This window comes from Pseudomonas sp. TH04 (genome assembly GCF_016651355.1).
In the GTDB taxonomy this organism is placed as follows: Bacteria; Pseudomonadota; Gammaproteobacteria; order Pseudomonadales; family Pseudomonadaceae; genus Aquipseudomonas; species Aquipseudomonas fluorescens.
Map to the genome: position 1 here is coordinate 3,953,925 of NZ_JAEKEA010000001.1, position 54,058 is coordinate 4,007,982.

The 54,058-nt window shown below is 61.6% G+C and carries 61 protein-coding genes (2 of these 61 only partly in view); 35 read left to right on the forward strand and 26 right to left on the reverse strand.

Annotation, left to right across the window (positions count from 1 at the left end):
- Both ftsX and rpoH read left to right on the forward strand, forming a co-directional pair.
- Positions 1-8: the end of a permease-like cell division protein FtsX gene (gene ftsX, locus JFT85_RS17675; RefSeq protein WP_053258489.1), read on the forward strand. The gene continues 1,015 nt to the left of window position 1, outside the view; the window shows 8 of its 1,023 coding nt (coding positions 1,016-1,023); the start codon falls outside the window, past its left edge; its stop codon occupies positions 6-8.
- Between the two features lie 129 nt (positions 9-137).
- On the forward strand, positions 138-992 hold the full coding sequence (gene rpoH / locus JFT85_RS17680; protein WP_003176698.1) for an RNA polymerase sigma factor RpoH: 855 nt from the start codon (positions 138-140) through the stop codon (positions 990-992).
- Between the two features lie 195 nt (positions 993-1,187).
- Here the strand turns inward: rpoH and mtgA are convergent, their stop codons facing one another.
- Positions 1,188-1,910: a monofunctional biosynthetic peptidoglycan transglycosylase gene (gene mtgA / locus JFT85_RS17685; RefSeq protein ID WP_053258488.1), complete on the reverse strand. Its 723-nt coding sequence runs from the start codon at positions 1,908-1,910 to the stop codon at positions 1,188-1,190.
- A 74-nt stretch (positions 1,911-1,984) separates the two neighbouring features.
- On the opposite strand from mtgA, the gene JFT85_RS17690 reads away from it, so the two are divergent.
- The 4 genes from JFT85_RS17690 (at position 1,985) to trmB (ending at position 4,229) form a co-directional block, all read left to right on the forward strand.
- Positions 1,985-2,362, forward strand: coding sequence for a DUF423 domain-containing protein (locus JFT85_RS17690; protein WP_053258487.1), 378 nt, complete (start codon positions 1,985-1,987; stop codon positions 2,360-2,362).
- A gap of 71 nt (positions 2,363-2,433) precedes the next feature.
- A complete protein-coding gene (thiS, locus tag JFT85_RS17695) occupies positions 2,434-2,634 on the forward strand; it encodes a sulfur carrier protein ThiS (RefSeq protein ID WP_053258809.1) in 201 nt (66 codons plus the stop codon).
- Between the two features lie 65 nt (positions 2,635-2,699).
- Positions 2,700-3,494, forward strand: a complete 795-nt coding sequence (locus JFT85_RS17700) for a thiazole synthase (RefSeq protein ID WP_053258486.1) — start codon at positions 2,700-2,702, stop codon at positions 3,492-3,494.
- A gap of 9 nt (positions 3,495-3,503) precedes the next feature.
- Positions 3,504-4,229, forward strand: a complete 726-nt coding sequence (trmB, locus tag JFT85_RS17705; RefSeq protein WP_201230226.1) for a tRNA (guanosine(46)-N7)-methyltransferase TrmB — start codon at positions 3,504-3,506, stop codon at positions 4,227-4,229.
- A gap of 145 nt (positions 4,230-4,374) precedes the next feature.
- Here trmB and JFT85_RS17710 read toward each other — a convergent pair whose 3' ends face one another.
- The 9 genes from JFT85_RS17710 to JFT85_RS17750 form a co-directional block, all read right to left on the reverse strand.
- Positions 4,375-4,698, reverse strand: a complete 324-nt coding sequence (locus JFT85_RS17710; protein WP_017139459.1) for a DUF3392 domain-containing protein — start codon at positions 4,696-4,698, stop codon at positions 4,375-4,377.
- Between the two features lie 17 nt (positions 4,699-4,715).
- Positions 4,716-5,918, reverse strand: coding sequence for a radical SAM family heme chaperone HemW (gene hemW, locus JFT85_RS17715; RefSeq protein WP_242486542.1), 1,203 nt, complete (start codon positions 5,916-5,918; stop codon positions 4,716-4,718).
- Complete coding sequence (gene rdgB, locus JFT85_RS17720; protein ID WP_201230228.1) at positions 5,915-6,511, reverse strand: RdgB/HAM1 family non-canonical purine NTP pyrophosphatase; 597 nt, start codon at positions 6,509-6,511, stop codon at positions 5,915-5,917. The genes hemW and rdgB overlap by 4 nt, the downstream gene beginning before the upstream one ends.
- Positions 6,508-6,942, reverse strand: a complete 435-nt coding sequence (locus tag JFT85_RS17725) for a DUF4426 domain-containing protein (protein ID WP_053258483.1) — start codon at positions 6,940-6,942, stop codon at positions 6,508-6,510. The genes rdgB and JFT85_RS17725 overlap by 4 nt, the downstream gene beginning before the upstream one ends.
- Before the next feature lie 21 nt (positions 6,943-6,963).
- Complete coding sequence (gene metW / locus JFT85_RS17730) at positions 6,964-7,584, reverse strand: methionine biosynthesis protein MetW (protein ID WP_003213768.1); 621 nt, start codon at positions 7,582-7,584, stop codon at positions 6,964-6,966.
- Positions 7,585-7,591: 7 nt separating this feature from the next.
- Entirely contained in the window at positions 7,592-8,731 is a 1,140-nt protein-coding gene (gene metX, locus JFT85_RS17735; RefSeq protein ID WP_078827472.1) for a homoserine O-succinyltransferase MetX, read from the reverse strand.
- Between the two features lie 191 nt (positions 8,732-8,922).
- Entirely contained in the window at positions 8,923-9,510 is a 588-nt protein-coding gene (locus JFT85_RS17740; RefSeq protein ID WP_053258481.1) for a YggT family protein, read from the reverse strand.
- Positions 9,511-9,549: 39 nt separating this feature from the next.
- Positions 9,550-10,368, reverse strand: coding sequence for a pyrroline-5-carboxylate reductase (proC, locus tag JFT85_RS17745; protein ID WP_069552289.1), 819 nt, complete (start codon positions 10,366-10,368; stop codon positions 9,550-9,552).
- A gap of 24 nt (positions 10,369-10,392) precedes the next feature.
- Positions 10,393-11,088: a YggS family pyridoxal phosphate-dependent enzyme gene (locus JFT85_RS17750; RefSeq protein ID WP_201230229.1), complete on the reverse strand. Its 696-nt coding sequence runs from the start codon at positions 11,086-11,088 to the stop codon at positions 10,393-10,395.
- 57 nt (positions 11,089-11,145) lie between these two features.
- Here JFT85_RS17750 and JFT85_RS17755 point away from each other — a divergent pair, with 57 nt between their 5' ends.
- Complete coding sequence (locus JFT85_RS17755; RefSeq protein ID WP_201230230.1) at positions 11,146-12,180, forward strand: type IV pilus twitching motility protein PilT; 1,035 nt, start codon at positions 11,146-11,148, stop codon at positions 12,178-12,180.
- Positions 12,181-12,320: 140 nt separating this feature from the next.
- On the opposite strand, the gene JFT85_RS17760 is transcribed toward JFT85_RS17755, so the two are convergent.
- Positions 12,321-12,956, reverse strand: a complete 636-nt coding sequence (locus JFT85_RS17760; RefSeq protein WP_053258477.1) for a C40 family peptidase — start codon at positions 12,954-12,956, stop codon at positions 12,321-12,323.
- Between the two features lie 249 nt (positions 12,957-13,205).
- On the opposite strand from JFT85_RS17760, the gene JFT85_RS17765 reads away from it, so the two are divergent.
- Positions 13,206-13,634 carry an NINE protein gene (locus tag JFT85_RS17765; protein WP_053258476.1) on the forward strand — a complete coding sequence of 143 codons (429 nt, stop codon included), beginning with the start codon at positions 13,206-13,208 and terminating at the stop codon, positions 13,632-13,634.
- 133 nt (positions 13,635-13,767) lie between these two features.
- On the opposite strand, the gene JFT85_RS17770 is transcribed toward JFT85_RS17765, so the two are convergent.
- From JFT85_RS17770 to gshB, 7 genes are all read right to left on the reverse strand, one after another.
- A complete protein-coding gene (locus tag JFT85_RS17770) occupies positions 13,768-15,039 on the reverse strand; it encodes a dihydroorotase (RefSeq protein WP_069552287.1) in 1,272 nt (423 codons plus the stop codon).
- On the reverse strand, positions 15,036-16,040 hold the full coding sequence (locus JFT85_RS17775) for an aspartate carbamoyltransferase catalytic subunit (RefSeq protein ID WP_053258474.1): 1,005 nt from the start codon (positions 16,038-16,040) through the stop codon (positions 15,036-15,038). The genes JFT85_RS17770 and JFT85_RS17775 overlap by 4 nt, the downstream gene beginning before the upstream one ends.
- Positions 16,041-16,064: 24 nt before the next feature.
- A complete protein-coding gene (gene pyrR / locus JFT85_RS17780; protein ID WP_053258473.1) occupies positions 16,065-16,571 on the reverse strand; it encodes a bifunctional pyr operon transcriptional regulator/uracil phosphoribosyltransferase PyrR in 507 nt (168 codons plus the stop codon).
- 83 nt (positions 16,572-16,654) lie between these two features.
- Entirely contained in the window at positions 16,655-17,092 is a 438-nt protein-coding gene (ruvX, locus tag JFT85_RS17785) for a Holliday junction resolvase RuvX (RefSeq protein WP_003195067.1), read from the reverse strand.
- Positions 17,092-17,661 (reverse strand): YqgE/AlgH family protein, encoded by a 570-nt coding sequence (locus JFT85_RS17790; protein ID WP_053258472.1) that lies wholly within the window; start codon positions 17,659-17,661, stop codon positions 17,092-17,094. The genes ruvX and JFT85_RS17790 overlap by 1 nt, the downstream gene beginning before the upstream one ends.
- A gap of 67 nt (positions 17,662-17,728) precedes the next feature.
- Positions 17,729-18,634 (reverse strand): energy transducer TonB, encoded by a 906-nt coding sequence (locus JFT85_RS17795; protein ID WP_053258471.1) that lies wholly within the window; start codon positions 18,632-18,634, stop codon positions 17,729-17,731.
- A gap of 77 nt (positions 18,635-18,711) precedes the next feature.
- Positions 18,712-19,665: a glutathione synthase gene (gene gshB, locus JFT85_RS17800; protein WP_016976046.1), complete on the reverse strand. Its 954-nt coding sequence runs from the start codon at positions 19,663-19,665 to the stop codon at positions 18,712-18,714.
- Positions 19,666-19,904: 239 nt separating this feature from the next.
- Here gshB and pilG point away from each other — a divergent pair, with 239 nt between their 5' ends.
- From pilG to madM, 20 genes are all read left to right on the forward strand, one after another.
- On the forward strand, positions 19,905-20,312 hold the full coding sequence (gene pilG, locus JFT85_RS17805) for a twitching motility response regulator PilG (protein WP_053258470.1): 408 nt from the start codon (positions 19,905-19,907) through the stop codon (positions 20,310-20,312).
- 46 nt (positions 20,313-20,358) lie between these two features.
- Entirely contained in the window at positions 20,359-20,733 is a 375-nt protein-coding gene (gene pilH, locus JFT85_RS17810; protein WP_053258469.1) for a twitching motility response regulator PilH, read from the forward strand.
- Positions 20,730-21,254, forward strand: a complete 525-nt coding sequence (locus JFT85_RS17815; protein ID WP_053258468.1) for a chemotaxis protein CheW — start codon at positions 20,730-20,732, stop codon at positions 21,252-21,254. The genes pilH and JFT85_RS17815 overlap by 4 nt, the downstream gene beginning before the upstream one ends.
- Positions 21,251-23,302, forward strand: coding sequence for a methyl-accepting chemotaxis protein (locus JFT85_RS17820; RefSeq protein ID WP_069552286.1), 2,052 nt, complete (start codon positions 21,251-21,253; stop codon positions 23,300-23,302). Before JFT85_RS17815 ends, JFT85_RS17820 begins: the two co-directional genes overlap by 4 nt.
- A gap of 177 nt (positions 23,303-23,479) precedes the next feature.
- Complete coding sequence (locus tag JFT85_RS17825; RefSeq protein ID WP_201230231.1) at positions 23,480-29,293, forward strand: Hpt domain-containing protein; 5,814 nt, start codon at positions 23,480-23,482, stop codon at positions 29,291-29,293.
- Positions 29,286-29,741, forward strand: coding sequence for a chemotaxis protein CheW (locus JFT85_RS17830; RefSeq protein ID WP_053258465.1), 456 nt, complete (start codon positions 29,286-29,288; stop codon positions 29,739-29,741). Before JFT85_RS17825 ends, JFT85_RS17830 begins: the two co-directional genes overlap by 8 nt.
- A gap of 338 nt (positions 29,742-30,079) precedes the next feature.
- Positions 30,080-30,463 (forward strand): polymorphic toxin type 44 domain-containing protein, encoded by a 384-nt coding sequence (locus JFT85_RS17835; protein ID WP_073636742.1) that lies wholly within the window; start codon positions 30,080-30,082, stop codon positions 30,461-30,463.
- A complete protein-coding gene (locus JFT85_RS17840; RefSeq protein ID WP_053258464.1) occupies positions 30,441-30,860 on the forward strand; it encodes a hypothetical protein in 420 nt (139 codons plus the stop codon). Before JFT85_RS17835 ends, JFT85_RS17840 begins: the two co-directional genes overlap by 23 nt.
- Positions 30,861-31,185: 325 nt before the next feature.
- Positions 31,186-31,431, forward strand: coding sequence for a DUF6124 family protein (locus tag JFT85_RS17845; protein ID WP_187601223.1), 246 nt, complete (start codon positions 31,186-31,188; stop codon positions 31,429-31,431).
- Positions 31,432-31,717: 286 nt separating this feature from the next.
- Positions 31,718-32,347 (forward strand): nucleotidyltransferase domain-containing protein, encoded by a 630-nt coding sequence (locus tag JFT85_RS17850; protein WP_053258462.1) that lies wholly within the window; start codon positions 31,718-31,720, stop codon positions 32,345-32,347.
- A complete protein-coding gene (locus JFT85_RS17855; protein ID WP_201230232.1) occupies positions 32,310-32,744 on the forward strand; it encodes a hypothetical protein in 435 nt (144 codons plus the stop codon). The genes JFT85_RS17850 and JFT85_RS17855 overlap by 38 nt, the downstream gene beginning before the upstream one ends.
- Before the next feature lie 259 nt (positions 32,745-33,003).
- A complete protein-coding gene (gene mdcA, locus JFT85_RS17860) occupies positions 33,004-34,674 on the forward strand; it encodes a malonate decarboxylase subunit alpha (RefSeq protein WP_053258460.1) in 1,671 nt (556 codons plus the stop codon).
- Positions 34,675-35,508 carry a triphosphoribosyl-dephospho-CoA synthase gene (locus tag JFT85_RS17865; RefSeq protein ID WP_069551992.1) on the forward strand — a complete coding sequence of 278 codons (834 nt, stop codon included), beginning with the start codon at positions 34,675-34,677 and terminating at the stop codon, positions 35,506-35,508.
- Positions 35,508-35,807, forward strand: a complete 300-nt coding sequence (locus JFT85_RS17870) for a malonate decarboxylase subunit delta (protein WP_053258458.1) — start codon at positions 35,508-35,510, stop codon at positions 35,805-35,807. Before JFT85_RS17865 ends, JFT85_RS17870 begins: the two co-directional genes overlap by 1 nt.
- On the forward strand, positions 35,800-36,642 hold the full coding sequence (locus JFT85_RS17875; RefSeq protein ID WP_069551993.1) for a biotin-independent malonate decarboxylase subunit beta: 843 nt from the start codon (positions 35,800-35,802) through the stop codon (positions 36,640-36,642). The genes JFT85_RS17870 and JFT85_RS17875 overlap by 8 nt, the downstream gene beginning before the upstream one ends.
- Positions 36,639-37,409, forward strand: coding sequence for a biotin-independent malonate decarboxylase subunit gamma (gene mdcE / locus JFT85_RS17880; protein ID WP_053258456.1), 771 nt, complete (start codon positions 36,639-36,641; stop codon positions 37,407-37,409). The genes JFT85_RS17875 and mdcE overlap by 4 nt, the downstream gene beginning before the upstream one ends.
- Positions 37,403-37,999, forward strand: coding sequence for a malonate decarboxylase holo-ACP synthase (locus JFT85_RS17885; RefSeq protein WP_053258455.1), 597 nt, complete (start codon positions 37,403-37,405; stop codon positions 37,997-37,999). Before mdcE ends, JFT85_RS17885 begins: the two co-directional genes overlap by 7 nt.
- Entirely contained in the window at positions 37,996-38,895 is a 900-nt protein-coding gene (mdcH, locus tag JFT85_RS17890; protein ID WP_053258454.1) for a malonate decarboxylase subunit epsilon, read from the forward strand. Before JFT85_RS17885 ends, mdcH begins: the two co-directional genes overlap by 4 nt.
- Before the next feature lie 67 nt (positions 38,896-38,962).
- On the forward strand, positions 38,963-39,376 hold the full coding sequence (madL, locus tag JFT85_RS17895; RefSeq protein WP_053258453.1) for a malonate transporter subunit MadL: 414 nt from the start codon (positions 38,963-38,965) through the stop codon (positions 39,374-39,376).
- Position 39,377: 1 nt separating this feature from the next.
- Positions 39,378-40,142 carry a malonate transporter subunit MadM gene (gene madM, locus JFT85_RS17900; RefSeq protein WP_053258452.1) on the forward strand — a complete coding sequence of 255 codons (765 nt, stop codon included), beginning with the start codon at positions 39,378-39,380 and terminating at the stop codon, positions 40,140-40,142.
- A 121-nt stretch (positions 40,143-40,263) separates the two neighbouring features.
- Here the strand turns inward: madM and JFT85_RS17905 are convergent, their stop codons facing one another.
- Genes JFT85_RS17905 through JFT85_RS17915 form a run of 3 tightly spaced genes read right to left on the reverse strand, consistent with a single transcriptional unit; the run spans position 40,264 to position 42,324 of the window.
- Complete coding sequence (locus JFT85_RS17905; RefSeq protein ID WP_053258451.1) at positions 40,264-41,178, reverse strand: LysR family transcriptional regulator; 915 nt, start codon at positions 41,176-41,178, stop codon at positions 40,264-40,266.
- 37 nt (positions 41,179-41,215) lie between these two features.
- Positions 41,216-41,758, reverse strand: a complete 543-nt coding sequence (locus tag JFT85_RS17910; protein WP_201230233.1) for a chromate transporter — start codon at positions 41,756-41,758, stop codon at positions 41,216-41,218.
- The gene (locus JFT85_RS17915; protein ID WP_053258449.1) at positions 41,758-42,324 is read right to left on the reverse strand and encodes a chromate transporter; all 567 of its coding nucleotides are present in this window, start codon (positions 42,322-42,324) and stop codon (positions 41,758-41,760) included. Before JFT85_RS17915 ends, JFT85_RS17910 begins: the two co-directional genes overlap by 1 nt.
- Positions 42,325-42,583: 259 nt before the next feature.
- Between JFT85_RS17915 and trhA the strand changes: the two genes are divergently transcribed.
- On the forward strand, positions 42,584-43,201 hold the full coding sequence (gene trhA, locus JFT85_RS17920) for a PAQR family membrane homeostasis protein TrhA (RefSeq protein WP_053258448.1): 618 nt from the start codon (positions 42,584-42,586) through the stop codon (positions 43,199-43,201).
- Between the two features lie 127 nt (positions 43,202-43,328).
- Here the strand turns inward: trhA and JFT85_RS17925 are convergent, their stop codons facing one another.
- The gene (locus JFT85_RS17925; RefSeq protein WP_053258447.1) at positions 43,329-44,231 is read right to left on the reverse strand and encodes a LysR family transcriptional regulator; all 903 of its coding nucleotides are present in this window, start codon (positions 44,229-44,231) and stop codon (positions 43,329-43,331) included.
- Between the two features lie 108 nt (positions 44,232-44,339).
- Between JFT85_RS17925 and JFT85_RS17930 the strand changes: the two genes are divergently transcribed.
- Genes JFT85_RS17930 through JFT85_RS17940 form a run of 3 tightly spaced genes read left to right on the forward strand, consistent with a single transcriptional unit; the run spans position 44,340 to position 46,869 of the window.
- Positions 44,340-45,581 carry a D-amino acid dehydrogenase gene (locus JFT85_RS17930; protein WP_069551995.1) on the forward strand — a complete coding sequence of 414 codons (1,242 nt, stop codon included), beginning with the start codon at positions 44,340-44,342 and terminating at the stop codon, positions 45,579-45,581.
- 10 nt (positions 45,582-45,591) lie between these two features.
- Positions 45,592-45,942 (forward strand): RidA family protein, encoded by a 351-nt coding sequence (locus tag JFT85_RS17935; protein WP_053258445.1) that lies wholly within the window; start codon positions 45,592-45,594, stop codon positions 45,940-45,942.
- 24 nt (positions 45,943-45,966) lie between these two features.
- Positions 45,967-46,869, forward strand: a complete 903-nt coding sequence (locus JFT85_RS17940; RefSeq protein WP_073636749.1) for a transporter substrate-binding domain-containing protein — start codon at positions 45,967-45,969, stop codon at positions 46,867-46,869.
- A 129-nt stretch (positions 46,870-46,998) separates the two neighbouring features.
- Here the strand turns inward: JFT85_RS17940 and JFT85_RS17945 are convergent, their stop codons facing one another.
- Entirely contained in the window at positions 46,999-47,718 is a 720-nt protein-coding gene (locus JFT85_RS17945; RefSeq protein WP_053258443.1) for a 16S rRNA (uracil(1498)-N(3))-methyltransferase, read from the reverse strand.
- 90 nt (positions 47,719-47,808) lie between these two features.
- Positions 47,809-49,215: an adenosylmethionine--8-amino-7-oxononanoate transaminase gene (locus JFT85_RS17950; protein ID WP_069551998.1), complete on the reverse strand. Its 1,407-nt coding sequence runs from the start codon at positions 49,213-49,215 to the stop codon at positions 47,809-47,811.
- 273 nt (positions 49,216-49,488) lie between these two features.
- On the opposite strand from JFT85_RS17950, the gene JFT85_RS17955 reads away from it, so the two are divergent.
- Entirely contained in the window at positions 49,489-50,040 is a 552-nt protein-coding gene (locus tag JFT85_RS17955) for a cytochrome b (RefSeq protein ID WP_053258441.1), read from the forward strand.
- Between the two features lie 32 nt (positions 50,041-50,072).
- Positions 50,073-50,669, forward strand: a complete 597-nt coding sequence (locus tag JFT85_RS17960; protein WP_053258440.1) for a YceI family protein — start codon at positions 50,073-50,075, stop codon at positions 50,667-50,669.
- A gap of 60 nt (positions 50,670-50,729) precedes the next feature.
- Here JFT85_RS17960 and JFT85_RS17965 read toward each other — a convergent pair whose 3' ends face one another.
- The gene (locus JFT85_RS17965) at positions 50,730-51,614 is read right to left on the reverse strand and encodes a LysR substrate-binding domain-containing protein (protein WP_053258439.1); all 885 of its coding nucleotides are present in this window, start codon (positions 51,612-51,614) and stop codon (positions 50,730-50,732) included.
- Positions 51,615-51,740: 126 nt separating this feature from the next.
- On the opposite strand from JFT85_RS17965, the gene JFT85_RS17970 reads away from it, so the two are divergent.
- Positions 51,741-52,112, forward strand: a complete 372-nt coding sequence (locus JFT85_RS17970; protein WP_053258438.1) for a nuclear transport factor 2 family protein — start codon at positions 51,741-51,743, stop codon at positions 52,110-52,112.
- Positions 52,113-52,177: 65 nt separating this feature from the next.
- On the opposite strand, the gene JFT85_RS17975 is transcribed toward JFT85_RS17970, so the two are convergent.
- Positions 52,178-54,058, reverse strand: the 3' portion of a protein-coding gene (locus tag JFT85_RS17975; RefSeq protein ID WP_053258437.1) for a DEAD/DEAH box helicase. It continues 6 nt past the right edge of the window; the window shows 1,881 of its 1,887 coding nt (coding positions 7-1,887); its start codon lies off the right edge, out of view — the gene reads right to left on this strand; the stop codon is at positions 52,178-52,180.

Genomic DNA, 54,058 nt, shown 5'->3' on the forward strand with positions numbered 1-54,058 from the left:
CGAAGTAGTTAATGTCAGATTAATGTGGTTTCGTTTGTATTGACCGTATTGGTGGTTTAGGGAACTTGTCCTACGGTTCCCGGTCAATTTTCGCAGTGCTGAACTGCACGAGTTATGTGAGTCGGAGGTTTTTTCGTATGACCACTTCTTTGCAACCTGCTTATGCTTTGGTCCCGGGTGCGAACCTGGAGGCCTATGTGCACACGGTCAACAGCATTCCATTGCTGACACCGGAGCAGGAGCGTGAACTGGCCGAGAGTCTCTACTATGAGCAGGATTTGGGGGCGGCTCGGCAGATGGTGCTCGCCCACCTGCGTTTTGTCGTACATATCGCCCGTAGCTATAGCGGCTACGGTCTGGCCCAGGCTGACCTGATTCAGGAAGGCAACGTCGGCCTGATGAAGGCTGTAAAGCGCTTCAACCCGGAAATGGGTGTGCGCCTGGTGTCGTTTGCTGTGCACTGGATCAAGGCGGAAATCCACGAGTTCATCCTGCGCAACTGGCGGATCGTGAAAGTCGCGACCACCAAGGCCCAGCGCAAACTGTTTTTCAACCTGCGCAGCCAGAAGAAGCGCCTGGCGTGGCTGAACAACGAAGAAGTCCACCGCGTGGCCGAAAGCCTCGGTGTGGAGCCGCGTGAAGTGCGCGAGATGGAAAGCCGCCTGACCGGCCATGACATGGCCTTCGACCCAGCCGCCGAAGCGGATGACGACAGCGCATTCCAATCGCCGGCCAACTACCTGGAAGACCACCGGTACGACCCGGCGCGTCAACTGGAAGACGCCGACTGGAGCGACAACTCCAACCACAACCTGCACGAAGCGCTGGAAGTGTTGGACGACCGCAGCCGTGACATCCTCTACCAGCGTTGGCTGGCGGAAGAAAAAGCCACGCTGCACGACCTGGCACAGAAGTACAACGTGTCGGCCGAGCGCATTCGTCAGCTTGAGAAAAGCGCGATGAACAAGCTGAAGTTGTCGATCGCCGCTTAAAACGCTGCGATAAGACAAAAAAATGCCCCGATCGAAAGATAGGGGCATTTTTGTTTGCAGTCGAAAATCTCAAGCTCAACTCGGTCCACTGTGGGAGCTGGCTTGCCTGCGATGAGGCAGTATCAGCTAACACATGGGTAGTTTGACCCACCGCTATCGCAGGCAAGCCAGCTCCCACATGGGTAGTGCAGTGTGTCAGTCGGACCACGGGGCTTTGCGGGAGTTATTCAATTCCACCAAGTAACCATCCCCACCCAACTGGCTCATCTGCTGGCGAATCCACGCTGCGCGCCGCGCCACATAGGCCGTCGGATGGCTGGCGCTCCACACTCGAGGGTTGGGCAGCACCGCCGCCAGATAACTGGCCTGCTGGCGGGAAAGCGCCTTCGCGCTCACCCCAAAATGGTGCCGCGCCGCAGCTTCCGCGCCAAACACGCCTTCATCCCATTCCACGCTGTTGAGGTACACCTCAAGAATCCGCTGCTTTGGCCATAACACCTCGATCAATCCGGTAAACCAGGCCTCCAGGCCTTTGCGCACATAACTGCGGCCGGTCCACAGAAACAGGTTTTTCGACACTTGCTGACTCAAGGTGCTGGCGCCGCGAATCGAACCGCCGCGCTCGTTGTGCGCCAGTGCCGCCTGAATCGCGCCAAAGTCAAAACCCCAATGCTGGGGAAAACGCTGATCTTCGCCGGCCATCACCGCCACCTTAAGGTCGTCGGAGATTTCATCCCACGCCACCCACGTGCGTTGCAGGTCAATCGGTTCGCCGTCGACCCAGGACTCGACCTTGCGCTCTACCATCAGCGCGGTGAACGGTGGCGGGACGACACGAAACAGCAGCACCAGCAGCACACTGCCGATGGCAAACCATTTCACGACTTTGAGAAAACGTTTGAAGAGGAGACGCAGCATAGAGATGGCTTGGCCGAACCCGTTGAGCGGGCCATTATACAGACACCGCCCTTTGAGTCTGACTGGAGTTCCTCATGCTGCGTAGCTTTCTGATGCTGGCTGCCTTTTTCGGCTTTACCGGTGTCGCCCTCGGGGCCTTTGCCGCCCACGGCCTGAAAAACCGCCTGAGCGCCGAATACCTGGCGATCTTCCACACCGGCGTGACCTACCAACTGGTACATGCCCTGGCGTTGTTCGGCGTCGCATTGCTGGCAGCGCATATTCCGGGCCGACTGGTCAGCTGGGCGGGCATCTCCTTTGCCGTGGGTATCCTGCTGTTCTCCGGCAGCTTGTATGCGCTGACCCTGACCGGCATCAGCAAGCTTGGCATCATCACCCCGTTCGGTGGGCTGGCGTTCCTGTTGGGCTGGTTCTTCCTCGGCTTGACCGCGTGGCGCCTGCAGGTCATCTGACCGAGGGGCTTGGGCCAGCAATGCCAATCGGGCTAGAATGCTGGCCCCTAAAAACGATGGCGGCCCGTGGCATGCGCATTCAGTTGAACGGCGAATCCTTTGAACTGCCCGACGGTGAAACCGTTGCGGCCCTGCTGACCCGTCTGGACTTGACCGGGCGTCGCGTCGCAGTGGAGCTCAACCTGGATATCGTCCCGCGTAGCCAGCACGCCGACACCGCGCTCACCGAAGGCGACCAGGTCGAAGTGGTTCACGCCATCGGCGGCGGTTAGCCGTTCGGCGCTCAACGGCGCCATCCCGAATTCTGCAGAACCTCACCCCATTTCGAGGATTTCCCATGAGCATCGTTCGTAGCGACAAGCCCTTCGTCCTGGCCGGTCGTACCTACCAGTCCCGTTTGCTGGTCGGCACCGGCAAGTACCGCGACATGGAAGAAACCCGCCTGGCCATCGAAGCCTCGGGTGCAGAGATCGTCACCTTTGCCGTGCGCCGCACCAACCTTGGCCAGATCGAAGGGGAGCCGAACCTGCTCCAAGTGCTGTCGCCGGATCGCTACACTTTCCTGCCGAACACTGCCGGTTGCTACGACGCCATCGAAGCCGTGCGCACCTGCCGCCTGGCCCGTGAGCTGCTCGACGGCCACAACCTGGTGAAGCTGGAAGTGTTGGCCGACCAGAAAACCCTGTTCCCCAACGTAATCGAAACCCTCAAGGCCGCCGAAACGCTGGTCAAGGAAGGCTTTGACGTCATGGTCTACACCAGTGATGACCCGATTATTGCCCGTCAATTGGCGGAAATCGGCTGCATCGCGGTGATGCCGCTGGCCGGTCTGATCGGTTCCGGGTTGGGTATCTGCAACCCTTACAACCTGCAGATCATCCTCGAAGAAGCCAAGATCCCTGTGCTGGTGGACGCGGGCGTGGGCACTGCCTCCGACGCCACCATCGCCATGGAGCTGGGCTGCGATGCGGTGCTGATGAACTCGGCTATCGCCCATGCCCAGCAGCCGGTCATGATGGCCCAAGCCATGCAACACGCAATCGTCGCCGGTCGCCTGGCCTATCTCGCCGGGCGCATGCCGAAAAAACTTTACGCCAGCGCTTCCTCGCCGCTGGATGGTCTGATCAAGTAAGAGCCATTGATGACTGAATCAAACGAAACGCCGAACACCGTGGAAGAAGGCGACGAGTCCAAGCACCGCCGCATCAAGAGTTTTGTGATGCGCGCCGGTCGCATGACCGAAGGCCAGCAAAAGGGCCTGGAACAAGGTACGCCGCTGTTCGTACTGCCATTGGCTGACGCGCCGGTGGACTACGACCAGGTATTCGGTCGTTCGGCCCCACGCTCCCTGGAAATCGGCTTCGGCATGGGCCACTCCCTGCTGGAAATGGCCGCAGCCGCGCCGGAACAGGACTTCATCGGTGTCGAAGTACACCGCCCGGGTGTCGGCGCGCTGCTTAACGGCGTGCTGACCCAAGGCCTGACCAACCTGCGGGTCTACGACTGCGACGCGATCGAAGTGCTCAACCGCTGCATCGTCGACAACAGCCTCGACCGCCTGATGCTGTTTTTCCCGGACCCGTGGCACAAGTCCCGCCACCACAAGCGTCGCATCGTCCAGGCTTCGTTTGCCGAACTGGTACGCAGCAAGCTGAAAGTGGGCGGCATCCTGCACATGGCCACCGACTGGGAACCGTACGCGGAATACATGCTGGAAGTGATGGACGTAGCGCCTGGCTATCGCAACCTGGCCGAAGACGGCAAATGCGTGCCACGCCCGGCCGAGCGCCCGATCACCAAGTTCGAACGCCGCGGCGAGCGTCTGGGGCATGGGGTTTGGGATTTGAAGTTCGAGAAGGTCGACTGACACGTCATTAGCGTGGAATGCAGTCAAAAATGTGGGAGGGGGCTTGCTCCCGATAGCGGTGGATCAGTCCTCTTGATGTCGACTGACACTCAGCTATCGGGAGCAAGCCCCCTCGCGCATTTGTATCTGTGTGTTGGGTTTGGGGTCAGCGGCGGTCTGCCACAACGCCAATCAACACCAGCACCACCACCAACACCGGCGCCAGGCTGTAGTTATTGAACTGGCTCAGCCCGCGCACTATCCACGGTGTGGCATACAGCAATGCCGCGCCGCTGCCGATCATGCACACCAACGCCATCAACGGTACACGCAGCGCACCCGCGATGCTGCCCAGGCGGCCTTCGATCCAGCCTTTGATATCAGCGCCAAACAGCACCAGCAAACAGCCGACAAGAGCCAGGGAGATTTCCGAGAGGTTGCTGCGGCTCCAGCGGGATACGGTGGCGAGCAGGTCGAGTACCAAATCCATTCGATTTCCTTAGAGCGTCAGCTCAAAAACTTCTGCAACAGGTCATTGAGAAAGAGTTGCCCGCGGTCAGTCGCCGCCAGGCGTGACGGTTCGACCTGCATTAAGCCACTTTGTTCTGCCTCACGGCGGTCTTCGTCGAGGCTGGCCAAGTCGAGGCCGGTGCGCTCGGCGTACAGCCTGGATTCAACGCCTTCGGTGAGCCGCAACGCGTTCATCAGGAATTCGAACGGCAGTTCTTTATTGGTCAATTCTTTCGCGCCAGCCTGGAAGCTTTTGGCCGGGTTCAGGTAGTCCTTCGGCGCTCGGGTCTTCCAGGTGCGCACGATGCGCCCGTCCGGATGGCTGAGCTTGCCGTGGGCGCCTGCGCCGATGCCGATAAAGTCGCCGAAGCTCCAGTAATTCAGGTTATGCCGCGCCGGGCGCCCTGGTTGGGCATACGCCGACACTTCATATTGCGCGTAACCGTGCTCGGCCAGCAGCGCCTGACCAGCTTCCTGAATGTCCCACAGCGTGTCGTCTTCCGGCAGCGCGGGTGGCTGGTTCCAGAACACGGTGTTGGGCTCCAGCGTCAGCTGATACCAGGACAAGTGCGTTGGCTTCAGTGCGATGGCCTGGCGCAAGTCGCTCAGCGCATCGTCCAGGGATTGGTCGGGCAGGCCGTGCATCAGGTCCAGGTTGAAGTTATCGAACCCGGCCTGGCGTGCCATGCCGGCGGCGCGTACGGCTTCATCGCCATTGTGGATGCGGCCCAGGGCCTCAAGTTTTTCCTGCTGAAAGCTCTGGATGCCGATGGACAGGCGATTGATCCCCAGTTTGCGGTACGCCACGAACTTCTCTTGCTCGAAGGTCCCGGGGTTGGCTTCCAGGGTGATTTCGATATCGCCGGCAAACGCAATGCGCGCTTCCACGCCTGTGAGCAGGCGACCCAGGGCCGCGGCGCTGAACAGGCTTGGCGTACCGCCGCCGAAGAAGATCGAACTCAGTTCGCGGCCGTAAACCGCCTGCAGGTCTTGATCAAGGTCGGCCAGCAGCGCGTCCACATACTCTTCTTCCGGCAGCACGTTGCTGGCGGTGTGGGAGTTGAAGTCGCAATACGGGCATTTGCGCACGCACCACGGGATGTGGATGTACAGCGCCAGGGGCGGCAGCACCGGCAAGGCCGCCCGAGGTGTTTGCGCGCCGCCGTGGATCAGCGGCTGCGCAGAGGTGTTCTGGGTCATTTCAGGCTCAAGCGTTGGCGCAGCAAATCCATTGCGCGGGCGCGGTGGCTGATCTGGTTCTTGTCGACCGGGCTCAGTTCTGCGCTGGAGACATTGCGCTCCGGCACCCAGAACAGCGGGTCATAGCCAAACCCATGTTCGCCGCTGGCGGCATGCAGGATGCGCCCGTGCCACAGGCCTTCGCAGAGGATCGGCAGCGGGTCATCGGCATGCCGCACCAGCGCCAGCACACAGACGAACTGCGCGCCACGCATCGCGTCCGGCACCTCCTTGAGGGCGTCCAGCAGCTTGGCGTTGTTGGCCGCATCGCCCTTGCCGTCGGCATAGCGCGCCGAGTAGATGCCAGGGGCGCCGCCGAGGTAATCCACCGCCAGGCCCGAGTCATCGGCCAAGGCTGGCAGCCCGGAGATACGCGCGGCATTGCGTGCCTTGAGGATCGCGTTCTCGACAAACGACAGGCCGGTTTCTTCCGGCTCGACCTGGCTGAACTCGCCAATCGAGCGCAGTTGCACGGACTCACCGAGCATGGCCTGGAGTTCTTTGAGTTTGCCTGCGTTATGGCTGGCGAGTACCAGTTGGGTAAGGTTCATCATGGCGCCGGGAACAGTTCCTGGTTGAAACTGAAACCGTGAGCCTTGCCGCCGGTTTCAACATTGATGGTGAAAATCTTGGTTTCCTGCTGTGGCACCGGGTATTGGGCGATGTAGTTGGTGCTGCCGTTCTCGGTGACCTTCTTGAACGTCAGCATCTCGCTTTTGCCGCCGAGGTCTTTGACCGTGCCGGTGACGGTGGCATCGATCGGCGTCACGCCCTTTTGCACGAACACGTTGATCATGCCGACCTTTTTGTCGCGTACCACTTCCAGTTGCTGGGCCTGTTCCGGCTGCAAGAAGGTGGATGTGAAGGTGTTGTAACGCACGGTGATATCACCAAATTCCTTCAGGCGGTTGCTGTCGATAGCGTCGGCTGCCATGGCACTGGTGCCCAGGCAGGCGGTGAGTAGAAAAATAGCCAAACGACTCATGTTCGTCCTCCTTGAAAATGGTTAGACGGCGATTTGATGGTCTGTCAGGCCAGGGCTGCTGACTCGGTAGATACCGATTTCGCCCAACAGATTGGGCCATAGCTTACTCGCCCAGCCGTGGCGGTGCTGTTGATCGACGGCAAGGCGGTTGATCACCTTGGCTTCACGCTCGCCGCACAAGGCTTCGAAGTCTTCGAATGTGCAGAAGTGGATGTTTGGGGTGTTGTACCACGTGTACGGCAGGAAGTCCGACACCGGCATCCGGCCCTTGGTGGCCAGGTACCACCGGCAGCGCCAATGGCCGAAGTTGGGGAAGGTGATGATGCACTGGCGGCCTACACGCAGCATTTCGTCGAGGATACGGTCCGGGTAGTGCACCGCTTGCAGGGCTTGGGTCATCACTACGATATCGAAGCTGTTGCTGGCGAAGTTGCCCAGGCCCTTGTCCAGGTCCTGCTCGATCACGTTGATGCCCTTGGCCACGCACTGGGCGATGTTGTCCGGGTCGTTTTCCAGGCCATAGCCGGTGACTTGCTTGTTGTCGCGCAGCCAGCTCAGCAGTTCGCCATCGCCGCAGCCAAGGTCGAGCACGCGGCTGCCGGCGGGGATCCAGTCTTGGATGATTTCCAGGTCGGCTCTCATGGCGTTCTCACAGTGCTATTCGGTTCATGTAGTTGCTGAAGGCCTGCAGGTAACGCGGGATCGGAATCAGGAAGGCGTCGTGGCCTTGCGGTGCATCGATCTCCAGGTAGCAGACGTCTTTGCGGGCGGCCATCAAGGCATCCACCAACTCCCGAGAGCGGGCCGGCGAGAAGCGCCAGTCGGTGGTAAACGACATCACGCAGAACTTGGCCGTGGCGCCCTCGAAGGTTTTCGCCAGGTCGTCGTCATGGTTCGCGGCCGGGTCGAAGTAATCCAAGGCCTTGGTCATCAGCAGGTAGGTGTTGGCGTCGAAACGCCCCGAGAACTCCTCGCCCTGATAACGCAGGTAGCTTTCCACCTGGAACTCGACGCTGTGGAAGTCGTAGTTGAGCTTCTCGCTCTTGAGCCCACGGCCGAATTTTTCGCCCATGGAGTCATCGGAAAGATACGTGATGTGCCCGACCATCCGCGCCAGCATCAAGCCGCGCTTGGGAATCACGCCTGCTTCCTGGAACGAACCCCCGTGGAACTCGGGGTCGGTGAGGATGGCTTGGCGCGCCACTTCGTTGAACGCGATGTTCTGCGCCGACAGTTTTGGCGCCGAGGCGATTGCCAGGCAATGGCGCACGCGATCCGGGTAGGTGATGGTCCACTGCAACGCCTGCATGCCGCCCAGGCTGCCGCCGATCACCGCGGCCCATTGTTTGATGCCCAGCCGGTCGGCGAGGCGGGCCTGGCTGTGTACCCAGTCTTCCACGGTCAGTACCGGGAAGTCCGCGCCGAACGGCTTGCCGGTTTCCGGGTTGAGGCTGCTCGGGCCGGTGGAGCCGTTGCAGCCGCCGAGGTTGTTGAGGCTGACCACAAAGAACTTGTTGGTGTCGATGGGCTTGTCGGGGCCGATGCAACTGTCCCACCAGCCGGGCTTGCGCTCGTCGGCACTGTGGAAACCGGCGGCGTGATGGTGGCCGGACAGGGCGTGGCAGATCAGCACGGCGTTGCTCGCCGTGGCATTCAACTGGCCGTAGGTTTCGTAGATCAGGTCATAGGCCGGCAGCGAACGGCCACAGGCCAAGGCCAGCGGTTCGCTGAAGTGCGCCAATTGGGGCACGACCAGTCCAACAGAATCGGGGGGGAAGGCAGCTGGCATCGACCCTGCTCTCGTTTAAATGAGGCGTAAGTCTAAAGACCGCTGCACCTAGCGGCAAGCAAAGGCCTGCACCCGTACAAAGATACAAATGTGGGAGGGGGCTTGCTCCCGATGACGGCGTGGCAGTCGACATCTGTTTGACTGACCCACCGCTATCGGGAGCAAGCCCCCTCGCAGATTTTTTAGCGCACTCAGATCAGGCCAAACAGTTCTTTCGGCATGAACGCGTAGTAGGCCAGGCGCGGAATCACCCAGCTTTGCAGCAGCTGGATCGCGATGAACGCGAAGATCGGCGAGATATCCAGGCCGCCCAGGTTGGGTATCAACCGACGGAACGGTGCCAGCACGGGCTCGGTAATCTGGGCAACCAGCTCAGCACCTGGGCTGCGGCTGCCGGGTGCGACCCACGACAGGATCACGCTGATGATCATCGACCAGAAGATGATCTTCAAAAACAGCGAGAAGATCCCGATCAGGCCCCATGGCAACAGCAGCACGGTGAAGGCCTGGTAGCCGTTGAGCATCAGGATCACCACAAACAGCAAAATCTGCAGCAACAGCGCCAGCACCAGCGACGACATGTCCAGGCCGAACAGGCTCGGGATCACTCGGCGCAGGGGCTTGAGCAGCGGTTGAGTGGCCTTCACCACGAACTGGCACAGCGGGTTGTAGAAGTTCGCCCGCACCAGTTGCAGGATAAAACGCATCAGCACGATCAGCAGGTACAGGCTGCCCAAGGTCTGGATGATGAAAATGGCAGCGTCATTGATTCCGAGCATGTTTGTTTCCTGTCTAATCCAGTTGCGAGTAGGGGACGACTATTTACCCAGCTGCTCGGCCATTTCAGCCGAACGATGTGCTGCAGCACCCAGTGCTTTTTCCACCAGGGCTTCAAAACCTCCGGCCTGGAACGATTCGATGGCCGCTTGCGTGGTGCCGCCCGGGGACGTCACGCGGCGGCGCAGCTCGGCCGCATCCACCTCGCTGGCGACGGCCATCTTCGCCGCGCCCAGCGCGGTTTGCTCGGCCAGTTGCTCCGCGACTTCATGTGGCAAGCCCAGTTTCACGCCAGCGGCGGTCATGGCCTCGATCAACAGGAAGAAGTAGGCCGGGCCGCTGCCGGAGACGGCGGTTACCGCATCCAGTTGGTGTTCCTGTTCCAGCCACAGGGCAATGCCCACTGCAGACAGCAGCTCTTGAGCCTGGTCACGTTGTTGGGCGCTCACTTGGGATGTGGCGTACAGGCCGCTCACGCCTTGGCGCAGCAGCGCCGGGGTGTTGGGCATGCAGCGCACGATTGGCTGGGCACCGAGCCAGTGGTTCATGCTGGCGCAGGTGATGCCGGCGGCAATCGATACCACCAGTTGATGCGGTTGCAGGCTCGGGCGCAGGCTTTCGCACACGGCTTTCATGGCTTGCGGTTTCACTGCCAGCACGATCACGTCAACGCCCTGAATGGCTTCGGCGTTGTCGGCAAAGGTTTCGATCCCGTGCTCGGCGCTGACGCGCGCACGCGTGTCGGCGCCCGGGTCGCTGGCGCGGATGTGCTGGGCTTGCAGGCCTTTGGCCCGCAAGCCACCGATCAGGCTGGCCGCCATGTTACCGGCGCCGATAAAGGCAATACGCGTGTTGCTCATGACAGGTCCTTATTCAGAGGAAAGTCAGCCATTTGATGGCTGGCCGTAGTCGCGGGCGCCAAACAGAGCGGTACCGATCCGCACCCAGGTGGCGCCTTGGGCGATGGCCGACTCAAGGTCGTGGCTCATGCCCATGGAAAGTGTGTCCAGGCCCAGGTTCAGGCTCGCCTGCAGGTCGCGTACTGTCGCGAAGGCTACATCCTGCTCGGCGCGGTCTTCAGTCGGTTCGGGGATCGCCATCAAGCCACGCAGCTTCAGGCGCGGCAGGGCGCTGATCGCTGCGGCCAGGGCCGGCAGGTCGGCGGGTGTACAGCCGGACTTGCTGGCTTCGCCACTGACGTTGACCTGGATGCAGATGTTCAGCGGCGGCAGGTCGGCCGGGCGTTGTTCAGACAGGCGTTGCGCGATTTTCAGGCGGTCCACGGAATGCACCCAAGCAAAGTTCTCGGCGATCGCACGAGTCTTGTTCGATTGAATGGGGCCGATGAAGTGCCAACTCAAGGGCAGGTCGTTTAATTCGGCCTGTTTGCCCAGGGCTTCCTGCAGGTAGTTTTCGCCAAAATCGCACATCCCGGCCGCATAGGCTTCGCGTACCGCTTGCGCGGGTTTGGTCTTGCTCACGGCCAGCAAGTGGATGCTGCTTTCGTCACGTTGCACGGCGTGGGCCGCGGCGCGGATCCGCTCGCTAACCAGGCCAATGTTGTCTGCTATCGTCGACATTCAAGATGCACCCGTGGATATGGAGTCCGCGGCATTCTACTGGAAATGGAAAGCCCTATGGATATCACTGAATTGCTGACGGCCAGCGTGCGTCGTGGCGCCTCTGACCTGCATTTGTCGGCTGGCGTGGCGCCGATGCTGCGTGTGGATGGCGAGGTCTGGCCCCTGGACGGCCCGGCGCTGTCGCCCCCGCAAGTGGCGGATTTATTGAGCCCTTTGCTCAACCAGTACCAAGAAAAGGATTTCGAAACATCTCTTGAAACGGATTTTGCCTTCGAGCTGCCGGGCGTGGCGCGGTTCCGGGCGAATGTGTTCCAGCAGGCGCGCGGCATGGGCGCGGTGTTTCGCACCATTGCGACCGAGGTGCAAAGCCTGGAAAGCCTCGGGCTGGGAGAAGTGTTCCAACGGATCACCCGGTTTCCGCGCGGCCTGGTGTTGGTGACCGGGCCAACCGGGTCCGGCAAGTCCACGACGCTGGCAGCGATGATCGACCATCTTAATCAGCACCGGCGCCAGCACATTCTTACGCTGGAAGACCCCATCGAATTTATCCACAGGCCGAAAATGGCCTTGATCAACCAGCGGCAGGTACAACGCGATACACACAGTTTTTCCACGGCGCTGCGTTCGGCGCTACGGGAAGACCCGGATATCATTCTGGTGGGGGAGTTGCGTGACCTGGAAACCATACGGCTGGCACTGACGGCGGCTGAGACCGGGCACCTGGTGTTTGGCACCGTGCACACCACGTCGGCAGCAAAGACCGTGGACAGGCTGGTGGATGTGTTCCCGGCCGGGGAAAAGGCCATGGTTCGCACGATGCTGTCGGAGTCGTTGCAGGCGGTGGTGTCCCAGGTGCTGGTCAAGAAGATCGGCGGCGGGCGGGTGGCGGCTCACGAGATCATGCTGGGCACGCCGGCCATCCGTAACTTGATCCGTGAAGACAAGGTGGCGCAAATGGTCTCCGCGATACAGACCGGTGGGGCGTTGGGCATGAAAACGTTGGATATGAGCTTGAAGGCGTTGGTCAATGAGGGGTTGATCAGCCGGGAGGAAGCGCGGGGGCAGGCGAGGGTGCCGGGGGATATCTGAGGTCTTGTGTGCCATGAAAATCAACTGTGGGAGCGGGCTTGCTCGCGAAGGCGGTAGATCAGTCACCTAAGATGGTGACTGACACTGCGCCTTCGCGAGCAAGCCCGCTCCCACATGTTTTACCGCATTTCAGCCAGAGATCAGCGCTGCACAACCCGCAGGTTGTTCTGCTCTTTAGGCAGAACACGCTTGGCAATCACGTAGTTCTTGTCCCAGAACGGCTTCTTCAGCGTATCGATGCTCACCGACTTGCCACGACGCGGCGCGTGGATAAAGCGGTCGTTGCCCAGGTAAATGGCAACGTGGTTGACCTGGCGGCTCTTCAGTTTGAAGAACAGCAGGTCACCCGGTTTCAGGTCCTTGCGATCAACCTTCAGCCCGTGGCCAGCGGCCATGGCGTTGGAAGTGCGAGGCAAATCCACCGCTTTTACGTCGTTAAACGCATATTTCACCAAGCCACTGCAGTCGAACCCTTTACTTGGGCTGCTGCCGCCCCAACGATAAGGGGTACCGAGCACATTAACGGCGCGGCTGAGGACATTGCTGCTTTGCTTGGTGTTGCCGGCCAGTTGGGTATGAATGGCTTTACCGTGGGCCTTGCTCACTTGAGTCGGGCGGTTGACGGTCAGCTTTACCGACTTGGCAGTGCTGGGTGTGCTGTGAACTTTAGGGGTGAAACCGTTAACGTTAGGAAGACGTTGCTCACGATTGGTGGCGTGGGCGGCCAGTGGCATTAATAGGCAAATGGTTAGCCATGTCTTGAAAAATGGTCGCATTAGGCGTGGCTCTTAATGGTTTGCGCGCAACTTTATAACAGCTTTTTGTGTCGTTCTAAGGCCGTTTGTCGACTGAACCCTGGGGTCAAATTCAGGAAAAACGCGACGAATTGCCGCTATTGTCCTACAGAGGTCAGGTGGCATAAGGCTTTGCGGGAGGGAAGATACCATTTGCCGTGCGTCGGGCGCCCGTAAAAAAGTCACAAAGAAAATGAAAAAATTTATCTATCGAGGCAAAAGAGGTACTCCATGAACACCTATCGACAGGATGTGATGCAGCAGGACACCCACAGCAAGGTGATTGGCTACCTGCTCTGGATTTTCGGTTTTACCGGGGCGCATCGCTTCTATTACGGCAAGCCCGTGACCGGGACAATCTGGTTTTTCACCTTCGGCCTGTTCGGTATCGGGTGGCTGATCGACTTGTTCCTGATCCCGGCCATGGACCGTGAAGCGGACCTGCGTTTTACCGCCGGGCCCATCGAATACAACGTGGCCTGGGTACTGTTAGCGTTCCTGGGGGTGTTCGGCCTGCACCGTATGTACCAGGGCAAATGGATCACCGGCCTGATCTACCTGCTGACCGGTGGGTTGTTCCTGATCGGTGTGCTGTATGACTTCTGGACGCTGAATACACAGGTTTCGATCCGCAATGCCGAGCGCAATAGCGGGCGCTGAGTCTCTCAAGGCCTCTACAAAACCAAATGTGGGAGGGGGCGTGCGCCCGATAGCAGTGGGTCAGCGACAGATAAGCTGACTGACCCACCGCCTCCGGGAGCACGCCCCCTCCCACTTTTTTACCGTGCCCGTTTTAGGCCTGGTAGCTGATCCGCCCATCCACCAAGGTGTATCGCACCGTCGCCGGCAGGCTATGGCCGATGAACGGGCAGTTTTCGCCCTTGGACAGCCAGTGTTCGCCGGCAACCGTGGAGCTGGCTGGATCAAACAGCACCAGGTCCGCCGCTGAGCCCACCGCCAGCTTGCCCGCCGGCAGGCGCAAGGCTTCGGCCGGGCCGGCGCTCAGGCGTGCCAGCAGCGTCGGCAGGTCGAGCAAGCCATCCTCAACCAGCGTCATTGCCAAGGGCAGCAGCAGTTCGACGCTGCTGATGCCCGGTTCTGTCGCGCCAAACGGGGCCAGCTTGGCATCCCGCTCGTGGGGCTGGTGATGGCTGGAGATCGCCGAGACCACGCCCGACTTCACCGCCGCGCGCAAACCTTCACGGTCGGCCAAGGTGCGCAGCGGCGGCTGCACGTGGTAAAGGCTGGAAAAGTCGATCAGCGCCTCATCGGTCAAAATCAGCTGATACAACGCCACGTCCGCCGTCACCGGCAGGCCGCGCGCCTGTGCCTGGGCGATCAGGGCCACGCCCCGCGCGCTGGTCAATTGGCTGAAGTGCGCACGCACGCCGCTTTGTTCCACCAGCAGCAGGTCGCGGGCCAGGGCCACGGTTTCAGCGGTTTCCGGAATGCCCGGCAGGCCGAGGAAGCTGGCGACAGCGCCTTCATGGGCCAGGCCGCCTTCGGCCAGGTCACGGTCCTGGGAGTGAAAAATCACCGTCAGGTCGAACGTGGCCGCGTATTCCAGGGCGCGACACAGGGTGCGCGTACTGCGGAAGCTTTCCAGGCCGTTGCCGAACGCCACACAGCCGGCGTCGCGCAGGGCGATCAGCTCGGCGAGCTGTTCGCCTTCCAGGCCTTTGCTCAGGGCGCCGATCGGGAACACTTTGCAATTGCCGGCTTCACGGGCGCGGTCGAGGATCAGCTCGGTCACGGCCGAGGTGTCCAGGATTGGCTTGGTGTGCGGCGGGCAGCACAGGCTGGTCACGCCACCGGCGGCGGCGGCGCGGGTTTCGCTGGCGATGCTGCCTTTGCGGCTGTAACCCGGCTCACGCAGGGCGACGTTCAGGTCCACCAGGCCAGGGGCGGCCACCAGGCCTTTGGCGTCGATGGTCTCAACCGCACTGAAACCGCTGGGCGCGGCGCCGATGGCGATGATTTTGCCGGCTTCCACATGAAGATCGGTAACGTGATCCAGGCCGCTGGCCGGATCGATGACTCGGGCGCCGAGAATGCTGAGCTTCACTGGGCGTTCTCCTGCTCGAATTGACGTTGCGCGGTTTGCCCGCTCATGGCCATGGACAGCACGGCCATGCGGACGGCGATGCCGTAAGTCACCTGGTTCAAAATCACCGATTGCGCGCCGTCGGCCACCGCCGACTCAATCTCCACGCCACGGTTGATCGGGCCTGGGTGCATCACGATGGCGTCCGGCTTGGCGCCGGCCAACCGCGCGGTGGTCAGGCCGAACAGGCGGTAAAACTCACCTTCGCTCGGCAGCAGGCCACCGGCCATGCGCTCGCGTTGCAGGCGCAGCATGATCACCACGTCCACATCCTTAAGGCCTGCGGCCATGTCGGTGTAGACCTTCACGCCGTACTGTTCGATGCCGATCGGCAGCAAGGTTTTCGGCGCGATCACGCGGATGTCCGGGCAACCCAGGGCTTTGAGGGCCAGCATGTTTGAGCGGGCGACCCGCGAGTGCAGGATGTCGCCGACGATGGCCACCGACAGGTTTTCGAAGCCGCCCTTGTGCCGACGGATCGTCAGCATGTCGAGCATGCCTTGGGTCGGGTGGGCGTGACGGCCGTCGCCGCCATTGATGATTGCCACGTTCGGGCACACATGCTCGGCGATGAAGTGCGCCGCGCCGGAGTCGCCGTGGCGGACCACGAACATGTCGGCGGCCATGGCTTCCAGGTTGCGCAGGGTGTCGAGCAGGGTCTCGCCCTTGCTCGCCGACGAGGTCGACACGTTCAGTGTGATGACGTCGGCCGACAGCCGCTGGGCCGCCAGTTCAAAGGTGGTGCGGGTGCGGGTAGAGTTCTCGAAGAACACATTGCAGATGGTCTTGCCGCGCAGCAGCGGGACCTTCTTCACTGCGCGGCCACCGACTTCAAGGAAGGAGTCGGCCGTGTCGAGGATTTCGGTCAGCAGTTCGCGGGGCAAACCGTCGAGGGACAAGAAGTGTTGCAGCTGGCCCTGAGCATTGAGCTGCAGCGGGCGCTTGGCATCTAGAGGCGTCATCGCGGGGACTCTGTACAAGGCGGTTTAAAGGGCAAGGTCTTGCAGTTCGAGTTCGAGCGGCGTTGGACCGGACAATTTTACCCGCTGGTGGGCTTGCAGGGACAGGGTTGCACCGACCACATCCGGGCTGATCGGCAATTCGCCGGCGTCCAGGTCCAGCAGGCACACCAGGGTCACACTGGCCGGGCGGCCGTAGTCGAACAGTTCGTTCATGGCGGCGCGGATAGTGCGGCCGCTCATCAGCACGTCGTCGATCAGCACCAAGTGCTGGCCTTCGATTTCGAACGGCAGGGCCGAAGGACGCACTTGCGGGTGCAGGCCGTTCTGGCTGAAGTCGTCGCGGTAGAACGATACGTCCAGTGTGCCCAACGGCGAATCACTGCCCAGTGCTTCCAATAACGCTTGGGCCACCCACACACCGCCGGTGCGAATGCCGATAAAGCGCGGTTCGCTGATGGCACGGTGTTGCAGGTGCGCCTTGAGGCGAATCGCCATCTGGCTGATCAGTTCGGCGGGATTGGGCAGGCTCATGGTGGCTCCTTCAAGGCCTTGCGCGGCAGGGGTGCGCACAAGGTCCGGGCTCAAACGTAAAAAGACGCGGCAAGCCGCGTCAGTCAGGATTCAAATAAAGCGGTGTTTTCATCCAGCCAACCCTGCAACAGCAAGGCGGCGGCGATGGCGTCCACCGGGTTGTCGCGGTAGCTGCCTTTCTGGCCGCCACGGTCGCGGCGCTCGCCTTTGGCTTCAAAGGTGGTCAGGCGTTCGTCGTGGGTATAGAAGGGCAGGTTGTAGCGACCATTGAGGCGGCGGGCGAATTTTTCCGCGCGCAGGCACATGTCGCTGGGGGTGCCGTCCATGTTCAAGGGCAAGCCGACCACGACCGCGTCGGGCTTCCACTCCTTGATCAGGGCTTCGACCTGGTTCCAGTCCGGCACGCCGTTCTGGGCTTTCAAGGTGCACAGCTCGCGGGCCTGGCCGGTAATGACCTGGCCGACCGCCACGCCGATCTGTTTGGTGCCGTAGTCAAACCCGAGGATCAAACGCAAGGCCATCAGGCGTGCCCCGCCTGGCTGGTCAGCAGGCTGAGGTTGACCCGAAGCTTGGCCGCGGCCGCTTCCAGGCGCAGTTCGCTGGCGGTGTTGAACAGGATGTCGGCGTCGAACGGGCAGGTCAGCCAGGCATTGCTGGCCAATTCGGCTTCCAGTTGCCCGGCTTCCCAACCGGCGTAGCCGAGGGTAATCACGCTTTGCTCAGGCCCCACGCCGTCGGCGATGGCAAACAGTACGTCCTGGGAGGTGGACAGCGACACGCCCTCAAGGTCGACCGTGGCCTGGAACTTCGGCCCGGTCGGGTGCAGCACAAAACCGCGATCGGTCTGTACCGGCCCGCCGATATAGATCGGCACGCTCTGGCAACGGGCCGGCGGGTCGACCTCGGGCCGCAGTTGCTCAAGGATGTCGGCCAGGTTCAGTTCTTGCGGGCGGTTCACCACCAGCCCCATGGCACCATTGGCCGTGTGCTCGACGATATAGGTCAAGGTCTGCGCAAAGTTCGGGTCGGCCATATGGGGCATGGCGATCAGGAATTGGTGCTTGAGGTAGGTCGGGCTGACATTTTTCATGTCCGCTAGTGTGGCGTTGGAGGGGCGAACTGACAAGCTGGGGATGCGGGTGATGTGGCAATTGTCATCAATTGCTGGACAGCCGATCACCCCGGGCAAACTTCCAGGTGCGGATGATTTCCAGGCGGTCGACATCATTCAGGTCGCCGGTAAACGGTGCGAAAGGCGCGGCCAGGCGCACGATGCGCTGGGCGGCCTGGTCCAGCAGCGGCTGGCCGGATGACTCCAGCACCTGCACTTCATATAGCGAACCGTCGCGGTTGATCGACACCAATAAGCGCAAATTGCCATAGATCTGCTGGCGCCGAGCTTCATCCGGGTAGTTGAGGTTGCCGATGCGCTCGACCTTCTTGCGCCACTCATCCTTATACCAGGCGCCTTTGTCGCGCATGGTCGAGGCCGCATTCAGGCGGTAGATACGGGGGCGCTTGGCGTACAGCTGTTGTTCGTTGGCCAGTTCGGCTTCGAGGCTGGAGATTTGGTCGGAGAGTTGTGAACTGTCAAACGTCGGCGCCGGTTTCACCGGTTCGGGCTGTGGTTCGGTCTTGGCTTTTTCGCGTTGGGTCGGCGCTTTTTGCGGTTTGGGCGCGACGGTGGTCACCGCTGCCTTGGGCGCGGCTTGCTTGACTTCGGGCTTGGGCGACGGCGGTGGGGTGACTTTATTGACCGTGTTGTCCTGAAACGGCGCCACTTCAGTGGTCTTGGGCACGGCTTTCTTGTCGAGGGTGCCGCTGCCCTGCTGGTTGTCCTGAGCGAGAAAATCGGCCTTCTCCGGCTTCTTTTCGCTCTTGAACGTGGCGAGGGTGATTTCCAGGGTTTTGGTGATCTGCTTGGGTTCGACAAAGCTGAAGCCCAGGCCGAGCAGCAAGGCGAGGTGAATCAAGGCCGCCAGGAACAGGGTAAATCCGAGCCGATCAGCCGGGCGCACGCCGCTATGGGAGAGTTCGGAGGGCAGATCGGACGGGAGTGTCATGACAAAAAAACCAACATCGCGCGTTTCACAGGTGGCGCATGATAACGCAATGTTGGTGTGTGTCCGGCTGTTCTATGTCACTTGGCTTGTAGCTTGCGCTCAATGGCCGCCATCAGCATTTCGCCGATGTTCGTGCCAAATGCGTTGTCGATCTCGCGAATACAGGTCGGGCTGGTGACGTTGATTTCGGTGAGGTTCTCACCAATAACGTCAAGCCCCACAAACAGCAGGCCTTTCTCGCGCAGGGTTGGGCCAACCTGGGCGGCGATCCAACGGTCTTTGTCCGACAACGGCCGAGCTTCACCACGCCCCCCCGCCGCCAGGTTGCCACGGGTTTCACCCGCCGCCGGAATACGCGCCAGGCAATAATCCACCGGCTCGCCGTCGATCATCAGGATGCGCTTGTCGCCGTCCTTGATCGCCGGCAGGTACGCCTGGCCCATGATCTGCTGGGTGCCCAGCGCGGTCAGGGTTTCCAGGATGACCGACAGGTTCGGGTCGCCTGCACGGTGACGGAAGATCGAGGTGCCGCCCATGCCGTCCAGCGGCTTGAGGATTACATCGCCATGTTTGGCGGCGAATTCACGCAGCACATCGGCGCGGCGGCTGACCACGGTAGGTGGGGTGCACTGCGGGAACAGCGTGGCGAACAGCTTTTCATTGCAGTCGCGCAGGCTTTGCGGCTTGTTGACGATCAACACGCCGGCGCGCTCAGCCTGCTCCAGCAGGTAGGTGGAATAGACGAATTCCATGTCGAACGGCGGGTCCTTGCGCATCAGGATCACGTCCAGGTCGCTCAAGGGGCTGTCGATTTCATCCGCAAGCTCAAACCACTTTTCCGGGTTGGCAAACACCTGCAGCGGGCGCATGCGTGCACGGGCCTCGCCGTCGCCCTGATAAAGGTCGCGCTGCTCCATATAGAACAGGGTCCAGCCGCGGGCCTGGGCGGCCAGGAGCATGGCCAGCGAGCTGTCCTTTTTATAGGAAATGCTGGCGATAGGGTCCATGACAATGCCGACGCGAACGCTCATGGGGGATTTCCTCTAGCAAATTAGGGCGCATAAAAGTGGCGTCAGAGTGGCGCTGCGGCTGTTGTGGGTCAAGGAAAAACCACCTGGCCGGTTGCTCGATAGATTGCGCCCGGAGACTGTGCTAAAAAGACTGGCACGGCGCAGCAGCCCTTGAATTCCAAGGCTTGCGGCGCTCATCCTGTGCAACATCAGGCAGTACACACCGAAAACCGATTCGCTGTGGCGATGGTAGAGCAGATATGGAACAGCATTCCAACGCCTTGAAAGTGATGGTGATCGACGATTCGAAAACGATCCGCCGTACCGCCGAGACGCTGTTGAAGAACGTGGGGTGCGATGTCATCACGGCCATCGACGGTTTCGATGCATTGGCCCGGATTGTTGATCACCACCCGCACATTATCTTTGTCGACATCATGATGCCGCGCCTGGATGGCTATCAGACCTGCGCCCTGGTGAAGAATAATCCGGCGTTCAAGTCGATCCCGGTGATCATGCTGTCCTCCAAGGACGGCCTGTTCGACAAGGCCAAGGGGCGCATCGTTGGTGTCGATCAGTTTTTGACCAAGCCTTTCAGCAAGGAAGAACTGCTGAGTGCGATCAAGGCCTATGTGCCAGGGTTCGCCGCAGTAGAACAAGCACACTGACGCCGCCTCACAAGGGCAGGCGCCGACCAATGTAGTGGGGAAAACCATGGCACGCGTTCTGATCGTCGACGATTCGCCGACTGAAATGTACAAACTGACCGGCATGCTGGAAAAGCATGGCCATCAGGTCCTCAAGGCCGAAAATGGCGCTGACGGCGTGGCGCTTGCCCGTCAGGAAAAACCCGATGCGGTCCTTATGGACATCGTGATGCCGGGCCTCAATGGCTTCCAGGCAACGCGCCAGCTGTCCAAGGAACCGGAAACCAACGCCATCCCGATCATCATCATCACCACCAAGGATCAGGAAACCGACAAGATCTGGGGCGCGCGCCAGGGCGCCAAGGACTACCTGACCAAGCCTGTTGATGAAGAGACCCTGATCAAGACCCTCAACGCGGTGCTTAAACCCAAGCTCCCATGACCGAGTCGCAAACCGCCTTCGAACTGCTGCTGGACATCGACCGCCGCTGCCGCCTGTTGGCCGCTGACCTGCCGTCCCAGGAAACCCGCCTGCAACGTTGGAGCGGGATCGGCTTTCGCCTGGGGCCGCATTGGTATGTGGCGCCGATGGGCGAAGTCGCCGAGGTGTTGCACGAACCGCGCTGCACCTTGATGCCGGGGGTTAAACCCTGGGTCAAGGGCGTGGCCAACCTGCGCGGGCGCTTGCTGCCGGTGATGGACCTGGGCGGGTTTCTCGGCATGGACCTGTCCAAGGCGCGCAAGCAACGGCGGGTGCTGGTGGTGGAATTCAACGACTTGTTTGTCGGGCTGCTGGTAGATGAGGTGGTGGGCATGCAGCATTTCGCACAAGACGCCTTGTTGACGGGCGCCACTTCCGGCGTGCCGTTTATCCAGGGCCAGTTCGACAGCGACCAGCTCTGGCAGGTCTTCAGCCCCTTCGCTTTGGCCCAGGCCCCAGGCTTCATGGATGTTGCCGCATGACCACCGCTACCACTCCCAAACCGCAAGCCGCGTCGCGCAGCCGTTCGCAGATCATCGTGCTGTTTATCGCACTGATCGTGTTCATCATGCTGTTGTTCGCCAATTTTGCGTACCTCAACACCCAGTCCACCTACGACAAACAGTACATCGGCCACGCCGGTGAGCTGCGCGTGCTGTCCCAGCGCATCGCCAAAAATGCCACCGAAGCCGCCGCCGGCAAAGCCGCTGCGTTCAAGCTGCTGAGCGACGCGCGCAACGACTTCGCCCAGCGCTGGGGCTACCTGAAAAAAGGTGACGCCGAGACCGGCCTGCCGGCGGCGCCCAGTGCGGTACGCGCCGAGATGCGCGCCGTGCAGACGGACTGGGAAGCGCTGCTGAAAAACACCGACGCCATCCTCGCCAGCGAGCAGACGGTGTTGTCGTTGCACCAGGTGGCCGCGACCCTGGCCGAAACGGTGCCGCAATTGCAGATGGAGTCGGAAAAGGTCGTCGATATCTTGCTGCAACGCGGCGCCCCGGCGAGCCAGGTGGCATTGGCCCAGCGCCAGTCGCTGCTGGCCGAACGCATCCTGGGCGCCGTCAACACCGTGCTGGCCGGCGACGAAACCGCCGTGCAGGCCGCCGACGCGTTTGGTCGCGATGCCAACCGTTTCGGCCTGGTGCTCAACGGCATGCTCAACGGCAACCCGGGCCTGCGCATTACCCAGGTTGAAGACCACGACGCCCGTGCGCGCCTGGCGGAAATCGCCGAGCTGTTCGAGTTCGTCTCCGGCTCTGTGGATGAGATCCTCGAAACCTCGCCCCAGCTGTTCCAGGTGCGTGCGTCGGCGAGCAATATTTTCAACCTGTCGCAAACCCTGCTTGATGAAGCCTCGCACCTGGCCACCGGGTTTGAAAACCTCGCCAGCGGGCGCAGCTTCGACACCATCGGCGGTTATGTGCTGGGCCTGTTGGCGCTGACCTCGATCATCCTGATCGGCCTGGTAATGGTGCGCGAAACCAACCGCCAACTGCATGAGACCGCCGAAAAGAACGAGCGCAACCAGAACGCGATCATGCGCCTGCTCGACGAAATCGAAGACCTGGCCGATGGCGACCTCACGGTGACCGCCTCAGTGACCGAAGACTTCACCGGCACTATCGCCGACTCCATCAACTATTCGGTGGACCAACTGCGCGATCTGGTGGCGACGATCAACTTAACCGCCGGGCAAGTTGCCGGCGCGGTGCAAGAGACTCAGGCCACCGCCATGCATCTGGCCCAGGCCTCGGAGCATCAGGCCCAGCAGATCGCCGAAGCGTCCACCGCGATCAACCAGATGGCCCAGTCCATCGATCAGGTGTCGGCCAACGCGGCGGAGTCCTCGGCGGTGGCGGAGCGTTCGGTGGAAATTGCCAACAAGGGCAACGAGGTGGTGCACAACACCATCCACGGCATGGACAACATTCGCGAGCAGATCCAGGACACCGCCAAACGCATCAAACGCCTGGGCGAATCTTCCCAGGAGATTGGCGATATCGTCAGCCTGATCGATGACATTGCCGACCAGACCAATATCCTCGCCCTCAACGCGGCGATCCAGGCCAGCATGGCCGGCGACGCCGGGCGTGGTTTTGCGGTGGTGGCCGATGAAGTGCAACGGCTGGCCGAGCGTTCATCCGCCGCCACCCGGCAAATCGAAACGCTGGTGCGGGCGATTCAGACCGACACCAATGAAGCCGTTATTTCCATGGAACAGACCACCACCGAAGTGGTGCGCGGCGCGCGCTTGGCCCAGGACGCCGGGGTGGCGCTGGAGGAGATCGAAGGCGTGTCGAAAACCCTCGCGGCGTTGATTCAGAGTATTTCCAATGCGGCGCAGCAGCAGACGTCGTCCGCCGGGCAGATTTCCCTGACGATGAACGTGATCCAGCAAATCACCACGCAGACGTCATCCGGCTCGACCGCCACCGCCGAAAGTATCGGCAACCTGGCGAAGATGGCCAGCCAGTTGCGCAGGTCGGTGTCGGGCTTCACCTTGCCACCGCCTAAACAGGTAGACGATTGAAATGTTATCTGGAGAACACCACATTCCAAATGTGGGAGCTGGCTTGCCTGCAATAGCGGGCTTTCAGTTGATACATCTACAGCTGACCCACCGCCATCGCAGGCAAGCCAGCTCCCACAGTGGATCTCCATTGTTCTCGGCAACACACGCAGTCCATGAATTCTAAGCGGAGCAGTTATGGTTGATCGGCACGACTACGTGGCCCTCGAATGGGTCAAGGGCGACATTGCCGAAACCCTGAAACAGGCCCGTTCGGCGCTGGACACGTTTGTCGAAACCCACGACAGCGACGCCATCGGCGAGTGCCTTGCGTGCATTCACCAGGTGCATGGTGCGTTGCAAATGGTCGAGTTTTACGGCGCGGCCCTGCTGGCGGAAGAAATCGAAGAGCTGGCGCTGGCATTGCAAGGCGAGCGCGTCAGCCAGCGCGATGAAAGCATCCGTCTGCTGCAACAGGCGCTTAGCCAGCTGCCGCTGTACCTTGACCGTGTGCACAGCGCCCGCCGCGATTTGCCGCTGGTGGTGTTGCCGCTGCTCAATGACCTGCGCAGCGCACGCGGCGAAGGCCTGCTGTCGGAGACCAGCCTGTTCAGCCCGCAACTGCTGTCGATTGCGCCGTTGCCCGATGAGGCCCTGGCCCAGCGTGCGCTGCCTGACCTTCACGAGCAACTGCGCCAGTGGCACCAGCTTCTGCTCCAGGCGTTGGCCGGGCTGCTGCGTGAAGACCATGGCCCAAGCAACCTGGAAGATATGGCGCGGGTCTTCGCCCGCCTCGAAGCCCTGTGCCAAGGCGCGCCGCTGCTGCCATTGTGGCAAGTCACCTCGGCGCTGGTGGAAGGCATGCTCACCGGCGTCATCGCCAACAGCCCGGCGCTGCGCAGTTTGCTCAAAGCCAGCGACAAGCAACTCAAGCGCCTGCTGGCCCAGGGCATCGGCGGCATCAACCAACCGGCGCCGGATGAGTTGCTCAAGAGCCTGCTGTTCTACGTCGCCAAGGTCACCCGGCCGACGCCGCGCATGCAAAGCCTCAAGGAACGCTACGGGCTGGATGAAGCCTTGCCCGACAGCGCCGTGGTGGATGCCGAGCGCGCGCGCCTGGCCGGGCCGGATCGCAATGCCATGGGGTCGGTGCTTGGCGCGTTATGTGAGGAACTGGTGCGGGTCAAGGAGCGCCTGGATCTGTTCGTGCGCAGTGACCGGCAACACACCAGCGACCTCGATGCCTTGCTGGCGCCGCTGCGGCAGATCGCCGACACCTTGGCGGTACTGGGCTTCGGCCAGCCGCGCAAAGTCATCATCGACCAGCTTGCCGTGGTGCTTGGCCTGGTCCAGGGCCACCGCGAACCCAATGATGCGGTGCTGATGGATGTCGCCGGGGCCTTGCTGTATGTCGAGGCCACGCTGGCGGGCATGGTCGGCACCGTCGAACCGGAAAACCGCGAAGAAAGCCGCCTGCCCACCACTGACCTGACCCAGATTCATCAACTGGTTATCCGCGAATCCTGCCAGTGCCTCAAGCAAGCCAAAGAGCTGGTGATTGACTGCGTTGAAGCCGACTGGGATCGCCAGCGCCTGGAGTCTCTGCCCGAGCTGCTCAGCCAGGTGCGTGGGGCTCTGGCGATGATTCCGCTGCCGCGCGCGGCGAGCCTGATGCGCGGCTGTACCGATTACGTCGACGAACAGCTGATGGTGAATGAGGCCATGCCCTGCGAGGCACAGCTGGCGCATTTTGCCGACGTGATCAGCAGCCTGGAGTACTACCTGGAACGCATGCTCCAGGATGCCGACGCTGCGGGCGAACGCGTGCTGGAACTGGCCACCCAGGGCCTGGCCGCACTCGGCTACCTGCCCGCCGAAAAACCCTGGCGGCAGGCGCTGGTCGCGCCGGATGGCGCACTGTCGACCGAGGTTGCGCCGAGCCAATCCCAGTTCGACGCATTGGCCAGCCCGACCTCACGCCTGAACCCGCCGGCACTGAAACGCCCGGGCAGCCTGCAGCCACCGCCGGACGGTGAGGAACCCATCGACGACGAGCTGCGCGAAGTCTTCCTTGAAGAAACCGACGAAGTCCTCGAAGTGCTGCACCGTTACTTGCCGAACAGCGCGGACAAAACCGCCCAAGCTGAGATGCGCCGCGCGTTTCACACCTTGAAAGGCAGCGGCCGTATGGTCCGCGCCCTGGTGTTGGCCGAGTTGGCCTGGGCGTTGGAAAACCTGCTTAACCGCGTGCTCGAACGCAGCGTTACCCTCGGCCCCGATATTCAACAGGTGCTGGATGACGCCGTGGCCCTGCTGCCGGAATTGATTGCCGACTTCGCCACTGATGACCAGCGCCAACGCGATGAAGTCGACGCCTTGGCCGCGCGTGCCCACGCGCTGGCCAGCGGCACTGTATCGGCCGCAGAACCCCACGACCCGATGCTGCTGGAGATTTTTCGCAACGAAGCCCAGAGCCACCTGGAAAGCCTCAACCACTTCCTGCAACAAGCCGCCGAACACGTGCCGCTGCAGGTCAGCGATGAATTGCAACGCGCCCTGCACACCCTCAAGGGCAGTGCCTACATGGCCGGCGTACTGCCAATTGCCGAACTGGCACGGCCGCTTGATCACCTGACCCGCGAATACAAGGCCCACCGCCTGCCGCTGGACCTGGATGAAGTGGAGTTGTTGCTGGAAGCGGAAGGTTTGTTTCAACGCGGGTTGCGTCAACTGGACAGTGATCCGCTCGTGCCGATCAAGGGTGCGCCAGACCTGATCAGCCGTACCCAAAGCCTGCTTGACCAGCAGCTCGAAGCCCTGCTCGACGCGCCCAACACGGGCCTGCGTATCAAGCGCGACCCGCAGTTGATTACCAACTTCCTGGCCCAGGGCATGGACATCCTGCTGGATGCCGAAAGCCTGCTGCGCCGTTGGCAACAACACCCCGGCGAGCGTCAGGAACTGACCGCGCTGCTGGACGAATTGACCACCCTGGGTGAAGGCGCGCACATCGCCGACCTGCACGCGATTGACGCGCTGTGCGAGGCCTTGCTCGATCTGTATGGTGCCGTGGAAGAAAGCAGCCTGGCGGTCAGCGAGCGGTTTTTCCATGAGGCCGAACAGGCCCATGAAGCGTTGATCAACATGCTCGACCAGCTGGCCGCCGGCCAGGAAATCAGCCCGGCGCCGGCGCGGGTACAAGCGCTGCGCGAATTGCTCGATGACGCCCTCGACCCGTCCGCCACCGGCCTGATCAAAAGCGACGGCAGCCGCGCCCTGAGCATCTCGGAACTGGGCGCCGCCACGGCACAGTTGGGCCAGGACACGGCGATGGACGACGAGATTGTCGAGATCTTCCTGGAAGAGGCGGTGGATATCCTCGACAGCGCCGGGCAGTCGCTTAAACGCTGGTTGCTGGAGCCCGACAGCGCGGCACCGCTGTCGTCGCTGCAACGGGATTTGCACACCCTCAAAGGCGGCGCGCGCATGGCCGAGATCGGGCCCATTGGCGACCTGGCCCATGAGCTGGAAAGCCTGTACGAAGGCTTGGTGGACCGCCGCTACAGCTACTCCCCGGAACTCTCCCATGTGCTGATGGCCAGCCATGAACGGCTGGCCTTGCAGCTGGAGCAACTGCAAGACCACCAACCCCTGAGCGACTCCAGCGACTTGATCGCCCAACTGCGCGAGTTACGCCACAGCAGCACGCCAGCCACCCCGGTCGCAGCGCCCGAAGCGGCGGCTGACCCCGAGCTGCTGGATATCTTCCTTGAAGAAGCTGCCGATATTCTCGACAGCTCAAGCAGCGCGTTGCTGCGCTGGCAGGCCGAGCCGAACAATCGCCAGGAGGTGGAAACCCTGCTGCGCGACCTGCACACCCTCAAAGGGGGCGCGCGCATGGTCGAGATCGGGCCGATTGGCGATTTGGCCCATGAGCTGGAGTTTCTCTACGAAGGGCTGTCCGCCGGTTTGCTGGCCCCGTCTCCTGAACTCTTCGCGTTGCTGCAGGGCTGCCATGACCGCCTGGCGCAGATGATCGATGCGGTGGCGGACGGCTTGCCGGTCGGTTCGGTGGACAAGCTCATCGAGCGCATCAAAAGCCTGGTGCACCCTAGTGATGAGCCGGTGTTGCCTGTGGCATTGCCGACGGGCAAGGCGGAAGCGGCGGTCGACCCGGCGGCGGACATGGTGAAAATCTCCGCCGATTTGCTGGATGACCTGGTCAACCTGGCCGGTGAAACCTCGATCTTCCGTGGCCGTATCGAGCAGCAAGTCAACGATGCGCGCACCGCGCTCAATGAAGTCGAAACCACCATTGAACGCATGCGCGACCAACTGCGCCGTCTCGACACCGAAACCCAGGGCCGCATCCTCAGCCGCCAGCAGGCCGAGGCCGAGCGCCTGGGTTATGAAGAATTTGACCCGCTGGAAATGGACCGCCATTCGCAGTTGCAGCAGCTGTCGCGCGCGCTCTCCGAGTCGGCCTCCGACCTGTTGGACCTCAAGGAAACGCTGGACCGCCGCAACCAGGATGCGCACAACCTGTTGCAACAGCAGGCGCGCATCAACACCGAGTTGCAAGAAGGCCTGATGCGCACGCGCATGGTGCCGTTTGAACGCATGTTGCCGCGCCTCAAGCGCATCGTGCGCCAGGTGGCGGAAGAGTTGGGCAAGGACGTCGAGTTTGTGGTCGGCAATGCCGAAGGCGAAATGGACCGCAACGTGCTGGAACGCATGGTGGCGCCGCTGGAACATATGCTGCGCAATGCCGTGGACCATGGCCAGGAATCGCGCGAGGCACGGTTGCTGGCCGGTAAGCCTGCGAGGGGCCGCATCAGCCTGGACCTGACTCACGAAGGCGGCGATATCGTCTTCGACATGCGCGACGACGGCGCCGGGGTGCCACTGGAGGCGGTGCGGCGCAAGGCAATCAAGCGGGGGTTGCTCAGCCCTCATCAAGAGATGAGCGACCGCGACGTGTTGCAGTTCATCCTGCAACCGGGGTTCTCCACGGCGGAAAAGATCACGCAGATTTCCGGGCGGGGCGTGGGCATGGACGTGGTGCACGAAGAAGTGCGCCAACTCGGTGGCTCGATGGTGATTGATTCGAGGCCGGGCGAGGGCGTGCACTTTCGCATTCGCCTGCCGTTTACGGTGTCGGTCAACCGCGCACTGATGGTGCAATGCGCGGACGATCAATACGCGATTCCGCTCAACACCATTGAAGGCCTGGTGCGCGTCCTGCCCCACGAGCTGGCGGGGCACTATCAACAAGACCCGCCGCGTTATGAATACGCCGGCCAGCGTTACGAGTTGTTCTACCTGGGTGACCTGCTGCACACCGTCGCCCGGCCGAAATTGCTGGGCCAGTACCAGCCGGTGCCGGTGCTGTTGGTGCAATGCAACGAACGGCGCGTGGCGGTGCATGTGGATGCCATGGCCGGTACGCGAGAGATCGTCGTCAAGGGCCTGGGGCCGCAGTTTGCGGGCGTGCAGGGGCTGTCCGGGGCGACCATTCTGGGCGATGGCCGCGTGGTGTTGATCATCGATTTGCTCGCGCACATTCGTGCCCGGCAACCGGCCTTGCCGGCCCGGTCGGTCGACGCCGCGCTGGTGCTCAACGACCCGTTGAAAAAGCGCCCGCTGCTGGTGCTGGTCGTGGACGATTCGGTCACGGTGCGCAAAGTCACCAGCCGCCTGCTGGAGCGCAACGGCATGAACGTCCTCACGGCCAAAGACGGGATCGACGCCATCGCCCTGCTCGAAGAACACACCCCGGACCTGATGCTGCTCGACATCGAAATGCCGCGCATGGACGGCTTCGAAGTGGCCATCCAAGTGCGCAACGACCCACGGCTGATGCGCCTGCCGATCATCATGATCACCTCGCGCACCGGCCAGAAACACCGCGACCGCGCCATGGCCATTGGCGTCAATGACTACCTCGGCAAGCCGTACCAAGAGTCGGTGCTGCTGGAAAGCATCGCCTACTGGAGCAAGTCCCATGCTTGACCACCGCACCAGCCAACTCACCGGCCTGCTGTTGCCCCTGGCCGACCGCCACCTGGTGCTGCCCAACGTCGCCATCGCCGAGCTGATCGACTTCCAACGCGGCGAACCGGCCAGCGATGCGCCGCCGTGGTACCTGCGGCAAGTGACCTGGCGCGACCGGCAGTTGCCGTTGATCAGCTTTGAAGCGGTGTGCGGTGAGGCCAGCGTGACCGGCGAGCGTTCGCGAATTGTGGTGTTGAACGCGCTCGGCGGGCGGCCAACGTTGAAGTTTATTGCGATGGTGATTCAGGGGATTCCCCGCTCGTACAAACTCGATAGCCAGTTGAGTTACGTGGATGTGCCGCTGTGCCCGCTGGAACTGGCGGCGGTGCAGGTGGGCGAGCATGTGGCGAAAGTGCCTGACCTGATGGGGCTGGAAGCGCTGTTGGTCGAGTCCGGCCTGGCCTGACGATTAGCCTTGTGAAGATCCACTGTGGGAGCTGGCTTGCCTGCGATAGCGGCTTGTCAGTCACTGCATCAACAACTGACCCACCGCTATCGCAGGCAAGCCAGCTCCCACACTGAATTGTGTTCAATCGCGCGTTAGCGTTTTCGTGACTAAAAAATTGTTGTTGATGATCGTACCTTTTCACCATTTCGGATCGGCTAATGATGCGGACTGACCGCTCACATGTCGGAATGGGATGGAGTTGCTGTAGGCGAGTTCTGCATTTGGATTAAGCGGGTTTTCAGGCCTGTGTGGAGTGGCTAGCTTCTGCGCTCCTCATTGCCTGCAAGGATCTGCAAATGGCCGTACCGTTAATGCCGCCCGGTGTTTCAATTTTTGAAAACATGGCGATATCTCGTTGCAAACGCACTCATCTCAAGCCGGGCTCGGCATTCGCTTATTCTTGGTTTTATTCTCAGGTCAGGGCTGCTGGCCCATGGAACTACAAGAAGCGAGGGCGCGAGTATGAGGCTTTTGGTAACTTCAATTACGGCGCTACGGGTACGGTGCTGGGCATTCCCGAGCATGTGTTGTTGCGAGCTGCTGGTGTGGCTCAAACCGTCGCAAAAACCACCCTTCCGGATTTTGGAACATGGTGGGGCGGTGAGCCTTTTGGTGATGACCCACGGGACCAATATTGGATAAGAAAAGGTATTGAATATGCAATTTCGCAAGGCCACTAAGCGCCTCATACCGTTTCTGCGTAATTGCCTGCTTGTGGTCTGCCTGATCTATATCGGCGGCAGTTGGATACTGTCGCCCGGAACACCGGTTCTGGATGAAGTGGTTTTGAAGCATTCCTTGGGCAACGGCACTTCGATCTATGGTGCGCGCGACGGCCAGGGGGGGGCGACGGTGGGGTTTTCCTACAGATACTACGTCCATGAGGATTTGGGGAGTGATCAGGAAATACTCGCCGCCTTAGTGTCTGCACATGCGTTTCTGAAAACCCAAGAGCCCGATGTCCAAGCGCGTGATGAGGGCGGTGCACTGCATCTGATTATTCGGGGGCGTGTGTATGAGTACCATAGCTATGCACTGGAGGGCTTGGGGACGGTCAAGGTGATGATGGCTTTGTGATGGGCCAGTGTTCGGATTTTTCCTGCAAGATTTCGGGCGGTGCATGAACTTGTTGTGGGTAGTGATGGCGGCTAGTCTTCGTTCGTCATCGAAAAAACGGTGACACGGACGTGCAAGTCCGACGAAACTGTTTAGGCGTACAGACGCCCAGCCAACCACGGGCGTTTTTTGTGCTCGCTGCTTTATGGCGGCTGCGCGCAGGAGGTCTTCGGACCTGCTGGGTGTCCTAAACAGGCCCGGTCTTGCACACCTGCGCACGGTCGCCACCCTCATTCGCGTGCAAGCGAACGGTGGCGCTCCTTACTAACTGTTTAGGAGTTTCATCATGATCAAACCTACCCCAAATCCACCCGCTAGTGTTTTCACCGTAAACCCCCACCAGAACACCGAAACCCTGTTGGTCAACGCCAGTGAAACCCTGTCCTCGCTGAACGCCATGACCTGCAACCTGGCCTTTGACCTGAATACGTCCCAGCGCGCAATCATGCTCGGCATTCAGCAAATGGCCGAGTTGGGCCAGTTGCTGGTCGATAGAGCGCTGGAGCAAGTCAGCCCGGCGGCGGCAGGTTAAAACGGTCCCAAATAGGGGCTGGTCGTTCCCTGTTTAGGACCGCTACTTAACAGGCACCACCGAACAAATGTGGGAGCGGGCTTGCTCGCGAATACGGTGGATCAGTTGTAGATGTGCTGACTGACCCACCGTATTCGCGAGCAAGCCCGCTCCCACATTTTGATCTTCATTCGGCTCGAATCGAGTATTTGCTGATTGATGGTTTCCTGTACCCCAACCGCTTAAAACTTGATCGTTCCCAAAAAGGGACCTATCGTTCCCTTTTTGGGACTCTTTGGCCGCCGCCATGCAAACCTTGCCGCTCAGCACTGCACTCTTCACCGTCACCCAGCAAAAAGTGCTGGGCCTGCTTTTTGGCAAGCCCGATCAAAGTTTCTTCACCAACGAAATAGCCCGCTGGGCCCAAGTGGGCAAGGGCAGCCTCACCCGCGAACTTGAGCGGTTGCAGTTGGCGGGCATCTTGAGCATGACGCGCCAGGGCAACCAGACCCACTACCAAGCCAATCCCCAGTGCCCGATTTACTCGGAGTTGTTGGCTATCGTGCGCAAGACGCTGAGTCTGGACGAACCCTTGCGCAATGCATTGGCGCCTTTCGCCGAGCAACTGACGTGGGCGTTCATCTACGGCTCCATCGCCAAGGGCGAGGCGCACTCATCCAGTGACATAGATCTGATGCTGATAGGTGAAAGCCTCAACTACAGTGAAGTCATGGAGCAGCTCATGCCGCTGGAAGAGCAACTGGGCCGCACCATCAACCCGACGCTTTACACCCTCGAAGACTGGATCGGCAAATGGAATGCCGGGAACAGTTTTGTACAGCGGGTCGTGCAGCAGGACAAGATCAATCTGATGGGGGGCAACCCCCTGGAATCCACGGATGGACAGCAAGGCAAACCTGGAGAACCTGCAACGTAGCGGTGGCTTGAAGGCAGAGCCGCCGGATCGCAAGGAGTGTGATGGACTGATGCGCTCGGCCCGGGACCGATTAAGGGATGCGGGCAACCCACGGTTGTCGTTCGCCAGTCGTTTCGACCTGGCATACAACGCTGCCCACGCCATCGCGCTCACGGCCTTGCGTTTGCAAGGCTATCGTTCTGACAAACGCTATTTGGTCTTTCAATGTCTGATTTACTCCGCCGACGCGAACAAGGTGCAGGTGAGGTTATTAGCGCTGTGCCATGAGCGCCGAAACCTCGCGGAGTACGAAGGGTATATGGATGAGGATGAGGCGCTGCTGGGGCAGTTGATGGATGGCGCGATAACACTGCTGAATAAAGTGGAAGACGTGTTGGCTGTCCATCAGTGGCAATGACGTGATTCTTCTGAACACCACCGAACAAATGTGGGAGCGGGCTTGCTCGCGAATGCAGGGTGTCAGTCGGTACATGTGTAACTGACCCACCGCATTCGCGAGCTAGCCCGCTCCCACATTTTAATCTTCAGTCGGCTCGAACTCAGCGTTTGCTGATGATCCGTTACTCCAGCCGTAACGATCCGCCGTCGGGCTTGATTGATGCCCCCCGGATTCACTCCTAAGGTAAGCCCACGACAGCAAACCCCGTGGAGCGACCATGACAACAACCATCACCCCCGACTCGCGCTGGACGCGGCGGCGCGACGAGAAGCAGCGGCGCCTCGGGCTGGTCAAAAAATACGCAGACGGGGCGGTGTTGCCCAGCGACAAGATCGTCGAGGCCCTCGAAGCGCTGATCCTGCCTGGCGACCGCGTGGTGCTGGAGGGTAACAACCAGAAGCAAGCCGATTTCCTCTCGCGCTCCCTGGCCAAGGCCGACCCGGCCAAGCTCCACGATTTGCACATGATCATGCCCAGCGTCGGCCGCTCCGAGCACCTGGACCTGTTTGAAAAGGGCATCGCGCGCAAGCTGGACTTCTCCTTCGCCGGCACCCAATCCCTGCGCATCAGCCAACTGCTGGAAGACGGCCTGCTGGAAATCGGCGCGATCCACACCTACATCGAACTCTATGCCCGCCTGGTGGTGGACCTGATTCCCAACGTCGTGCTCTCGGCCGGTTTCATGGCCGACCGCGCCGGTAATATCTACACCGGCGCCAGCACCGAAGACACTCCCGCGCTGATCGAACCCGCCGCCTTCAGTGATGGCATCGTCATCGTGCAGGTCAACCAGTTGGTGGACGACGTCACCGACTTGCCGCGTGTCGACATCCCCGCCAGTTGGGTGGATTTTGTGGTGGTGGCCGACAAGCCGTTCTACATCGAGCCACTGTTCACCCGCGACCCGCGCCACATCAAGCCGGTGCATGTGCTGATGGCGATGATGGCGATCCGTGGCATCTACGAAAAACACAATGTGCAGTCGCTCAACCATGGCATCGGTTTCAACACGGCCGCCATCGAGCTGATCCTGCCCACCTACGGCGAGTCCCTCGGCCTTAAAGGCAAAATCTGCCGCAACTGGACGCTCAACCCGCACCCAACCCTGATCCCCGCGATCGAAAGCGGCTGGGTCGAAAGTGTGCATTGCTTCGGCACCGAGTTGGGCATGGAAAACTACATCGCCGCACGGCCGGATGTGTTCTTCACCGGCCGCGACGGCTCGATGCGCTCCAACCGCATGTTCTGCCAACTGGCCGGCCAGTACGCGGTGGACCTGTTTATCGGCGCCACCTTGCAAGTGGACGGTGATGGGCATTCCTCCACCGTGACCCGTGGCCGTCTCGCGGGTTTTGGGGGCGCGCCGAACATGGGCCACGACCCGCGTGGTCGTCGGCATGGCACCCCGGCCTGGCTGGATATGCGCCACGATGACGCGCCGGAGGCTTTGCTCGAACGCGGCAAAAAACTCGTGGTGCAAATGGTCGAGACCTTCCAGGAAGGCGGCAAACCGACCTTCGTCGAAACCCTCGACGCGGTGGACGTCGCGCGCAAAAGCGGCATGCCGCTGGCGCCGATCATGATCTACGGCGACGACGTCACCCACCTGCTCACCGAAGAAGGCATCGCCTACTTGTACAAGGCGCGTTCCCTGGAAGAGCGCCAAGCGATGATCGCCGCCGTTGCTGGCGTCACCGCCATCGGCCTGCGCCACAACCCCAAGGACACTGCGCGCATGCGCCGCGAAGGCTTGATCGCCTTGCCCGAAGACCTCGGTATCCGCCGCACCGACGCCACCCGCGAACTGTTGGCCGCCAAGAGCGTGGCCGACCTGGTGGAGTGGTCCGGTGGCTTGTACAACCCGCCCGCCAAGTTCAGGAGCTGGTAAATGCGCGCCCTCAAACTGCATGAACTGAGCCTCGCCGATCGCCTGGCGGACATGGCCGTCGACGCGCTGATCGATGAGGCGGACTTGTCGCCAAAACCCGCTTTGGTCGACCGTCGCGGCAATGGCGCTCATCGCGATTTACACCTGGGCCTGATGCACGCGTCGGCACTGTCGCTGTGGCCGATGTTCAAGGAGATGGCGCAAGCCGCGCTTGAATTCGGTGAAGTCGGTTTGCCCCTGCGTGAAGCCCTCGGGCGGATTGGCCGCGAAGGCGAGCAAGCCATGCTCACCACCACCGCCGGCGTGAACACCCACCGCGGTGCGATCTGGGCGCTCGGTTTGCTGACCGCAGCAGCGGCCCTGGAACCACGCGCCATCACGCTGAATGCCGCCAGACTGGCCTTGCTCAACGACCGTTACGCGCCCCAACCGCTGAGCCACGGCGCCCAGGTTGCCCAACGCTACGGCGCACGCGGTGCCCGTGAAGAAGCCCAGTTGGGCTTCCCTTCGGTTGTGCAGCGCGGCCTGCCGCAACTGCGCAAAAGTCGTCAGCAAAATGTCGGCGAACAGAACGCCCGCCTGGACGCCTTGCTCGCGATCATGACCGACCTGGCGGACACCTGCGTGCTCTACCGCGCAGGCACCGAGGGCCTGCACGCTATGCAACACGGCGCCCAAGCGGTGCTGGACGCGGGCGGCAGTGCAAGCCTCGCCGGCCGCCGCCGACTGCACGTGCTGGACCAACAACTGCTGGCCCTGAATGCCTCCCCCGGCGGCGCCGCCGACCTGTTGGCCGCCTGCCTGTTTATCGACCGCCTCGACGGAGCGTTGTGATGGAAACCTTATCTTTTGAATTCCCCGCCGGGCAGCCGCCGACAGGCCGTGCACTGGTGGGTTGCGTCGGCTCCGGCGACCTGGAAGTGCTGCTGGAGCCTGGCACGCCCGGCACGCTGACCATCCAGGTGCAGACCTCGGTAAACGGCGCTGAACAACGCTGGCAGCATCTGTTTGAGCGAATCTTCCAGGAACAGATGCCGCCAGCCTTGAAGATTGATATCCACGATTTCGGCGCCACCCCCGGCGTGGTGCGCTTGCGCCTGGAGCAGGGTTTCGAGGAGATCGGCCATGACTGACTTGCTCAGCAAACACAGCTTTGTCGAACTCGGTGCGCGGCAACGGGCCAAGGCCTTGTTGGACGCCGGCACTTACCGCGAGCTGATCGACCCGTTCCAGCGCGTGATGTCGCCGTGGCTCAGCCGCCAAGGCGTGGTGCCTCAGGCGGATGACGGTGTGGTGATCGCCAAGGGCAGCATCGCGGGCTTGCCGGTGGTGGTTGCGGCTATCGAGGGCAACTTTCAAGGTGGCAGCCTGGGTGAGGTCGGCGGCGCGAAAATCGCCGGTGCGCTGGAGCTGGCCGCCGAAGACAACCGCAAGGGCATCCCGACCCGCGCTGTGCTGCTGCTGGAAACCGGCGGCGTGCGCTTGCAGGAGGCCAACCTTGGCCTGGCCGCGATTGCCGATATCCACGCGGCGATTGTCGACCTGCGCCAGTACCAGCCGGTGATCGGCGTGGTGGCGGGCAGCGTCGGCTGCTTTGGCGGCATGTCCATCGCCGCCGGGTTGTGCAGCTACCTCGTCGTCACCCGTGAAGCACGCCTGGGCCTGAATGGCCCGCAGGTGATCGAGCAGGAAGCCGGCCTGGAAGAATACGACTCCCGCGACCGTCCCTTTATCTGGAGCCTGACCGGCGGCGAGCAACGCTTTAACAGCGGGTTGGCCGATCGTTATGTGGCGGACGATGTGGCGCAGATCCAGCAGACCGTCACTGAGCTGTTGCAACAAGGCTTGCCCGAACACCCGCGCAGCCGTCAGCTCGATTTCTACCTGAAGCGCCTGACCGAGCTGGACGCCACGCCGCAAATTGACGCGGCCACGGTTCGCGACCTGTATCAAGGAGACCGCTCATGAGAGGCTTGCAGTGGTTCAACGCATTGAGCAACGGCGCCACGCCCGTGGACGGTTTGCCGGCCTCGTTGAAAGTCGCCGACGGCGCGTTGGCTGAACACGCGGTGCGCTTCATCGCCGTGGTCACCGACGCCCAAAACCGCTTCCCGCGTGCGCGCAATGGCGAAGTCGGCCTGCTTGAAGGCTGGGGCTTGGCCAAGGCCGTGGACGACGCCATCGCCCGTGGCGACAAACGCCCGATCATCGCCATCGTCGATGTGCCCAGCCAAGCCTACGGCCGTCGCGAAGAAGCCCTCGGCATTCACCAGGCCCTGGCCGCCGCCGCCGACAGCTATGCCCGCGCCCGGCTGGCCGGGCACCCGGTGATTGCTCTGCTGGTGGGCAAGGCGATGTCCGGCGCGTTCCTCGCCCACGGCTACCAGGCCAACCGCCTGATCGCCTTGCGTGACCCCGGCGTGATGGTGCACGCCATGGGCAAAGCCTCGGCGGCGCGGGTGACCCTGCGCAGCGTCGAGGAATTGGAAGCCCTGGCCGCCAGTGTGCCGCCGATGGCGTATGACATCGACAGCTATGCCAGCCTCGGCTTGCTCTGGGAGACCTTGTCGGTCAGCCAGATTGAACAGCCCACGGCGGACGATGTGGTGCGGGTCAGCGATTGCCTGCTGCACGCCATCAACGATATCGACGGCCCTGATTTAACAGGGCGTTTGGGCGCCACTCATCGCGCCGCCTCCAGCCACGTGCGCCAGTTGCTGCGGGAGCAATGGTGAACGCCCACGATCTGCTCTGGGGCATGACCCCGGCGCACCTGCCCGCCGACTCCCCGGCGTGGGTGATGGACGCTGTGGGCGCCGGGCACCCGGTGGTGGTGCGTCGCGCCATTGCCGAGCCCGGCTATGTGGCGGTCGGCGTGCGTGGGCAACGGCGCGAGCAGCGATTTGCCACGCAGATGCCCTTGGCTGCCGTGCAACGGCGAGTGACCCCGCAAGCCCTGCGCGATGTGAGCTCGCCACGGGATGTGCCGGCGTTGCGCGCACTTGATCAACTGCGGCCGTTGTTGGCACCGCAAGAGTGGGGCGTGAGCGGCAGTGCCGGCTTTGAATTGGCGAGCGGCATCCAAGCTTTGCATGCCCTGAGCGATCTGGATTTGATTCTGCTCGCCCCGCAGCCGCTTGATCGCAAGGACGCCCGAGCGTTGCTGGCGCAATTGGACACGGCGCCGTGTGCCGTGGACCTGCAGCTGCAAACCCCATTCGGTGCGGTAGCCTTGCGCGAATGGGCCGGTGGCTCACGCCGTGTGCTGCTGAAAACCGCCGGCGGCGCGCTCCTGGTTCTCGACCCGTGGCAGGCCGTGGCATGAGCAGCCTCCTGGTGTTTCCGGGGCAGGGCACCCAACGCGCAGGCATGCTCCAGGCGTTGCCGGCGGACATTTTGCAAGAAGCCAGTGACGCCTTGGGTGAAGACGTTCGCCCGCTCGACTCGGCGCACGCCTTGGCGAGCACCCGCGCCGTTCAGCTCTGCCTGCTGATCGTCGGCGTCGCCCATGCGCGCCAGTTGCAGCATACGCCGGATTACGTGGCGGGCCTGTCCATCGGTGCCTATCCGGCAGCGGTCATCGCCGGTGCCCTGGACTTTGCTGATGCGGTAAAGCTGGTGAGCCTGCGCGGCGAACTGATGCAAAACGCTTATCCACAGGGCTACGGCATGACCGCGCTGATCGGCCCTGAGTTATCCACCGTCGAAACGTTGCTGGCCGATATCCACAGCGCAAAAACGCCGGTGTACCTGGCCAATATCAACGCCGACAACCAAACCGTCATCGCGGGCAGCGACGCGGCGATGCAGCGGGTTGCCGAGCGCCTTAAAGGCAACGGCGTCGCCAAGCGCCTGGCCGTCAGCGTGCCGTCCCATTGCGCGCTGCTGGAAGCGCCCGCGCAGGCACTGGCCGAAGCCTTTGTCACGCTCAAGGCCCCGCGCATTACCTACCTGAGCAGCACCCGCGCGCGGCCTATCCACAACCCGGAACACCTGCGCGACGACCTGGCTTTCAACATGTGCCGCGTCGTCGACTGGCGCGGCACCGTGCAAAGCGCCTACGAGCGCGGCGTGCGCCTGCAAATCGAACTGCCCCCGGGCGCCGTGCTCACCGGCCTGTCACGCCGCGTGTTTGAACAAGGCACGGTGATCGCCTGTGAAGGCGCGCGCCTGGACACCTTGCAGGCCCTGCTGCAAGAGGAGGAGCGCCGCCACCGATAAAGCTCCACCCAAGGCTTTCGAAGCACAAAAACAACAATTTCGATCGAGCACTTTGAGGACAACAACAATGATTATCTACGGTGTGGCATTGCTGGCGATCTGCACGCTCGCGGGCGTGATCATGGGCGATATGCTGGGCGTGTTGCTCGGCGTCAAATCCAACGTGGGCGGAGTGGGCATCGCCATGATCCTGCTGATCTGCGCGCGGTTGTGGATGCAAAAGCGCGGTGGCATGACCAAGGAGTGCGAGATGGGCGTCGGCTTCTGGGGCGCCATGTACATCCCCGTGGTCGTCGCGATGGCCGCGCAACAAAACGTGGTCACCGCCCTGCACGGCGGCCCGGTCGCGGTGCTCGCGGCGATCGGTTCTGTGGTCGTTTGTGGCTGCACCATCGCGCTGATCAGCCGCACCCACAAGGGCGAACCCTTGCCCGCTGAAGAACCGCTGATTACGCCGACACCTGTTGTGGGAGGCCGCTGATATGTGGGACCTCATCGAAAAAGGCTTGGAACATAACGGCCTGGTCACCGCCTTTGCGTTCGTCGGCGTGGTGATGTGGATTTCTGTGGTGCTGTCCAAGCGCCTGACCTTCGGGCGCATTCATGGCTCGGCGATTGCGATTGTCATCGGCCTGGTCTTGGCCTGGGTCGGCGGCACGCTTACCGGTGGGCAAAAAGGCCTGGCCGATGTGGCGCTGTTCTCCGGTATCGGGTTGATGGGCGGCGCCATGCTGCGCGACTTTGCGATTGTCGCCACGGCCTTTGAAGTGCAAGCCACTGAGGCGCGCAAAGCCGGCTTGATCGGGGTGATTGCCTTGCTGCTTGGCACGATTCTGCCGTTTATCGTCGGCGCGAGCATGGCGTGGGCGTTTGGTTATCGCGATGCGGTCAGCATGACCACCATTGGCGCCGGCGCCGTGACCTACATCGTCGGCCCGGTGACCGGTGCGGCGATTGGCGCGACGTCGGATGTGATGGCGTTGTCGATTGCCACCGGCTTGATCAAGGCGATCCTGGTGATGGTCGGCACACCCGTCGCAGCGCGCTGGATGGGCCTGGATAACCCGCGCTCGGCGATGGTGTTTGGTGGGTTGGCCGGGACGGTCAGCGGCGTGACCGCAGGCCTGGCGGCGACGGATCGGCGGTTGGTGCCGTATGGCGCGTTGACGGCCACGTTCCATACCGGGCTTGGGTGCCTGCTGGGGCCTTCGTTGCTCTATTTCATCGTGCGTGGGATTGTTGGCTGACCCGGTAATTCAGGGTGTTTGCTCTGACCTCTTCGCGAGCAAGCCCGCTCCCACATTTTGACCGCGTTCTCATGTTGCTACTCGGTCAAATGTGGGAACTGGCTTGTCTGCGATGGCGGTCTCAAGCCTGCCGATTGGCGTACATCCGGCACTCCGCCAACAAGGCCAGCAAGTTCGGGTCGCGCTCCTTGGCCTTGAGAAACATCACACCAATCTGCTGCTGCATCCGATACCGAGGTTGCAGCGGTATGAGCTTCACGCGGTTTTCATACACCGCCGCAATCCGCCCCGGCAGCAACGCATAACCCACGCCTGAGCTGACCATGCTCAGCAGGGTGAAAATGTCATTCACCTGCATGGCCACCTTCGGCTCAAACCCCGCCTGCTTGAACACGCGGTTGCCATCCTGATGCGTGGCGAAGCCTTGGGTGAGGGTAATGAAGGTGGCGTCGCGCACGTCGGCGAGGTCGATTTCCTGCTCGCGGTCGAACGGTGAATCGGCCGGGGTGGCGAGGAAGATGTCATCGGAGAACAGCGCGATCTGCGCGCAGTCAGGGTCGTTGGCGTGTTCGTCGAGGGAGATGAGGATTGCGTCCACTTCCATGCTCTTAAGCTTGTAGAGCAGGTCGAAGTTGGAGCCCAGGATCAGGTCGATATTCAGTTCACTACGGCGGATTTTCAGGCCCATGATCAGCTGTGGCACGGTTTTGACCGTCAGCGAATACAGCGAGCCGAGCTTGAAGCGTTCGGCGGAGAAGCCAGCGGCTTCGCGGGTCAGGCGCACGCTGTCGACCACGTCGGCCACCAGTTTCTGCGCGCGCTCCTCCAGCACATAGGCGCTTTCCAGCGGGGTGAGGTTGCGCCCTTCGTGTTTGAACAGCGGGCAACGCAGGGCGTTTTCCAGCGAGTGGATCGCGCGGTGCACGCTGACGTTGCTGGTTTGCAGCTCGGCGGCGGCGCGGGCCAGGTTGCCGGTGCGCATGAACGCCAGGAAGATTTCCAACTTCTTGAGGGTGAATTCTTCGTCGATCAACATGGCGGTGGCTCGGGTTCGAATGCCGTCGATTGTGCCCCTAAAACCAGCTCGCTCCCAGCCATGAACTGCACAGGCCGATGACCACGCCGAGGATGATCAGCCAGATCGCGTTCAGCCGCGTGTAATACACCACGGCGGCGCTGGCCAGGGTCAGCACCACGCTGGTCGCGTTGTTTTCCAGGCTGTTCATCAGAATGTAGGTGGAGGCGAGAATCAGGCCAATCGACAGCGGTAGCAGGCTACGCTTGACGCGTTGCACCCACGGCGTCCGGGTGTGGCGTTCCAGCCAGCCGGCGCCGACATAGGTCAGCACCGAGCAAGGCACCAGTTTGGCGGTCAGTGCCACCAGCGCGCCGGGCAGGCCCGCCGCCTGCTGGCCGATAAACACCAGGAACATCCCGTTAGGCCCCGGCAGTGCCTGGGAGAGGGCGAAGAATGCGACGAATTGCGCATCGGTGATCCAGTGCATATCGACGACGGTGTAGCGGTGGATATCACTGATGGCCACGGTATTGCCGCCAATCGACATCAGTGACCACAGCGCGCATTGAATCATCAGGTGCAGCAGCACGGTTTGCATCAGCCAGCCCCCTTGTTCGAGCGGATAAAGCTCAAGGCCAGGGAGCTGGGGATGCCAATCAGCAGCACCATCCACAATGGCAGCACGAAGACCGCCATCAAGACGAAGGTCAACACAAAGGCGCTGTAGTTGGCGATCGTTCTGGGCATGGCCTTGAGCAGGCGCAGCGTGGTGCCGAGCATCAGGCCGGTGGCAATCGGCATGACGGCGCCGAAGATCTGCTGCACCACGTCATTGCTCCACCACTTGGCATAGGCGAAACCGGCGAGCACGGTGATCAACGAGGGGAACAGGTACAGCCCGCACACGGTCACAATGGCACCCGGCAAGCCATGCAGGCGCCGGCCGTAGATGATGCCCACGTTGGCGATATTGGGGCCGGGGAAGAATTGCCCGGTGGTCAGCAGCTCATTGAAGCCTTGTTCGCTGACCCAGCCGCGCTGGTCAACCATCATCTGCCGCGCCCATGGCATGACGCCGCCAAAGCCGAACAGGCCGACCATGGCAAAGTTGTAAAACAACTGCCATAGGCTGGGATGAGGCGGGGCGGGTTCAAGCTCGTGCACGGGCAATACCGATAGGCTGCTGTTGTATCGGCGCTGGCTTGTCGGGTCGCTGCATCGCGGCGATAGCGGTGTCTCAGCCCATCACGCAGACTGACAGCGGCTGATTGAAGGCAAGCCAGCGCCCACAGGAAGAAGCGAATCATCTATCGGCGTGTACGTTTGGGCAAATGAAGAAAGGTTGTTACCTGTCTGGCCGCCCGGCGCGTCAGAATGCAGGTAGTAAAACCATGTGGTAACGGTTATTCGAGGTGAGTGACACATGTATCACGGGGAACGTTTCAACGCCTGGAGCCATTTGGCCGGGGCGGTTGCAGCTTTTATCGGCGCAGTATGGATGTTGGTGGTGGCGAGCCTGGACGGCAGCCCCTGGAAGATTGTCAGCGTAGCGATTTACGGTTTTACGCTGCTGGTGCTGTACAGCGCCTCCACGGTGTATCACAGCGTGCAGGGGCGACGAAAAGCGATCATGCAGAAGGTCGACCACTTTTCGATCTACCTGCTGATTGCCGGCAGTTACACGCCGTTCTGCCTGGTGACGCTACGCGGGCCGTGGGGATGGACACTGTTTGGGATTGTGTGGGGGCTGGCGGTGATCGGCATCCTGCAAGAGATCAAGCCACGCTCCGAGGCGCGGATTCTGTCGATTGTGATCTACGCGGTGATGGGCTGGATCGTGCTGGTGGCCGTCAAACCGTTGCTGGCTGCGCTGGGTACGGCGGGGTTTGTCTGGCTGGCCTCGGGCGGCGTGCTGTACACCGTCGGCATCATCTTTTTTGCCCTGGAGGATCGCCTGCGCCATTCCCATGGGATCTGGCATCTATTCGTGATCGGCGGCAGCCTGCTGCACTTCGTGGCGATCATGCACTACGTGCTGTAACAGGCGACGCGGTTAAAAAATGTGCGAGCGGGCTTGCTCGCGAAGGCAGTGTGTCAGTTGATAAATAGGCTAACTGATCCACCGCATTCGCGAGCAAGCCCGCTCCCACATTAGATTGGTAGTGTTCTCACAAGCGTTCGAGCAGTTCACGCGCGCGTTTGCCGAAGATCTGCAGCAGGTTCGCCAGCATATGCGGCGGCGGCTCGTCAGCACGGGTCAGGGCGTACAGGGTGATCGGCAGCGGCGGGGTGAGCGGGCGGATGCAGGTGGTGGCCGTTGAGGCGCCCAAGGCGGTGAACGGGTCGATGACGGTCAACCCGGCGCCTGACTCGACCATGGCCCGCGCCAGGGAATAGGTTTGCACCGAGATCGTCACCCGAGGCGCCGGGTCGACGTTTTCCAGGTAACTGTCGAGTTTGGCCGCCAGCGGATCAGCACTGGACAGCCCAACCATTGGCGCGCCGGCGAGCGCTGCCAGCGGCAATGCCTGGCTCAACTCGGCGTCTGGCCAATAACCCTTCGAGGCCAATGCCACCAACACCCCATTGGCCAGCACTTGTGTGGTCAAACCGGGATGGCCGGAAAAGTTGAGCGTCAGCGCCAGGTCGATCTCGCGCATCAACAGCTTCTGCACCAACTCGCGGCTATGGTCGCTGGACAGCTCGCAGGCGATGTTCGGGTAGTCGCGCGTCCACTCCAGAATCGCCGGTGGCAGCAGTGACAAGGCCAGCGCCGGAATGGCCCCAATACGCACGCTTTGCCCAGGCTCACGGCGCAAGCTCTTGGCCAGGCGTCGGACACCTTGCAGGCTCTCGGTGACTTTCTCGACTTCGCTCTCCAGCGCCAGGGCTTCCGGGGTGGGCAGCAACTTGCCGCGCACCCGCAGAAACAGCGGGAAGCCCAGTTGCAGCTCGGCGTGCTGCAGCACCTTGGTCACCGCCGGCTGCGAAACGTGCAGCAACTGCGCGGCAGCGCTGACAGAGCCGGTCTGGCGGATGGCCTGGAAAATTTCGATATGACGCAAGCGCATGGCACGTCCATAACCTTTGTTTATAGGTGGCCCATCTTTATTCATTGTCGGTGGCCTGTCACCTGGCCCTACGCTTGAGCCCAGTTAATTCAAAAGCAGGTGGCGGGAATGGCCAAGCGGGTTTGCATCATCGGCGGTGGCGTCATCGGCTTGGCGAGTGCGTACGCCCTGGTGCGCGCCGGCCATACGGTGACGGTGATTGACGCGCGCGACGCCGTGGGCCGCGAGACCAGTTTCGCCAACGGCGGGCAACTGTCCTACCGCTATGTGGCGCCGCTGGCCGACGCCGGCGTACCGTTGCAAGCCATTGGCTGGCTGTTGCGCGGTGACTCGCCGTTAACATTGCGGCCCCGGCTCGACCCGCAGCAATGGCGCTGGATGGCAGCCTTTATCGGTGCCTGCCGTGGCTCGGTGAATCAACGCAATGCCGCCCACCTGCTGCGCCTGGCGTCCTTGAGCCAGGCCACCCTGGAGCAATGGCGAGAAGCTGACCACCTCGACGGCTTCGACTGGCGGCGCAACGGCAAACTGGTGACCTTTCGCCGCGCCGGCACCTTTGAGCAGGCGCGCAGCAAGGTCACCGATGCCCGGCAACAGCAGGTGCTGTCGGCCGCCGATTGCGCACGTCTGGAGCCGGCGTTGGCGAGCGGTGGTTTTGTCGGTGGCATCTATACGCCCAGTGAAGAAGTCGCCGATTGCCATGCTTTCTGCCGGCGGCTCGCGGCGCGGCTTGAGGCCTCGGGGCGCTGCACTTTTTTGCTCGGGCAGAAGGTCACTGGCCTGCGTCACGCCGACGGTGTGGTGCAGGCTGTGGTGCTCGGCGATGAGGTGATGGCGGTCGAGCAACTGGTCTTGGCGGCCGGGTATCGCAGTGCTGAATTGGCCTTGCCTGGGTTGTCGCTGCCGCTTTACCCGCTTAAGGGCTACAGCCTGAGCGTGCCGATTGGCGCGCAGCATCAGGCGCCGAATGTGAGCATCACCGACTATGACCGCAAGATCGTCTACGCGCGCATCGGCGAGCAGCTGCGGGTGGCGGCCATGGTCGATATCGTCGGCTTTGATGCGCGCCTTGAGCCAAAGCGCCTGGCACTGATGAAACGCCAGGCACTCGAGACGTTTCCCGGTGCTGGCGATTACACCCGCGCCGTCGAGTGGGCCGGTATGCGCCCCGCCACGCCAACCGGCGTGCCGCTGATCGGCGCCAGTGCGTACCGCAACCTGTGGCTGAACCTGGGCCACGGCGCGCTCGGGTTTACCCTGGCCTGTGGCAGCGGCCAACTGCTCGCCGAGTTGATCGGCCAGCACGTTCCTTCCATTGATATGCAGGGCCTGACGCCCAGCGCCGCTTGAGGATAACGCCATGACCATCAACCGAATCAGCCGCAACGAACGCCTTTCTGGGGCCGTCACCTTCAAGGATCTGGTGTTCCTGTCGGGCCAGGTGCCGGATGAGGGCCAGGATGTGGCCACGCAAACCCATGAGGTGCTGGCCAAGGTCGATGCCTTGCTGGCTCAGGCGGGCAGCGACAAGGACCACCTGCTCAACGCAACGATTTACCTGAAAGACATCGGCGCCGGTTTTGCGCCGATGAATCAGGTGTGGGCGGCGTGGCTGTCACCGGGCATGGCGCCGACGCGCACCACCTTGCAGGCAGAACTGGCGCGCCCGACAGTGCTGGTGGAAATCAGCGTGATTGCTGCACGTAAATAACCGCAAGACCCACGGAGAATAACAATGAAAAAAATCCTGTTGACCGGCTGCACCCTGGCGCTGGTGTTTGGCGCACAGGTTCAGGCGAATGACGCGCCGCTGGACGGCACGTTGAGCAAGATCGCCAGTGCCAAGGCCATCACGTTGGGGTATCGCGATGCGTCGGTGCCGTTTTCCTACGTGGGCGATAGCAGCGGCAAGCCCATGGGCTATTCGGTGGAGTTGGCGAACAAGATCGTTGAGCGCATCCAGCAGAAAACCGGCGTGGCGAACCTCAATGTGAAGTACAACCTGGTGACCTCGCAAACCCGTATCCCGTTGGTGCAGAACGGCACCGTGGACCTGGAATGCGGCTCTACCGGCGTCACCGCCGAACGGCAGAAGCAGGTGGCATTTTCCTACGGGTTTATCTATGTGAAAGGCCAGTTGCTGACCGCCAAGGACAGCGGCATCCGGGGTTTTGAGGACCTCAAGGGCAAGAACGTGGTGACTACCGCCGGCACCACCAACGAGCGTTTTCTAAAAAGCTACAACGCCGAACACAACGCCAACATGTTCGTGATCAGCGCCAAGGACCACGGTGAAGCGTTCAAGATGCTCGAGACCGGCCGTGCGGTGGCGTTCTACATGGACGATGCGTTGCTCTACGGCGAGCGCGCCAAGGCCAAGGACCCGCACCACTGGGCGGTGGTGGGCAAGGAGCAATCGCGGGAAATCTACAGCTGCATGGTGCGCAAGGACGATCCGCAGTTTCTCGCGCTGGTCAACGAGACACTCGGCGACCTGTACCGTACGGGGGAGATCAACGGGATTTACCAGCGCTGGTTTGAACAGCCGATTCCACCCAAGGGCTTGAACCTGGAGTTCCCGATGACCGCCGAATTGAAGGCGATTATTGCCAAGCCGGTCAGTGATCCGGTGGAGTGACAACCCCATCCGAAATGTGGGAGCGGGCTTGCTCGCGAATGCAGTGTGTCAGTGGATAAACAGGCCAACTGATCCAGCGCCTTCGCGAGCAAGCCCGCTCCCACCGTTGAATGGGGTTACCCAGCGAGGTTAGAAGTCGCCCCAGAGCTGTTGCGCGACGGCCAGTGCCACCACGGGCGCTGTCTCGGTGCGCAGCACGCGCGGGCCGAGGCGGGCGGCGTGGTAGCCGGCAGCTTGGGCGGTGGCGACTTCTGCGTCGGTCAACCCACCTTCAGGCCCGATCAGGAAGGCCAGGCTGGCCGGCTTGGCGTGGCTGATCATCGGCGCGGCCACCGGGTGCAGCACCAGTTTCAACGCCGCCTCGGCCTGTTTTAACCAGTCCGCCAGCAGCAGCGGTGGGTGAATCACCGGCACCGTTGAACGGCCGCATTGCTCGCAGGCGCTGATCGCCACTTGGCGCCAGTGCAGCAGGCGTTTGTCGGCACGCTCGTCCTTGAGGCGGACTTCGCAGCGGTCGCTGAAAATCGGCGTGATTTCATTCACACCCAGTTCGGTGGCTTTCTGAATCGCCCAATCCATGCGCTCGCCCCGGGACAGGCCCTGGCCGAGGTGGATGTGCAGCGGGGATTCGGTCTGGCCCGCGAAGCGTTCCGTGAGTTGCACAGTGACGCGTTTTTTACCGACCTCCAGCAACGTACCCAGGAACTCATGGCCGGAGCCGTCGAAGAGTTGCACGGCATCACCTTCGCCCATGCGCAACACGCGGCTGATGTAATGCGCCTGGGCTTCGGGCAATTCGTGCTCGCCGAGGCTCAGCGGGGTATCGGTAAAAAAGCGGGACAGTCTCATTTCGGTTCTCTGGAAAAATACAAAACCTGTGGGCGCCGGGCTTGCCCGCGATGGCGGTAACCCGGCACCCGATCAGTTGAGTGAATGCAATCAACCTGGATCTCGGAAGCCTGGGTGGAAGTCCTTCGGCACTGCCACGCTGACTTGACTGTTGGTCGCAATATCGATGCCTTCACTGGCCACTTCAGCCAAAAAGTCGATTTGCTCCGGCGTAATCACATACGGCGGCAGGAAATACACCACACTGCCCAGCGGCCGCAATAGTGCACCGCGTTCCAGGGCGTGTTCGAACACCTTCAACCCGCGGCGCTCCTGCCATGGGTAGGCTGTTTTGGTGGCTTTGTCCTGGACCATCTCGATGGCCAGCACCATGCCGGTCTGGCGCACTTCCGACACATGCGGGTGGTCCACCAGGTGCGCGGTGGCGGTGGCCATGCGCTGGGCCAGGGCCTTGTTGTTTTCGATGACGTTGTCTTCTTCGAAAATATCCAGGGTCGCCAGGGCCGCCGCGCACGCCAGCGGGTTGCCGGTGTAGCTGTGGGAGTGCAGGAAGGCGCGCAGGGTCGGGTAGTCGTCGTAGAACGCGTCGTAGACGTCATCGGTGGTGACCACGGCGGCCAGCGGCAGGTAGCCGCCGGTGAGGGCCTTGGACAGGCACAGGAAGTCCGGGCGGATGCCGGCCTGTTCACAGGCGAACATGCTGCCGGTACGGCCGAAGCCGACGGCGATTTCGTCGTGGATCAGGTGCACGCCATAGCGGTCGCAGGCTTCGCGCAACAGCTTGAGGTACACCGGGTGGTACATGCGCATGCCGCCGGCACCCTGAATCAGCGGCTCGACGATCACGGCGGCGACGCTGTCGTGGTTTTCGGCCAGGGTGTGTTCCATGGCCAGGAACATGTTGCGTGAATGCTCTTCCCAGCTCATGCCCTCGGGGCGCAGGTAGCAATCCGGGCTCGGCACCTTGATGGTGTCCAGCAGCAGGGCTTTATAGGTTTCGGTAAACAACGGCACGTCGCCCACCGACATCGCGGCGATGGTTTCGCCGTGGTAGCTGTTGGTCAGGGTGACGAAGCGTTTTTTGTTCGGCAGGCCACGGTTGAGCCAGTAGTGAAAGCTCATCTTCAGTGCGACTTCGATGCACGAAGAGCCGTTATCGGCATAAAAGCAACGGGTCAGGCCGTCGGGCGTCATCGCCACCAGGCGCTCGGACAGCTCAATCACCGGCTGGTGGCTGAAACCGGCGAGGATCACGTGTTCCAGCTGGTCCACCTGGTCCTTGATGCGCTGGTTGATACGCGGGTTGGCGTGGCCGAACACGTTGACCCACCAGGAACTGACGGCGTCGAGGTAGCGCTTGCCTTCGAAGTCTTCCAGCCAGACGCCTTCACCGCGCTTGATCGGGATCAGCGGCAATTGCTGGTGGTCTTTCATCTGGGTGCAGGGATGCCACAGCACCGCGAGGTCGCGTTGCATCCACTGGTTATTCAAGCCCATCGTCTATCTCCTCGAAGCGGACCTGCGGCCGGCGCAGGCGAAACAATCGCGCAAGCCTATGCAATGCCAGACAGTGTCACAACCCATTACGGATGAATTGGCAGTAAACGCGGGACGCACTGTCACGTTTCTAAGGAATAGTCCTTAATCCATTGTTAACGTACTGTGCATAACCTCTTGATCGTATTTCTCGATATTTCAAAGCGAAATTTTCCGCTTTAATTCGATAGGTAAATCGCTAGTCTTGGGCGCAGTTCTTACGGGATTTGGGACATGCAACTACGTAACTCATCGGCCCGCTATGGTTGGGTCAGCATTGTTTTGCACTGGGGCGTGGCCCTGGTGGTGTTCGGTTTGTTCGCCCTGGGCCTGTGGATGGTCGGTCTCGACTATTACAGCGCCTGGCGCAAAGACGCGCCTGACCTGCACAAGAGCATTGGCATCACGCTTTTCGCCATCATGCTGGTGCGCATTGTCTGGCGCCTGCTCAGCCCGCCGCCGCCACCACTGGCCAGCTACAGCCGCTTGACCCGTATCGGGGCTGCGTTTGGCCACGCGTTCCTTTATCTCGGGCTGTTTGCCGTGATGATTGCCGGTTACCTGATTTCCACCGCAGACGGTGTCGGTATCCCGGTGTTTGGCTTGTTTGAGATTCCTGCCGTGGTTTCCGGTCTACCGGACCAGGCAGACACCGCCGGCGTGGTGCATCTGTACCTCGCCTGGGTGTTGGTGGTTTTCGCCGGTTTGCACGGCGTGGCTGCGTTTAAACACCACTTTATCGATCGTGATGCGACCCTGACGCGAATGCTGGGGCGCAAAGCCTGATGTTCAACCTCGACTCACAAGGAATAGAAAGCATGTTGAAAAAGACGCTCGCCGCTCTGGCAATCGGTTCTGCTCTGATGTCCGCAGGTTCGGTGATGGCCGCTGATTATGTTGTCGACAAAGAAGGCCAGCACGCCTTCGTTGACTTCAAGATCAGCCACTTGGGCTATAGCTACATCACCGGTACTTTCAAGGACCTGGACGGCAAGTTCAGCTTCGACGCCGCCAAGCCTGAAGACAGCAAGATCGAGTTCAACGTACGTACCGCCAGCGTGTTCACCAACCACGCCGAACGTGACAAGCACATCTCCAGCAAAGACTTCCTGGACGTTGGCAAGTTTGCCGATGCCAAGTTCGTCTCCACCAGTGTTAAAACCACCGGTAAAAATGCTGCAGGCCAAGTCACTGCCGACGTGACCGGCGACCTGACCTTCCACGGCGTGACCAAGCCGATCGTCGTCAAGGCCACCTTCCTGGGTGAAGGCAAGGATCCATGGGGCGGCTACCGTGCCGGCTTTGAAGGCACCACAAGCTTCAACCGCCAGGACTTCGGCAAGCAGATGGACCTGGGCCCAGCGTCCAACACCGTTGAGCTGTACGTGACGTTTGAAGGTGTGAAAGCGAAGTAATATTTCGCTGTTTCAAACGCAAAGCGCCGACCTCCGGGTCGGCGTTTTGCTGTGCGTGGTTTATAGGCTGTCTTGATACGTTGCGACTTGTTCGTTGAGCCACGTGTGCAGGGCTATCAGTTGCGCCGAACGCTTGGTGCCCATCGGCCAGACCAGGTAGTAGCGCGAAGCATGCACCGGTTCAATATCGGTGAGCTTGACCAGCTCCCCGCGTTGAATCAGTGAATGGGCAATCGAGCGTCGGGTCAATGCGACGCCATGCCCGAGCCTGACGGCTTCGAGCAGCAAGGTCGAGTCGGTGAACTCCAGCGCAGCGTGAGGGCGTTGCCCCTCCACGCCGGCGGCACCCAGCCAGGTCGGCCAGCTTTCACTGGCGTGCAGCAATGGCTGCTCGAGGATGGCCTGCGGTGTAGTGGGCAGCACGCCGTGGTTGAAGGTGCGCGCGGCGACCACCAGCAATGAGTCGGTCATCAGCGTTTCGCAATGCATATCGGGCCATTGGCCGTGGCCGAAGCGGATCGCGCAATCGATCAGGCCTTGCTCGAAGCTGGCGAACTCCATGGACGATTCCAGTTTCAGGCGCAGGCCAGGCTGGGCGCTGATGAAGTCGTGCAAGCGTGGCAGTAACCAATGCATGGCGTAGGAGGGCAGCACCGACAGGGTCAGTTGCGGGTGCTTGTTCTTTGCCACGAGTTTGTCTGTGACCCCTGCTATCTCGCCCAGCGCCTGCCTGATCTGGTAGGCATAAACACGGCCTTCGTCCGTCAACACCAGGGAGCGCCCGCTGCGGGCCACCAACGCGATGTCCAAATACTCTTCCAGTGAGCGAATCTGGTGGCTGACGGCACTGTGGGTGACGTGCAACTCAATGGCCGCCAGGTTCACCTTGCCCAGCCGGGCTACCGCCTCGAAGGCACGGAGTGCGGCGAGTGGAGGGAGCTTCAATAGGTGAATTCCTTTCACGGGAAAGCCCAATAATAGCCGCTATACGTGAAATGAGTGAGCTACCGATAATGGCGACAAGTTATTTATTCAAATAGCGCCGTGCAGAAAAATCGGGAGTTGTTAGGCATGATTAATGAAATCCACGCGTTTCTGAAAGACTACTTTAACGTGTTGCAAACCCAGGACTTGAATGCGTTCGATCAAGTGTTCCACCGAGGCTGCGTGTTGTATAGCGCGCAAAATTCGACCGTGGTCGTGCGGCCTTTTGATGAGTACAGGACGATGGTTCAGGGCCGTAAGTCGCCTCAGGAAGGTGGTTTCCCGCAACTTGACGAAGTGCTGATGATCGATGTGATGTCTGCGGAAATGGCCATCGTTAAAGTACGCTTGCGCCTGTTCAATAACGTGATGGTCGACTACTTGAATTTGATGAAAGTGGAGGGTCGCTGGATGATCTTCGCCAAGCTGTTTCACAAGGCCGGTGAAGTGACGAATTAATGCGCTGACCGCCAGATACAAAAACGCCCCGAACAGTCGGGGCGTTTTTATTCAGCGTCGAAAACTCAGCGGTTGCGGGTCAGCAGCGCTGGTTTTTCACCACGAGGACGGCCTGGCAGTTGATCCAACTGCTCGGGTGTCGGGAAGCGGTCAGCTTTCGACTCCTTGTGGATGATTTTCGGCGCCGGGCCACCGCGTGGGTTCTGCACGGCAGGTTCGGACGCACGTGGCTGATCGTCACGGGCCGGGCGGCGGTTGTTGCTGCGCGAATCTTCGCGACGCGCTTGACCGTCACGCGGGGCGCCATTACGCGGGCCATTGCGCTTGGCAGGCGGGGTGCCGGTGGTGCCGCCGCTGCTGTTGCGTGGGCCGTTCTGACGACCGCCCTGAGGCTGGCCGCCACGTGGCGCGCCGGTGCCTGCAGCCGCGGCCGGAGCACCCGGACGACGACCACGGCCCTGAGCCGGTTTGGCCTGCGGCACGTAGTCAACGCGGTTACCGAAGTTATCCACGTCATCGTCGAGGAACTCGTCCGGAGCACGATCGGCTGCGGCGCGTGGCGGCTGGCTCGGCTGGCGCTGTTCGCGGGCCGGGGTGCCTTCACGTGGCTTCTGCTCGCGGGCGGGGCGCTCGCCACGGCCATTGGTCGGCGCTTTTTCTTTGCCGCCCTTGTCTTTGCCCTTGTCGCGACGACCACCGCCACCACCGCCGCCGTTCGGGCCATCGCCCTTCGGACCGCGTGGGTTGCGTGGGTTACGCACGTCCGGACGCTCGCGCGCTTCAGGCTTCTCAGCCTCCACGGTGCTGGCATCGAAGCCCATCAGGTCGCCGTCGGCGATTTTCTGCTTGGTCATGCGTTCGATGCTTTTCAGCAGTTTTTCTTCGTCCGGTGCAACCAGGGAGATGGCCTCGCCCGAGCGACCGGCACGGCCGGTACGGCCGATACGGTGCACGTAGTCTTCGTCGACGTTCGGCAGCTCGAAGTTGACCACGTGTGGCAGTTGGTCGATATCCAGGCCGCGGGCGGCGATATCGGTGGCAACCAGGATACGCACTTCACCGGCCTTGAAATCGGCCAGGGCTTTGGTGCGCGCGTTCTGGCTCTTGTTGCCGTGGATAGCGACGGCGGTGAGGCCGTGCTTGTCCAGGTACTCGGCCAGGCGGTTGGCGCCGTGCTTGGTACGGGTGAACACCAGCACTTGTTCCCAGGCGCCGGCGGTGATCAGGTGCGCCAGCAGGGAGCGCTTGTGGCTGGCAGCCAGGCGGAATACGCGTTGCTCGATACGCTCGACCGTGGTGTTCGGCGGCGTGACTTCGATGCGCTCCGGGTTGTGCAGCAACTTGCCGGCCAAGGCGGTGATGTCATTGGAGAACGTTGCCGAGAACAGCAGGTTCTGACGTTTGGCCGGCAGGCGGGCGAGGACCTTTTTCACGTCATGGACAAAGCCCATGTCGAGCATACGGTCGGCTTCGTCCAGCACGAGGATTTCCACGTGGGACAAGTCAACGCTGCCTTGGCCGCACAGGTCGAGCAAACGACCCGGGCAGGCGACCAGCACGTCAACGCCGCGGGACATGGCCTGAACCTGTGGGTTCATGCCGACGCCGCCGAAGATGCAGGCGCTGACGAACTTCAAGTCGCGGGCATACAGCTTGAAGCTGTCGTGCACCTGGGCGGCGAGTTCGCGGGTAGGGGTCAGGACCAGTACGCGCGGTTGGCGCGGGCCGTGACGCTGGGATTTGTCCGGGTGACCGTTGGGGAACAACCGCTCCAGAATCGGGAGGGCGAAACCACCGGTTTTACCAGTACCTGTCTGAGCCGCAACCATCAGGTCGCGACCTTGCAACACGGCGGGAATGGCCCGCTGTTGCACCGGAGTAGGCTCGGTATAGCCCGCTGCCTCGATGGCGCGGACTAAAGCCTCGGAGAGACCGAGGGAAGCAAA

Excerpts from the sequence above, each read along its gene's own strand:
- rpoH (WP_003176698.1), top strand. The coding sequence starts at position 138 with ATGACCACTTCTTTGCAACCTGCTTATGCTTTGGTCCCGGGTGCGAAC.
- mtgA (WP_053258488.1), bottom strand. The coding sequence starts at position 1,910 with ATGCTGCGTCTCCTCTTCAAACGTTTTCTCAAAGTCGTGAAATGGTTT.
- JFT85_RS17690 (WP_053258487.1), top strand. The coding sequence starts at position 1,985 with ATGCTGCGTAGCTTTCTGATGCTGGCTGCCTTTTTCGGCTTTACCGGT.
- thiS (WP_053258809.1), top strand. The coding sequence starts at position 2,434 with ATGCGCATTCAGTTGAACGGCGAATCCTTTGAACTGCCCGACGGTGAA.
- JFT85_RS17700 (WP_053258486.1), top strand. The coding sequence starts at position 2,700 with ATGAGCATCGTTCGTAGCGACAAGCCCTTCGTCCTGGCCGGTCGTACC.
- trmB (WP_201230226.1), top strand. The coding sequence starts at position 3,504 with ATGACTGAATCAAACGAAACGCCGAACACCGTGGAAGAAGGCGACGAG.
- JFT85_RS17710 (WP_017139459.1), bottom strand. The coding sequence starts at position 4,698 with ATGGATTTGGTACTCGACCTGCTCGCCACCGTATCCCGCTGGAGCCGC.
- hemW (WP_242486542.1), bottom strand. The coding sequence starts at position 5,918 with ATGACCCAGAACACCTCTGCGCAGCCGCTGATCCACGGCGGCGCGCAA.
- rdgB (WP_201230228.1), bottom strand. The coding sequence starts at position 6,511 with ATGATGAACCTTACCCAACTGGTACTCGCCAGCCATAACGCAGGCAAA.
- JFT85_RS17725 (WP_053258483.1), bottom strand. The coding sequence starts at position 6,942 with ATGAGTCGTTTGGCTATTTTTCTACTCACCGCCTGCCTGGGCACCAGT.
- metW (WP_003213768.1), bottom strand. The coding sequence starts at position 7,584 with ATGAGAGCCGACCTGGAAATCATCCAAGACTGGATCCCCGCCGGCAGC.
- metX (WP_078827472.1), bottom strand. The coding sequence starts at position 8,731 with ATGCCAGCTGCCTTCCCCCCCGATTCTGTTGGACTGGTCGTGCCCCAA.
- JFT85_RS17740 (WP_053258481.1), bottom strand. The coding sequence starts at position 9,510 with ATGCTCGGAATCAATGACGCTGCCATTTTCATCATCCAGACCTTGGGC.
- proC (WP_069552289.1), bottom strand. The coding sequence starts at position 10,368 with ATGAGCAACACGCGTATTGCCTTTATCGGCGCCGGTAACATGGCGGCC.
- JFT85_RS17750 (WP_201230229.1), bottom strand. The coding sequence starts at position 11,088 with ATGTCGACGATAGCAGACAACATTGGCCTGGTTAGCGAGCGGATCCGC.
- JFT85_RS17755 (WP_201230230.1), top strand. The coding sequence starts at position 11,146 with ATGGATATCACTGAATTGCTGACGGCCAGCGTGCGTCGTGGCGCCTCT.
- JFT85_RS17760 (WP_053258477.1), bottom strand. The coding sequence starts at position 12,956 with ATGCGACCATTTTTCAAGACATGGCTAACCATTTGCCTATTAATGCCA.
- JFT85_RS17765 (WP_053258476.1), top strand. The coding sequence starts at position 13,206 with ATGAACACCTATCGACAGGATGTGATGCAGCAGGACACCCACAGCAAG.
- JFT85_RS17775 (WP_053258474.1), bottom strand. The coding sequence starts at position 16,040 with ATGACGCCTCTAGATGCCAAGCGCCCGCTGCAGCTCAATGCTCAGGGC.
- pyrR (WP_053258473.1), bottom strand. The coding sequence starts at position 16,571 with ATGAGCCTGCCCAATCCCGCCGAACTGATCAGCCAGATGGCGATTCGC.
- ruvX (WP_003195067.1), bottom strand. The coding sequence starts at position 17,092 with ATGGCCTTGCGTTTGATCCTCGGGTTTGACTACGGCACCAAACAGATC.
- JFT85_RS17790 (WP_053258472.1), bottom strand. The coding sequence starts at position 17,661 with ATGAAAAATGTCAGCCCGACCTACCTCAAGCACCAATTCCTGATCGCC.
- JFT85_RS17795 (WP_053258471.1), bottom strand. The coding sequence starts at position 18,634 with ATGACACTCCCGTCCGATCTGCCCTCCGAACTCTCCCATAGCGGCGTG.
- gshB (WP_016976046.1), bottom strand. The coding sequence starts at position 19,665 with ATGAGCGTTCGCGTCGGCATTGTCATGGACCCTATCGCCAGCATTTCC.
- pilG (WP_053258470.1), top strand. The coding sequence starts at position 19,905 with ATGGAACAGCATTCCAACGCCTTGAAAGTGATGGTGATCGACGATTCG.
- pilH (WP_053258469.1), top strand. The coding sequence starts at position 20,359 with ATGGCACGCGTTCTGATCGTCGACGATTCGCCGACTGAAATGTACAAA.
- JFT85_RS17815 (WP_053258468.1), top strand. The coding sequence starts at position 20,730 with ATGACCGAGTCGCAAACCGCCTTCGAACTGCTGCTGGACATCGACCGC.
- JFT85_RS17820 (WP_069552286.1), top strand. The coding sequence starts at position 21,251 with ATGACCACCGCTACCACTCCCAAACCGCAAGCCGCGTCGCGCAGCCGT.
- JFT85_RS17825 (WP_201230231.1), top strand. The coding sequence starts at position 23,480 with ATGGTTGATCGGCACGACTACGTGGCCCTCGAATGGGTCAAGGGCGAC.
- JFT85_RS17830 (WP_053258465.1), top strand. The coding sequence starts at position 29,286 with ATGCTTGACCACCGCACCAGCCAACTCACCGGCCTGCTGTTGCCCCTG.
- JFT85_RS17835 (WP_073636742.1), top strand. The coding sequence starts at position 30,080 with ATGGCCGTACCGTTAATGCCGCCCGGTGTTTCAATTTTTGAAAACATG.
- JFT85_RS17840 (WP_053258464.1), top strand. The coding sequence starts at position 30,441 with ATGCAATTTCGCAAGGCCACTAAGCGCCTCATACCGTTTCTGCGTAAT.
- JFT85_RS17845 (WP_187601223.1), top strand. The coding sequence starts at position 31,186 with ATGATCAAACCTACCCCAAATCCACCCGCTAGTGTTTTCACCGTAAAC.
- JFT85_RS17850 (WP_053258462.1), top strand. The coding sequence starts at position 31,718 with ATGCAAACCTTGCCGCTCAGCACTGCACTCTTCACCGTCACCCAGCAA.
- JFT85_RS17855 (WP_201230232.1), top strand. The coding sequence starts at position 32,310 with ATGGACAGCAAGGCAAACCTGGAGAACCTGCAACGTAGCGGTGGCTTG.
- mdcA (WP_053258460.1), top strand. The coding sequence starts at position 33,004 with ATGACAACAACCATCACCCCCGACTCGCGCTGGACGCGGCGGCGCGAC.
- JFT85_RS17865 (WP_069551992.1), top strand. The coding sequence starts at position 34,675 with ATGCGCGCCCTCAAACTGCATGAACTGAGCCTCGCCGATCGCCTGGCG.
- JFT85_RS17870 (WP_053258458.1), top strand. The coding sequence starts at position 35,508 with ATGGAAACCTTATCTTTTGAATTCCCCGCCGGGCAGCCGCCGACAGGC.
- JFT85_RS17875 (WP_069551993.1), top strand. The coding sequence starts at position 35,800 with ATGACTGACTTGCTCAGCAAACACAGCTTTGTCGAACTCGGTGCGCGG.
- mdcE (WP_053258456.1), top strand. The coding sequence starts at position 36,639 with ATGAGAGGCTTGCAGTGGTTCAACGCATTGAGCAACGGCGCCACGCCC.
- JFT85_RS17885 (WP_053258455.1), top strand. The coding sequence starts at position 37,403 with ATGGTGAACGCCCACGATCTGCTCTGGGGCATGACCCCGGCGCACCTG.
- mdcH (WP_053258454.1), top strand. The coding sequence starts at position 37,996 with ATGAGCAGCCTCCTGGTGTTTCCGGGGCAGGGCACCCAACGCGCAGGC.
- madL (WP_053258453.1), top strand. The coding sequence starts at position 38,963 with ATGATTATCTACGGTGTGGCATTGCTGGCGATCTGCACGCTCGCGGGC.
- madM (WP_053258452.1), top strand. The coding sequence starts at position 39,378 with ATGTGGGACCTCATCGAAAAAGGCTTGGAACATAACGGCCTGGTCACC.
- JFT85_RS17905 (WP_053258451.1), bottom strand. The coding sequence starts at position 41,178 with ATGTTGATCGACGAAGAATTCACCCTCAAGAAGTTGGAAATCTTCCTG.
- JFT85_RS17910 (WP_201230233.1), bottom strand. The coding sequence starts at position 41,758 with ATGCAAACCGTGCTGCTGCACCTGATGATTCAATGCGCGCTGTGGTCA.
- trhA (WP_053258448.1), top strand. The coding sequence starts at position 42,584 with ATGTATCACGGGGAACGTTTCAACGCCTGGAGCCATTTGGCCGGGGCG.
- JFT85_RS17925 (WP_053258447.1), bottom strand. The coding sequence starts at position 44,231 with ATGCGCTTGCGTCATATCGAAATTTTCCAGGCCATCCGCCAGACCGGC.
- JFT85_RS17930 (WP_069551995.1), top strand. The coding sequence starts at position 44,340 with ATGGCCAAGCGGGTTTGCATCATCGGCGGTGGCGTCATCGGCTTGGCG.
- JFT85_RS17935 (WP_053258445.1), top strand. The coding sequence starts at position 45,592 with ATGACCATCAACCGAATCAGCCGCAACGAACGCCTTTCTGGGGCCGTC.
- JFT85_RS17940 (WP_073636749.1), top strand. The coding sequence starts at position 45,967 with ATGAAAAAAATCCTGTTGACCGGCTGCACCCTGGCGCTGGTGTTTGGC.
- JFT85_RS17945 (WP_053258443.1), bottom strand. The coding sequence starts at position 47,718 with ATGAGACTGTCCCGCTTTTTTACCGATACCCCGCTGAGCCTCGGCGAG.
- JFT85_RS17950 (WP_069551998.1), bottom strand. The coding sequence starts at position 49,215 with ATGGGCTTGAATAACCAGTGGATGCAACGCGACCTCGCGGTGCTGTGG.
- JFT85_RS17955 (WP_053258441.1), top strand. The coding sequence starts at position 49,489 with ATGCAACTACGTAACTCATCGGCCCGCTATGGTTGGGTCAGCATTGTT.
- JFT85_RS17960 (WP_053258440.1), top strand. The coding sequence starts at position 50,073 with ATGTTGAAAAAGACGCTCGCCGCTCTGGCAATCGGTTCTGCTCTGATG.
- JFT85_RS17970 (WP_053258438.1), top strand. The coding sequence starts at position 51,741 with ATGATTAATGAAATCCACGCGTTTCTGAAAGACTACTTTAACGTGTTG.